Genomic DNA, 55,472 nt, shown 5'->3' with positions numbered 1-55,472 from the left:
CAGAACAAGCCGCCGAACCCACCGCCGACGATCAAAACCTTGGTCCTAGAAGACACCATGCACTCCGTTACTTCGACCGCGTGGCTATTTCGACCGCGTGGTTATTTCGACTGCGTGCCGACTGCCACGCAGACCAAGCCCGCGACGGCGAACCACAACGCCGAGCTCGCCGTCCACATCGACGGGGTGAGCGCCATCTGTGCCGCCAGATCCGCACGCAACGAACTGAATTGGGTCTTCCAGTAGGCCGCGACCAATATGCAGGCGCCGAGGATGAGCACCACCTGGACCACCGACACACCGCGTCGGCCGATCCGCATCGCGATGACGACGAGGATCGCGGCCGCGACCGCCGTCACGATCGACGTCACGCCGAGCAGAATGGTGCGGTCGAGAACCCGCCGGCATACATACAGTCCGGCGCAATCCGGCCGCCCGGCCAACGCGGAGTAGGTGCCAAGGGCTGCGGAGATGAGCAGGCATCCGACCCCGATGGCCCACGTCCCGCGCCGGAGCGCAGGAAACGATCCGCTCTTGCCTGCCTCTGTCACGAGTGCAGACTAGCGGTTCAGTGTGACGCCGGCGCCGAATCAGGGGCAGTCAGGGCCGCGATCGGGCTCTCGTCGAGGTGATCGAGCAGATCCCGCGGATCGTCGTAGATGACCGCCGCGCCGGCACAATCCAATTCGCACGTTCCCACGCCGCCGCTGCGCAGCCCGATGGTGACGACACCGGCTCGCCGTGCCGCGAGGGCATCCCACGTCGAATCACCGACGAACACGGCACAGGACGCGCTGACGCCGGCACGCTCCAGAGCCAGCTGCACAATGCCGGGATCCGGTTTGGCGACGTCGACGTCCCGCGACGAGGTGACCATCGAGATCACGTCGTCGCAGTCGAGCACCCGGCGCAGCAGCATCAGTTCGTCTTCCGGGGCCGAGGTCGCGAGCACCACGTGCATGCCCAGATCGGACACCCGATGCAGCAGATCGCGTGCTCCCGGCAGCACGGTCAGCATGGACGCCATCTCACGGTAGAACTGACTGTGATGGTCTTTGAGTCGTTCCCGCACGGCGTCATCGGCGCCCCGGGCCAGGGTGCGCAGCAAGGCATCGCCGTCCATGCCGATACTGCGGTGCACCCGCCACGCCGACACCGGTTGATCCTCGACCTCGAAGGCGCGAATCCACGCGTGCACGTGGATGTAATTGGAGTCCACCAGCGTGCCGTCGACGTCGAACAACACCGCGGGAACGTCCGAAGAAGCCGGCCGCATCATCACTCCTCACTTCGGTCTCGGCTCTCCTGTCAGGAGCAGTCGAAACACACCCGGGCATCCTCGTCGGCCATGTTGTGCCGGTGATGGACCAGAACGCAACGGGTGCAGACGAATTCGTCGAACTGCTGGGGCGGGACCGCCAGCCCAGCGCCCGCACCGAGATCGATCCGGTGTGAGGTGTCGTAATCAATGGTCACGGGCACGGCCCCTTCCGATGCAATATCAATGACCTCAACAGGTGCAGAGATAATGCCCCGCCAGGGCGGCTGGTAAACCGGCTGTCGCCTGCGCAACTCGACGACGGGGATCACCCGGGCGGTCTTCTGCTGGTATTCCAGTTGTCGGCCACGAGAATTCGGTCCGCGCGCACGCTGATCTCTATGACGGTCCTCACCGCCGGGCCGAGCACGCCGCGCAGCGCGACTGCCTGCAAAATCTCTCGCATCGATATCGCCGGCACCGACGTCGGCGAATCGCGAAACTCCCGGTCAAGATGACGGTGAGTTGCGACTTCGGCATGGGGACTGGGTATTGTCGGTTGTTGTCACTGAAGCAGAAGGTCAGCGCGACCTGGGTGACCTTCATATGTGCTGACGTGAAGGACGTGATTCCCCATGCGCGCGCCACTGGACCCACGGCTCATGCCGGTACCGTCAACCGGTGCCGTTCCCGGCTCACAGCGTTTGTCGCTGTTGCTGGTCGAGGACGACCGCGCCGACGCGCTGCTGGTGGAAGAGCTGATCACCGATGCCGCGATCGATATCGACTTCGTCTGGTCGCAGTCCATCGCCGACGCGGCGAGCAAACTCTCGGCGGCCCGGCCGGATTGCGTCCTCCTGGACCTCAATCTTCCGGACGCCCAGGGGATCGACGCGCTGCGACGCGTCGGCGACCTCGATTCGACGATCCCGATCATCGTGCTGACCGGACTCAACGACGAGCACTTCGGGGTGTCGGCGGTGGCCTCGGGCGCGCAAGATTACCTGGTCAAGGGACGTGTCGATCCGGAGATGCTGCGCCGGGCCGTGCTGTACGCCATCGAGCGCAAACGGGCCGAGCTCACCGCCGTCGATCTGCATGCCAGCCGGCTGCGTGCTCAGGAGAACGCCCGGCTGGAACGCGGGCTGCTCCCGTCCCCTCTCCTGCACGACAACCCGGGCGTCAACATCGTCACGCAATCGCTGCCGAGCAGGCGGGAGGCCCTGCTCGGCGGTGACTTCTACGATGTCGTGCAGACCCCCGACAGGACGGTGCACGTCATGATCGGTGACGTGGCCGGACACGGCCCCGACGAGGCCGCCCTCGGCGTGGCGCTGCGCATCGGCTGGCGGGCGCTGACATTCGCCGGACTGCGCGGCAACGACCGGATGCGCCAGCTGGACCGGATCCTCACGACCGAACGCCCCGGCCGAGGTACGTTCGCCACGTTGCTCAGTGTGGCGCTGGAACCCGACACCGGCCGCTTCTCGGCGGTGCGGGCCGGCCATCCCGGCCTGCTGGTCCACGGCGGGGGCACCGTGGACTGGCTTGAGCCGGCCGCCGGCCCCGCCCTGGGCCTGGGGGCCACCGAGTGGCCGGTGAACGTGCTGCAGCTGGACGACGGGCACGGTCTGTTGTTGCTCACCGACGGACTCTTCGAAGGGCACGCGGGACGGGGGGAGGAACGTCTGGGTGAAGGCGGACTGCTCGATCTCGCCCGCTCCGTCGCCACGCTGCCCGGGCCGGACTTCGTCCACGCCCTCATCAGTCAGGCTGATGCACGCGCGCGGCCGCACGGCGGTCTCACCGACGATATCGCGGTGATCCGGGTAGAGCGGTCGGCACGGTGAGGCTCACCGTCCAGGGCTGGCAGAACCTGGTGTTGTCGGTGATGGGCGTGGTGGTCCTGTCCGGCGCAGTCGGCGGGGCATTGCTGATGAGCCGGACCGACCAGGTCTCCGCCGAGCTCATCGATCACATCCAGCCCGCCCGAGTCGCCGCGTACGAACTGCAGGCGGCACTGCGCGACCAGGAAACGGCCGTGCGAGGCTACGCGATCGCCGCCGACGCGCAATTCCTGACGCCTTACCAGGAGGGGCAACGCAATGAGGGGGCGTCGGCCCAAGTCATTCGAGACCTGCTGGCCGGACGTGACGAGTTCATCGGGGATCTGGACGCGATCGAACGCGCGGCTCGCGAGTGGCGGGCCGGCTACGCGGAGCCGCTCATCGCGAGTGTCACTCCGGGGCGACCCGTCGTCGTCGACAGCGGCACCGCGGAGCGGGGCAAGGACGAATTCGACGGCTTACGCACGCTTTTCGATGTCCAGAACGCTCACCTCGGACAGGCACGCAACGCGGCGATCGACGAACTGAACTGGGTTCGGCACTGGCGCGACGGCGTCCTGGTCGCGATGGTGTTGGCATTCTTCGTGATGGCGGTGCTGCTGGCGGTGGTGGTGCGCAACGCCGTGACCCGGCCACTGGGCCTGCTGGCGGCGTCCTGCCGCAGGATCACCGAGGGGAACTTCGGTGAGCGCATCATCCCGCAGGGGCCCAGTGATATTCGGGCGATTGCCGCCGGCGTGGAGGATATGCGGCAGCGGATCGTCGAGGAACTGGCCGTGTCGCAGGCGGCACGTGACTCCCTCGACGAGCAGGCCGAGGAACTGCGTCGCTCCAACGCCGAGCTCGAGCAGTTCGCCTATGTGGCGTCCCATGATCTGCAGGAGCCGTTGCGTAAGGTCGCCTCCTTCTGTCAGCTGCTGGAAAAGCGTTACGGGGACAAGCTCGACGAGCGGGGTACCGAGTACATCGCCTTCGCGGTGGACGGTGCCAAACGCATGCAGGTGCTGATCAACGACCTGCTCACGTTCTCGCGGGTGGGCAGACTCAACGCCACGCATACCGAGGTCGATCTCGACGCGGCACTGGATTCGGCGCTGAAGAATCTCGCGGCGGCCATCGACGAATCGGGCGCGCAGGTGATCCGCCCGCCGGAACCCCTACCGCTGGTGGACGGTGACCCCACGCTGCTGGCGATGCTCTGGCAGAACTTGATCGGCAATGCCATCAAGTTCCGCCGCGAGGGTGTCGCTCCCGGTGTCGACGTCGAGTGCCGGGAAGGCAGCGGGGAGACCGCGGGCTACTGGGTGTTCACGGTGTCGGACAACGGCATCGGTATCGGGGTGGAGTTCGTGGACAAGGTCTTCGTCATCTTCCAGCGGTTGCACGGCCGGGACGCCTACTCCGGCACCGGTATCGGGCTGGCACTGTGCAAGAAGATCGTCGAACACCATGGTGGGCTCATCTGGATCGACACGTCGTATACGGGCGGAACCCGCTTCGTCTTCACCCTGCCCATCACCCCTGCCACCGAGCCGAACCCCATCCCAGAAGTCGTGTCGGAAGGACATCGCGAATGAGCGCGCCCGAGAGCAGAGCTATCGACATTCTGCTGGTCGAAGACGACCCGGGAGACGAGCTGATCACCCGGGAAGCCTTCGAGCACAACAAGATCAAGAACACCTTGCACGTCGCGCGCGACGGTGAGGAGGGCCTGGACTTCCTCTACCGGCGCGGTGTGTACGGCGACGCCCCGCGGCCGGATCTGATCCTGCTCGACCTCAACCTGCCCAAGTACGACGGACGCCAACTGCTGGAGAAGGTGAAGTCGGACGCCGATCTCTGCCATATCCCGGTTGTCGTGCTCACCACGTCGTCGGCGGAGGAGGACATCCTGCGCAGCTATAAGCTGCACGCCAATGCCTATGTCACCAAACCTGTTGATCTCGATCAGTTCATGAATGCGGTTCGGCAGATCGATGAGTTCTTCGTTCAGGTGGTCCGGCTGCCGCAGTTGTGACATCGGACCGCCCGCCGGTCAATGCGCCGATGTGGTCCCACTGCAAGCGCACCCGGGTCCCGGCTGGATCCGGATCGATATCGGCCCGGTCGGCCAGGGCGTGCATCAACGGGATACCGCGTCCGCGAGCAGGATTGGCGATGCTGGGATCTTTGATCCGCCACGAACCCTCATCGGAGATCGCCACGGTCAGTGTCTCCAGTCGTCGATCGTGGTCCGCCTCGAGGTGCATCACTCCGGGTGTGGCGTCGAGGTAGGCGAACTCCGCGGCGTTGGCCAAGGCCTCGTTGACGGCGAGCACGATATCGCTCGCTTTCGTGGCGTCCACACTAAGCTCTTGGTGCAACCAGTCCGAGAACTCTTGGCGCACAACGGCCGCGCGCTCGGGCACCGCCGTTACGCCGATTCGCGTAAAGCGGGCACCTGACTGCGCTGGGTCTGTCATATCGACTGCTGGCTACCCGATCGTCGTCCGTTTTATGTCGTCAGCGCGCTGAGAGCTTCGTCAAGTGTGGCGAACACATCGACGACGTCGGCGATCCCGACCAGTTTGAGAGGTCTGCTCGTCGCGGGTCCGTCCGCAACCACGGCGAAGCCTACGGCCGGTGTCAGGTCGCCGTGCGCGGCCACCAGTAGGCCCATGCCGGCCGACGCCAGGAAATCCACTGCGCCCAGATCCACCACCACCGCCTGAGGCGATGCCGCCGCCGCAGCGGCGATTGCCGCTTCCAGTTGCGGTGCGGTGAGCATGTCGAGGGTCCCGGTCACCGCGACCACACTCACGTCACCTATCCGCTTCTCCTCGACCGTGCAGCTGGCCGCCGCGGCATTGCCTGCTGACGGGTCTGGCTGGCTAGTCATCGCCACCTCCGAGGTGTTCGTGCGTACGCCGGTAGTCGACAAATTCTAGCGACGAGCGCAGCGGACACGGCCGAACGCCCAGAGCGCGGCTGATCACGGTTTGACCGCAGCGATCACGGCGAGCGTCTCGACGCGTTTGCCCACCGACAGCAGGCCGGTCTCTTCGAGCCACGCGGCCCGGCTGAGCAGCACCGGTCCGAACGGCACACGCTTCTGGGCGACCACCGAACTGCGTAGCCCGTTGGCCGTGAGGGTGTTGACGGTGCGTGAGATATCGGCCAGTTCCGACTGCACGATGAGCAGTGTGCCGTGCCGGCGGAGTAACGCCGGTGCCGCGGCGCACAGCGGGTCCAGCACCTGTCTGCCGTCACGGCCGGCGTTGACCGCCAATGCCGGCCCGGGCGTGGCGACCGGATAGGTCTGCGGTGGCTCGGGCACATACGGCGGGTTGCACACGACGAGGTCGTAGGGACCGGTCGAGATCGCATGCGTCCATGCACCCTCGAAGACATCGATGTCGACACCTGCTTCGAGTGCGTTGAGCCGGGCGCATTCGACGGCAGCGGGTGAACGGTCGAACGCGCTGACCGAGTACGCGCCCGCGCTCGCCGCGGCGAGCGCAATCACCCCGGAGCCCGTGCACAGGTCGGCCACGGTCATGCCCTCCGCAGGAGCGACGGCCGCCATCGCTTCGATGAGCAGATAGGAGTCCTCCTGCGGCTGGTAGACGTCGGGACCGACATCGAGGGAGCGCGCGCTGGCGGCGGGTGTGGCGGGGCCATCGGCGATGACGGTCATCGGATCCTTCCCAGGACGAGCATTCAGGTCGGCGCGAGCAGACGGCTGATAATTCCCAGTTACCGGCCCGGCTAAACCCGCTGGCTCGGCGTCATGCGACGCGGCACCGCGAATGGCTTTGCAGGCCAACGGAATGTGGCCCGCCGACAGGGACGAGGCGGTTCGGGCGGGTTCCGTGCTCAGACCACGGCGGCGGCGCAGCCCTCCGTCGCGGCGGGCTGCGCACATGAAACGCAGTCGGCCGAGTCGATGTCGAACTGGCCGCAGGTGGGGCAGATGTACGGGATCACGGGCGTCTCCTCCGTCTGGCGGGCCGGCGCTGTCATGGCGCGGGTCGCCGACCCTGTACCCCACACGTGACCCCGTCCAAACGTGGTCGCCCCGCTGTTTCCGGTACGCGCGGTGGCATCGGCTAAATTCCTCTCGTGGTGGAGGGACAAGACGGCGGATCCGACGCCTCGCCGGTCGAACAGGCGCTGGCCGGCGGTATCCCGCAACGCGTGGGCTGGTATCGCTTCCACTTCGCCGATGAGCGGTGGGAATGGTCCGCAGAGGTGGAGGGCATCCACGGTTATGAGCCGGGAACGGCCAGCCCGACCACCGAGTTGGTTCTGCACCACAAGCACCCCGACGACTACGACGACGTGGCCGCGACGCTGCACGACATCCGGCGCACGCACAAGCCGTTCAGCGCTCGGCACCGGATCATCACCGTGCAGGACACCATCCGTGAGGTCGTGGTCATCGGTGAACAGCTGCGGGACGACACCGGGGAGGTGGTCGGCACACACGGCTACTACATCGATGTCACCCCCACCCGCGACGCCCTGATCAGCGACGCGGTGGCCGAGATCGCCGACAACCGGGCCGTGATCGAGCAGGTGAAGGGCATTCTGCGGGTGATCTACCGGATCGAGCCCGAGGTGGCGTTCGACGTGCTCAGGTGGCGCTCACAGGAGACGAATGTGAAGCTGCGCGTGCTCGCCGAGCAACTGATGGCCGACTTCGTGACCATCGGTGGCGGTGAACGGCTGCCACCGAGAGAGGTGTTCGACCACCTCTTGATGACGGCGCATCAGCGCATCCGGGCGCATGGTGCCGGCCGGAGGTCTTAGTCCCCGGCACTGACCAGGCGTGGAAAGCCCGCTGCGCCGCGCTGCACGCAGTCCAGCGCGGCCGTCATGTTTCCGTGGACCGGTAGGACCGGGTCCGGGTCGCAGATCCGCAGTAGCCGGGTGACCTCCCGGCTCGGGATCATGGCCCAGCTCACACCCTGTGCATCGGCGTGGGCGCCGATGGTGTGCACGGCGGAGAACCCGGCGGTGCCGAAGAACCGAACAGCGCTCAGATCCAGGATCAGGTGAGCGCAGCGGGGCAGCAGGGCCGATGCGTAGCGGATGAACTCGGGGCAGTTGGCCGCATCGAGCTCGCCGTGCACAGTCACTGCCGGGGTCGACGTCTGCAGCCAGCACGTGGAGAAGGTGGCGAGACTGCCCCCTGGGACGGGGAGCTGCCGGGCGGTGGATGCGGTTCTCATGGTGACTCCATCAGTCGGAATAGCGTGTTCGACCTGCGGAGCTATCTGGGGCGCCGGCGCTGGCGGACCAGAAACCGTGGGGCAGGGATGTTGGCAGCCTCCGCGCCGTCATCTTCGACGTTCCGCAGCCGGCTGTGAACTCAACCTGCACCAACCCTACGCCAGGGGCGCGTGCGCGCACAATCGCCTGTGACGGATTCTCATCATGCCCGGCCGGTTTGTCTTCCGCAGGCTGCGGGTAGTTCAGGGATGGCGATGCACGGGTGACCAATGGTGTTGTCCGGCAGCAGATTGTGACCCAGGCCGCACCGTACGTGTCGGCCGGGTTACATCTGGGCGCTGCGCGTTTCTTGTTTACCGTGCTGGGGTATGCACGGGTGATGACGCACACCGATGCTGTAGAAATCTGGCCGGGCAAAGCGTATCCATTGGGCGCCACCTATGACGGCTACGGCACCAACTTCTCGATCTTCTCCGAGGTCGCCGAGCGGGTCGAGTTGTGTCTGTTCGGTGCCGACGGCACCGAGACACGGGTGGTGTTGCCCGAGGTCGATGCCTTCGTCTGGCACGGCATGATTCCCAATGTCGAGCCCGGCCAGCGCTACGGTTACCGCATCCACGGGCCGTACGACCCGGCCAATGGTCAGCGCTGCAATCCCAACAAGCTGTTGCTCGACCCGTACGCCAAGGCGATCGACGGCCAATTCCATTGGGACCAGTCATTGTTCGGCTACAACTTCGGCGATCCCGACAGTCGCAACGACGATGACTCCGCGGCCAGCATGCCGAAGTCCGTGGTGATCAACCCCTTCTTCGACTGGGGTTCGGACCGTTCACCGAAGCACGAGTATGCCGACTCCGTCATCTACGAAGCGCACGTCAAGGGCTTGACCCAGACCCATCCCGACGTGCCGGCGCAAATGCGAGGTACCTACGCCGGCGTCGCGCACCCCGCCATCATCGACCACCTGAAGTCGATCGGTGTGACCGCCGTCGAACTGATGCCGGTGCACCACTTCGCGAATGACTCGACGTTAATCGACAAGGGGCTGTCGAACTACTGGGGGTACAACACCATCGGGTTCTTCGCCCCGGACGCGAAATACAGCGCGAACCCGAATCCCGGTGGCCAGGTGCAGGAGTTCAAGGCCATGGTCCGGGCCCTGCACGAAGCCGATATCGAGGTCATCCTTGATGTCGTCTACAACCACACCGCCGAGGGCAACCATCTGGGGCCCACGCTCAGCTTCCGTGGTATCGACAACGCCGCCTACTACCAGATCGTCGACGACGACAACCGGTACTACATGGACTACACCGGGACCGGAAACAGTTTCAATGTCCGCCATCCGCACTCGCTGCAATTGATCATGGATTCGCTGCGGTACTGGGTCACCGAGATGCGGGTGGACGGCTTCCGATTCGATCTGGCTTCCACGCTTGCCCGGGAGTTCTACGACGTCGACCGGCTCGCCACGTTCTTCGAACTGGTGCAGCAGGATCCGACGGTGAGCCAGGTCAAGCTCATCGCGGAGCCGTGGGACGTCGGGCCGGGCGGCTATCAGGTGGGCAACTTCCCACCGCAGTGGACCGAATGGAATGGGAAGTACCGCGATACGGTCCGCGACTTCTGGCGCGGCGAGCCGTCCACCCTCGACGAGTTCGCCTCCCGGCTGACCGGGTCCGCGGATCTGTACGAGCACACCGGCAGGCGACCGGTCGCCTCCATCAATTTCGTCGTCGCGCACGACGGATTCACGCTGCGAGACCTGGTGTCCTACAACGAGAAGCACAACGAGGCCAACGGCGAGGACAACAACGACGGCGAGAGCCACAACCGGTCGTGGAACTGTGGTGTCGAAGGCCCGACCGACGATATCGCGATCAACGAACTGCGCGGTCGCCAGCAGCGCAATCTTTTGGCGACATTGCTGCTGTCCCAAGGGGTACCCATGATCTGTCACGGTGACGAACTGGGCCGCACCCAGCAGGGCAACAACAACGTCTACTGCCAGGACAACGAGTTGTCCTGGATCGACTGGGCGAACGCCGACGAGGAGTTGATCGTGTTCACCCGGCAGGTGGCCGCGCTGCGCACCGAGCATCCGGTGTTCCGCCGGCGCCGGTTCTTCAACGGGCGGCCCGTCCGGCAGCGCGCCAGCGCCGGAGTGCCCGACATCTCCTGGTTCCGACCCGATGGGTACGAGATGGGTGATGACGACTGGGAGAGCGGTTTCGGCAAGTCTGTCGCGGTCTTCATCAACGGCAACGGGATCCCGGATCGGGACCCGCGCGGCCAACGCATCACCGACGACTCGTTCCTGTTGTGCTTCAACGCGCATCACGAGCCCATCGAGTATCTGGTTCCCCCGGCGGTATTCGCCGCCCGCTGGCAGCCGGTGCTCTACACCGCGGATTCGGTTCAGGTGGACGGCGCCAAGGCGATCGACGCCGGGCAGCCCCTGATCGTGGATGCCCGTTCCACGCTCGTGCTGCGGGCCGTGCCGTCCGCATCGTGACCGCCGTCACCCCATCTGACCGGCGACGGGGCATATCACTGCAGGTTTGAGGGGAAGCCCCGGTGGGGTACTGACCGGGTACGAATTTTCCCGTCGAAAGGAATCACCATGGGCGACAGTGGACCCGAAGAGGCCGTGAAGGGCATCGTCGAGGACGTCAAGGGCAAGGCCAAGGAAGTCATCGGCATCGTCACCGACCGCGACGACCTCCGCGAAGAGGGCCAGGCCCAGCAGGACAAGGCGGACGCCGCGCGCGATGTGGCCAAGAAGGAAGCCGAAGCCGAAGCTGCCCGCGCAGCCGAAAGCGCCGCCGAGGCGCGCCAGAAAGCCGCCGAATAATCGCAGCCCCGTCCGAGCGGCAAGAGCCACCGCGGCTCTTGCCGCTCGGCTGCTGCATCGACCAAAAAGGATGACCGATGCGGGATTTCACCTGTCCGAATTGCGGGCAGCGGCTGTCGTTCGAGAACTCGGTCTGCCTGAGCTGTGACAGCAGGCTGGGTTTCGCGCTGGATCAGATGGCATTCCTGGTGATCGCGGAGGATGAACTGGCCGAGCAGGCTGGTTCGGTCGCCGACACCGAGTATCAGCTTTGCGCCAATCTTCATCTCGCCGAATGCAATTGGCTGGTTCCGGTTGCCCCGGTGCGTAAGTTGTGCCAGTCGTGCGCGTTGACCCGGACCCGCCCCAACGACGCCGACACCAAGGCCCTGGCCGCGTTCGCGCTGGCCGAGAAGGCCAAGCGCCGGATGATCGTCGAGCTACGCGAGCTGGGGTTGCCGATAGTCGGCCGCGATGCCGATCCGGAGTACGGGCTGGCGTTCGACCTGCTGTCCAGCGAGCAGGAGAAGGTGTTCACCGGCCATGAGAACGGGGTGATCACCCTCGATCTCGCCGAGGGCGACGACGTGCACCGCGAACAGTTGCGCATCGCGATGGAGGAGCCCTACCGCACACTGCTCGGCCATTTCCGGCACGAGGTGGGGCACTATTACTTCTACCGGCTGATCGCACCCGTCCAGGAGTATGCGCAGCAGTTCGAGCAGCTCTTCGGCGACCCGGATGAGGACTACCAGCAGGCTCTGGATCACCACTACAACGACGGTCCGCCCACGGACTGGCAGCAGGACTTCGTGTCGTCGTATGCCACCATGCATCCTGCCGAGGACTGGGCCGAGACGTTTGCCCACTACCTGCACGTCCGGGACACGCTGGATACGGCCGCGGCGTTCGGTTTCGCTCCGGCCGGGGCTACCTATGAACGGCGCGTGCTGGGGCCCAGCGGGTTCGGCACCATCACCGATATGTGGCTGCCGTTGTCCTGGGGACTCAACATGGTCAACCGGTCGATGGGCAAGGACGACCTGTACCCGTTCGTGCTCACGCCTACGGTGCTGGACAAGATGCAGTTCATCCACACCGTCATCGACGCGAGCACCGCCGCCGTGTGACAAATCGCTGGAAGTCGGGCCGCTCGATATGCCAGGATTCCGTCGTGCCCAGCTCACTGGTCGAAGTCCGCAAGCAGTACAGCGTGGCGGAGGAGATCGCCATCATCGACGCCGTCCACGATGCCCTGGTGGCGGCATTCCGGATTCCGTTGGCGGACAAACATGTACGGCTGGTGGTGCATGCACCGCACAGATTCGCCCACTCGCCGGGGCTGGCGGACCCGCAGCGCTACACCCTGGTCTCGATCGACTGTTTCGCCGGGAGATCGGTACAGGCCAAACGGGAGTTGTTCGGCGAGATCGTCAGTCGACTGGGCGGCCTGGGTATCCCGGCCGACCACGTGACGATCGTGCTGCGCGAGAGTGCCCTGCAGAACTGGGGGATCCGCGGCGGTCAGGCGGCCTGCGATGTCGACCTCGGGTTCGAGGTGACCGTCTAAGCCGACCGGTCGACCAGGTAGTCGGAGCCGCCGACGTAGACGATGCCGGGGTGGTACGGCGAGCGTGCCGCACCGGCGATGGCGGAGGCGAACTCCTCGACGGTCGGCAGCGGGGCGAAGGCGCGGCGGGCGTCGACGGCATCGGGGTCGCGACGCTGCAACAGCCGGATGATGATGGTCCCGTCGATCATGTCACCGGAAACCACGGTGAAATGGATTCCGCGCCGGTCGAATTCGTGTTTCATCCCGTGCAGGGCGGTCTCCCCGGCGCGCTTGCTCAAGGCGATGGGGGCGTAACCCTTGGGAACGGCCTTGTGCGGGTAGAAGTGGGCCTGATGGCTGGTGACGAAGACGATGCGGGCACCGGTCGGCATGAGTGGGAGCGCCAGCTCGACCAGCCGCCGCTGTGCATCGCGATTCAGCCGCATGGCGTAACCGGAGTTCGCGCCCTGCTCCAGGCCGCCCGAGGCGTTGAGCACCAGCATGTCGAGCCGGCCGAAACGTTCGCCGATCTCGGTGATCATGGCGGCCACGGCCGTCTCGTCGGAGATATCGGCCCCCACTGTCGAGGCCCGGCCGCCGAGGGCACGGATATCGTCGGCGACGGTCTGCGCCCGTTTGACCTTCTCGCGGTAGTTGACGATGACGTGGGTGTCCGGCTCGGCCAGCTGGCGGGCGACTTCGGCGCCGATGCCGCGGGACGCTCCGGTGACCAATGCGATCCGGCTGTCGTGCATTTCGGTTCCTTCCGCTGATCACGGGGGAGAATGCTCACCCGTGCTGGCACCTGCGAAGCTTCACCGTACATCAAAATTAAGAAAAGTAAGAGATACCTAAGGTAACGGTAAGGTGGAGTAACGGTCGCTTTTGCCGTGGTCCGGAACCGATGAGGCATCGCCGGTATCGCTCGATTACCGCGAACGGGCGCCGTTCCCGTTCGAAGGTCACATCCACCGCGTGCGGGTCGCCTACACGTAGGAGCGCTCAGCCGTTGCTGTAGACCCGGACCGGATCGATGAGCACCGCGGTGCGGCCCTGCTCCCGCATCACCTGGTCGTAGGTGTCCCAGTCGTCGTGGGTGCCGCCGGCCGCGGCGAAGATGTCGCGCAGCAGCACGCGTAACCGGTCGGGGTCCGTCAGCCACGGTTGCGGATCGGCCGGCCCGGCCAGCTCGGCGCGGCCCTCGACGGTGGCCCACTGCCAACCGGACCGGAACGTCACCGCGATCTGGGGCCGCTCGCGCAGATTGGCCAGCTTCACCGGGCCGTAGGTGACGAACGCCAACACCGGAGCCCCGGTGGCCGGATGGGGGAGCACTCCCGCGTTGATCAGCGAGGACTGAATCGTGGCGTCGGCGCGCAGGGTGGACACCACCGCGAGGCCTTGATCCGCGGACGCCAGCGCTGCCGCCTCCGTCAAAGTCGGCATGGCCCACTCCTTTCGGCATCGCCGAGGTGTTTCGTCATGTCACCACATTGGCCGGGGCGCCGCCCTCGGCGTAGATGTCGATCTGAGTGCGAGCGACGGCCCAGGCGCGTTCCCACGCACCCTCGGTACTGCCCGCCACATGCGGTGTCAGCAGCAGGCCCGGCGCCTTCCACAGGGGATGCCCCGCGGGCAACGGTTCGGGATCGGTGACGTCCAGTGCGGCGCGCAACCGCCCCGCGTTGAGTTCGGCCAGCAGCGCGTCGGTGTGCACCGCCCCGCCGCGGCCCGCGTTCACCACCACTGCGCCGTCTCGCAGTTTGCCGAGGAATTCTGCGTCGACCAGCCGGTAGGTCGACCTGTCGGCGGGCAGCATGGCCACCACGACATCGGCGTCCGGGAGCAGATCGTCGAGGTCGTCCAGGATGCGGACCCCGGGGCGCGGTCGACGGCCGACCATGGTGACCTCGGCCTCGAACGGCGCCAAGCGCGACGCGAGATTGGTCGCCAGATCGCCTGCGCCCAGGATGACGACCCGTTTACCGATCAGCGTCTCGGTGACCTGAGGTCGCCAGAGCCCGGCGTCCTGTCGATCGCCGAACTCGCGCAGATCCCGGAAAATGGCCAGCAGCGCGGCCACCACCCATTCGGCCGATGAACCCCCGTGCGCCCCTCGCCCATTGGACAACATGACACCGTCGGGCAGCAGCGGTATCCACTGTTCATAACCGGCGTTCAGCGTCTGCACCAGGCGAAGGTTGGGCAGCTCGGCGAATCGGGCCCCGACCGCCGGGGCATTCTCGTATCCGACGACGACCACCGCGGCATCCAGTCCCGCGTCCGGCCACGGAGCGCCGGGCTCATAACGGACGGTCTCAAGATGCGGTGATTCGCCGAGTACCTTGACGCCGATCTCGTCCGGGACCAGGACCTTGCACGTGCTCACCAGTGCCCCTTGTGCACTACCTCGCCGAAGGGCCGGCGATCGGGCTTCACGATGGGCCGGAACGGGCGGTCGGCCGGGTAGCCGATCCCGAGCAGATAGGACACCAGATGACCTTCGGGCACGCCCAGGATCTCGCGAGCCTTGACCTGATCGCCCACCGCCGAGTGGCCGGTGCCGATACCGAGATCGGTGGCGGCGATGGCCATCGCCAAGGTTGCCTGGCCGAGGTCGTACTGATCGATGAGTTTGGTGCGCTCGTCCGGCGGCTCCGGCACCACCAAGGCGATCGCGGCCGGGGCCGATGCGATATGCCCGGCGCCGCGCCACACCGTCGAGAGTTCCCGCAATTTGTCCCGGTCGGTCACGATGACGAAATCCCAGTGCTGCTGGTTGCGCGCCGACGGCGAGCGCCAACCCGCTTCGGCGATCCGGTCCAGATCATCGTCCGTCACCGGATCGGGGCGATAGCTGCGCACGTTACGCCGAGCCCTGATCGCATCCCAGGTTTCCAATTTCGAACTCCGTTCCTCGACAATCAAAACTGCGCCGAGGCGCCGCGTATTTCATGTATCGGGCCTAGGATTTTCCTGTGACCACCCCGGAGGTCCTGTTCAGTCTCCCCCTGGCCGAGGAAATCCTGGAGTCGCACCGGTACCGCGCCGGCGGTGATGATGAAGGCTTCGATGCCTACAAGGCGCACGTCTACCGCGTCATCAACTTCGCCCGCGCGCTGTCAAAGGATGGTCCGGAGCGTGACGACAAGCTGGCGATCGCCGCAGCGTTCCACGACCTCGCCGCCTTCGACACCCTCGACTACCTGGTGCCGTCGATCCTGGCCCAGGACGCCTGGCTACACCGGGCCGGACGCGAAGCGTGGTCGGACGAGCTGGCGGTCGTCGTGGCCGAGCACCACAGATTCTCGCGGTACCGCGCGCCGCGCCCGCACGCCGAGCTGGTCGAAGCGGTGCGCCGGGCCGACCTGATCGACGTCAGCCAGGGCCTCGTCAAGTTCGGCCTGCCCAGTGCGTATGTCAGGGAAGTCCGCGGCGCCTTCGACGCCGGCGTGTTCTTCACACGGGTCATCCCGGCGGGGGCTGTGCGCGCCGTGCGGACACTGCAACCGCTGGGCTTCCTGCGTCCCCGTGACGCGCTGGAACGCTCGGGCCATCTTGGGGCAGATCGTTGACCCAACCCCGGTCGCTCCGCTCGCCGCAGGCAGCGCGCTGCTCCAGCCGCCGGACCCGTGGGATGACGCGCTCGGCGACGGTGTCATAGCTGCCGACGAGCCCGGCGGCGGTTCCGCCGTTCGTGCCGACGTGGGGGTGCGCGGCAAACGTCTTGAACATCTGGGCCTTGGGGTCGGCGTTGGACAGTACAGAGTGCGTCTCGGCCGTGTCGCGGCCCGCCAACTCGAACGCGTACGCCAGCTCATCGGCGGCTTCCTGGTCGGTGTCGCGGGCGATGACGAACGCCGCCAGACCGAACCGGGCCGGCCGGAGTTGATAGTCGTCGACGTGGAAGTATTTGCCGTGGAACGTGGTTCGTCGGCCGCGGATCAGGGAGTCGACGACGGTGAGCCATTCCCGGCCGTAGGAGTAACGCTCGTCGTGCTCCAGGAAGGGTAAGCCTGCGCGGGCGATCTCGGGCCGGAACCAGGCATTGACGACCTTGACCCCGAATCGGCCGCCGCCGATCTCCTCGATCTGCAGGGCCTGCTTGGCGAGCACCACCGGGTGATAGAGCGCCGGTTTGATGGCCGTGATGATCTCGATCTTCTCGGTCACCGCCGCCAAAGCCGCACTGGCGGTCCAGGCTTCGAGTTGGTCGTAGTGATCCCCGGAGGGATTGACCTCGTGCTGCGCCACCGGGGTGGCGTCGAAACCGAGGCGGTCGGCCTCGACGACTGGTCGCGATTGCGGGCCCAGGATGCGTCGACGGGCTCGAGTGGGTGTTGTTTGGCGCCCCACGTTCCCTACACCAGAGCCCAGACGCCGAATCGCGAACTCATCGCTCAAGGCTAGAATTTGCCTGACGCGGTGAAAACGATTGCCGTCAGGCTGATTCTGTCAGCGCGGATTCTGCTCGCCGGCCTCGACCGCGAACGCAAGGCGGTTCTCGGCGGGAGCCACCGGGCACGTCGCGTAGTCGGTGAACGCGCACGGCAGGTTCGACGCCCGGTTGAAGTCGAGGGTCACTGCGCCGCTGGCATCTGGTGCGGACACCGCCAGGGAACGGACCCCGGCATAGGTGGTCACCCCGCTGGTGGCGTCGGTGAAGAGCACCTGCAGACTGTCGCCCGCTCCGCCCGGGCCCGCGAACGCGATCAGTTGCTGCGGTTCGCCATTCCATCCGAAGTCGATGACACCGACCGCATTATGTTGGTGCTCAAGGCCTTCCACCACGGCACCCGTGGTGACCGTTCGGTGCTGCGGGTAGGGCGTGAAGGTCCCGTCGAGGCGCCACCGCGCATCGGGCGCATACGCCGGGATGCCCCGGTAGGTGGCCAGGTGTGGCGATGCGGGGTCGTGCACCCGCAGGGCCACCGAACCGGTCCGGCGGATCACCTCGATACGCCGGGCGCCGTCCTCGACGAGCAGACCGGGGGCGCCCTCGACCGGTTCCAGGCGCTCGGTGCCGTCGATTCCCTCGACGTAGACCGCATCCTCGTCGGCCCGCCAGCGGCCGGGCAGATCGGCCACGGCGGCGAATTCCTCGGTGAGCCAGTGCAGGCCCGTCAGGCTCACCCAACCCCGGGGCTCACCGAAGTAGCGCTCGCGGTCACTGTGCCACTGGCTCCAGGCCGCTTCGAAGGTGTCGGTGACATCGGTGGAGAGGGTCATGTCGGGTGCTCCTGATCTCGTTGAAACTGATTACTGCGCAACATGTCTGCGTGTCGCGGACAGCGGCCGGCTCGGAATCTGCGTCCGCAGCACGGGCGCGACCTCGGATTGGAACAGCTCGAGGCTGTGTCGTTTCTGTGCTGCCGACATCCCGTCAGTGTCGGCGCTGAGGTGGATGACCTCGTGACCGAGTTGTTCGTGGTACCGGCTGACCTTGTCGATCACCTGTTGTGGGCTGCCGACCAGGGCAGAGCTGCGCTCAACGAAATCCTCGATGGATTCGAAGACCACCGGCAGTCCGGCGCGCCGGGCGAAGGCGAGTCTGGCCCCGAAAGCCGGTGCGAACTCGCGCACCGCCTGCTGTGAGCTGGATGCGACGTGGAACCCGGCGGTGCCCGCACCCACCAAGGCATCCTCACGACGATGGCCGTAGAGCTCCCACTGGTGTCGATAGTGCCGGATCAATTCTGCGTACGGCTCAATCGGGTAGGTGACATTGGCCGAGAAGACCGGGTCGCCGTGTCGGGCGGCCAGGTCGACTGATTCCTTGCTCGTCGCGCTGCCGTGCCACACCCGGATCCGGTGCTGAAGCGGCCGGGGCAGCGCCTTGGCTGCGACGAGGTCCGGACGGAACCGGCCGGACCAGGTGACCTCATCGCTGTCCCAAAGAGCGCGGAACAGTTCGTAACCCTCGCGGTTACGCTGCCATTGATCGTCCGCGGTGACGTGGAACAACTCGGCCTGTGCGGCGCCGTTTCCCTTGCCGATGATCAGTTCCAGTCGGCCGCCGGAGAGGTTGTCCAGCGTCGAGTAATCCTCGAATGCTCTTACAGGGTCGAGCAGACTCAGCGTGGTGACCGCCGTGAACAATCCGATATGCGAGGTGCGGGCCGCGATATTGCTCAGCACCACCGGTGGGGAGGAGGAGATGAACGGGTCTTCGTGCCGCTCGCCGACCGCGAAGCCGTCGTACCCGAGTTCCTCGGCCAGCGCGGCCGACTCCACGACATCTCGCAACCGCTCGGCCGGACTGGTCTTCTCGCCCGTCACCGCATCCGGTTGGTGTGCGATCAGCGTGAGCAGCAGAAACTTCACGGGGCTGTCTCCGTTGGTCGTGGCTGGAGTATCCCGACCAACCCGGCGGCTTCGTGATTCATTCCCGAGCCGCCATGCACCGAACCGTTTCAGGAGTCTGTGAAAACCACCCTGGTTGTGATCACCACGATTCCATGGTGGCTACGGAGTTCTGGCCGCTGCGCTGCGCGGATGCTCCAGCCGCAGGATGGCGGCGTCGACGAGGCTCCGGATGATCTCGTCGGTGCTGAAATCGCTGAGCCACAGATTCGGCGAGTCGCTTCGGTGCAGCATGGCCACCCCATGCAGGGCCACCGACAGTGAGGCCGCAATCCGGTGCGCCGTCTTGCTCGGTGGTGACTGCGGCGCACGGCTGCGACAGGCGAGCAGCCCGCGGGTGACCGTTTCGAGGGCCTGGCGCGCGGCCGGCGGAATATCGGCCGACTGGGTCATCAGCGCATAGCGCAGCGGAAACCGCTGCGCGAAGGACACGTACGTCTGGCAACCGAGTATCAGTTTGTCTCGCGGGGTTGCGCCCGGTGCGCTCAGCTCGGTGATCTCGTCGCAGACCTGGCGCCAGCTGGCCTCGGCCACCGCCATCAGCACCTCGTCGCGGTCGGCGAAATGGGCGTAGACCGACGGGGCCGCGATGCCGGCTTCGCGGGCGATCCCGCGCAGGGAGACTTCCGCTTCGGTCTGCGCGGCGTCGATGACGCGGGTCGCGGCGGCCAGTATCTCGTCGCGCAGCAGTGCGCCGTGGCCGCGCTGGTTGCGCCGGCGAGCAGACTGGGACATGCCGACAGCATAACATCCGTAAGTTTACAGTTGTTAGCTTTCGATTCGCTCTGGACCCGCGGACATCGTACCCAACGGTGCGGCGCGGTGGTCCGGTGTCGGCAACACCGAATTCTGCGCCGGCCATGAGCTGGCTCACGCTAACTTTACAGTCGTTTCCTTACTGTCGTAAGGTCAGCCACCATGGTTACCGACCAGGCGCGTATATGCGCCGTCGCGAACGGGGTATGGCGATGAACGCAGTGGTACGCGCCCTGGCCAGGATCTGGGTACCCCTGGTCATCGTCGTCGTGGTCGGCGTCGGTGGGGTGATCATCAACCGATTCCACGGTGTGTTCGGATCCGGTCAGGAGACCGGCGGCGGACGTGCGGAGAACATCGTCTCGACCGTGCCCAAATACGTGACGTATGAGGTGTACGGACCCGCGGGTACCGCGGGCATGATCAGCTATGTCGACGAGCATGCGCAGTCGCAGGAGGCGCGGTTCAGTACGCTCCCCTGGACTGTCACCCTGACCACCACGCTACCGAGCGTCTTCGCCAACATCATCGCCCAGGGTGACAGCCCGGAGCTGGGCTGCCGGATCACCGTCAACGGCGACGTGCGAGATCAGCAGTCCGTCAACGGAACCGATGCCACCGCGTTCTGCCTGGTGAAGGCGGCATGAGCGATGCTTGCGAGCGAATCATGAACCCGCGCGGCCACGGCGCACCAGGACGCTACCCGCGCCTGGTCCGGACCCTGTCGATACCGATCATCCTGCTCTGGCTGGCTGTCACCGCCGCGACCAATCTCCTTGTCCCGCAGCTGGAGAAAGTCGGCGCCGACAACGCCGTGTCACTGTCCCCACAGGATGCACCGTCAGTGATCGCGATGAAGCACATCGGCGAGAAGTTCGGTGAGTTCGGTTCGGACAGCGTGCTCATGGTGGTGCTGGAAGGCGACGAACCGCTGGCCGAGCAGGCGCACGGCTACTACGGCGCACTGGTACAGCGGCTCCAGGCGGACACCGCGCACGTGGAGCATGTTCAGGACTTCTGGGGCGACCGGATCACCTCGGCCGGATCGCAGAGTGAAGACGGCAGGGCGGCCTACGTGCAGGTGCACCTCGCCGGCAACCAGGGGTCGGCACAGGGTGTGGAATCCGTTGACGCCGTGCGCCACATCGTCGAGGAATCCGACCCGCCGCCAGGGTTACGGGCCTATGTGACCGGCCAGGCCGCGCTGGTCGCCGACACCAACGAAGCCGGCGACAAGAGCATGGTGAAGATGACGGGCATCACCCTGCTGGTCATCGCGATCATGCTGTTGGTCGTCTATCGCTCGGTGACGACGACACTGATCGCCCTGCTGGTGGTGCTCACCGAGATGAGCATGGCCCGCGGGCTGATCGCGGTGCTCGGCGCGCAACACATCCTCGGGTTGTCGACCTTCGTCGTCAGTATCCTCACCGCGCTGGCCATCGCGGCGGGCACCGACTATTGGATCTTCCTGCTCGGCCGGTATCACGAGGCCCGCAATGCCGGAGAAGACCGCGAGACTGCGTACTACACGACGTTCTCCGGTGTCTCCCATGTGATCCTGGGATCGGGGTTGACGATTGCGGGCGCCATGCTCTGTCTGCACTTCACCCGGCTGAACTACTTCAACACACTCGCCGTCCCCTGCGCACTGGGCATGCTCGTGATCCTGGTGATGGCGTTGACCTACGCGCCGGCGGTGCTCGCGGTGAGCAGCCGGTTCGGCTTACTGGATCCCAAGCGCGCGACCAAGACCCGCGGCTGGCGGAGAGTTGGCACCGCGATCGTCCGGTGGCCGGTCCCGATTCTCGCCGCCGCCACGGCCATCGCGCTGATCGGAGTGCTCGCGCTGCCCGGTTACCGGACCAACTACGACAACCGGCATTACGTCCCGGCGGACGTGCCGTCCAATATCGGCAATGCCGCGGCCGAGAAACACTTCTCGGCGGCCCGGATGAATCCCGACATGCTGATGGTCGAAACCGACCACGACATGCGCAATTCCCGGGACATGCTGGTACTGGACCGGATCGCGAAGAACATCTTCCGGGTGCCGGGTATCGCTCGGGTGCAGAGCATCACCCGGCCACTGGGACCTCCGATGGAACACGGGTCGGTGCCGTTCCAGATCAGCGCCCAGGGTGTGACGATGCGCGAGACACTGCAGTTCCTCAAGGCCCGTCTGGACGATACGCAGACCATGACCGACCATCTCAGCGCGATGATCGCCGTCATGGCGCGCCTGCACGATCTGAGCGTGCAACTGTCCGATGCCACCCATACTTCGGTGGGTGCCGTACACGACATGCAAGCCACCACAGCTGAATTACGGGACCGGGTAGCCGATTTCGACGATTTCTTCCGGCCGCTGCGCAACTACTTCTACTGGGAACCGCACTGTTTCGACATCCCGGCGTGTTCGGCGATGCGTTCGGTATTCGAGGCGACCGACAGCGTGGACACGCTGTCGGAGAACACCAAAGCGCTGGCCGACCAGATGGACAAGGTCGATGCGCTGACCCCGCAGATCGCCGCCCAGATTCCGCCGATGATCAGCCTGTCCACCAGCGTGCGCGACCTCATGGTCACCATGCACAGCACGTTCGGCGGGATGATCACCCAGATGGAGCAGATGACCGACACGGTGGCGGTGATGGGTCAGACCTTCGATGACGCGAAGAACGACGACATGTTCTACCTTCCGCCGGAAGCCTTCGCCAGTCCGGACTTTCAGCGCGGTATGGCGTTGATGCTGTCCCCGGACGGTAAGGCTGCCCGCATCATCATCACTCACGACGGTGATCCGGCCACCATCGAAGGTATCGCGCACGTCGACGCCGAACTGCAGGCGGCCAAGGAAGCGGTCAAAGGCACTCCGCTGGCGAACGCGAAGTTCTATCTGGGCGGAACCGCGGCCACCTACAAAGACATTCAACAGGGCGCGCACTACGACCTGCTGATCGCGGCGATCGCGGCGATCATCCTGATCTTCGCCGTCATGTTGCTGATCACCCGCGCGCTGGTGGCGTCCGTCGTCATCGTCGGGACGGTGGTGCTGTCGCTGGCGTCCTCGTTCGGCCTGTCCGTACTCATCTGGCAGTACTTCCTGGGGATCGAGCTGCAGTGGCTGGTGGTGGCCATGTCGGTGATCGTGTTGCTGGCCGTCGGTTCCGACTACAACCTGCTGGTGGTGTCCAGGATGAAGGAGGAGATACCCGCCGGTCTCAAGACCGGCCTGATCCGGGCGATGGGAGCCACCGGCGGTGTGGTGACGGCGGCGGGCATGGTGTTCGCGTTCACGATGATCTCGATGATCGTCAGTGACCTTCGCTCGGTCGGGCAGATCGGTACGACCATCGGGTTGGGGCTGCTGTTCGACACGTTCATCGTCCGCTCGTTGATCACCCCGTCGATTGCGGCGTTGTTCGGGCGCTGGTTCTGGTGGCCGCTCAAGGTGCGCAGCAGGCCGGCCCGGGCCTCGCAGCCATCCGATCCGGATACCGAACCCGTGCCCGTACTCGCAGTGGAAGGACAATCATGACCGGTACCCGGCCGTTTACCGACCTGATCGCCTTGGAGGTGCTCGGGGAGGGCCACTTCGGGGCGACGGTGGACCCCATCTGGACCATCGGACCCAAGGTCCATGGCGGCTGCATGATGGCGGTGTGCGCCGCCGCGGCCCGGCGCGCGATCGGTGCGGTGGCACTGCAGCCGATTGCCGTGAGCGCCAACTACCTACACGCACCCGATCCGGGACCGGTCGGGCTCACCACCACCGTGCGCAAACGTGGACGTCAGGTCTGCGTCGTCGACGTCGAGCTGCGCCAGCGGGACCGAACCGCGGTGTCGGCGACGGTCACGCTCGGGCTCCTCGACGTCTCCGCACCGCGCCACCAGGAACCACTGGCCGTCGCCGCGATGGCATCGGAACCACCTGCCGATGCCATCCACGTCACCGCGGACCACCCCATGGGCCAGATCGTGCACGTCGCCAGGGGCTGCGATCTGCGCGTCGACCCGTCCGCGGCGCACTACCTGTCCGGGCAACAGGGCGATCCGATCAACCGAATGTGGCTGCGACCTTTTGCCGATGACGAGGCCGACACCGACACCTCGTTGCTCTTCGCCCTCATGGCCGGGGATATCAGTGCGCCGGTCACGATGAACCGCGGCATGTTGGGTTGGGCACCCACCGTCCAGCTCACCACCTATCTGCGTCGACAGCCGACCCCCGGCTGGATGCGGGTGCTGGCCAGCGCCACCGTGCTGGGGGACACGTGGTTCGAAGAGGACCACGTCATCCTCGACGCGGCCGGGCAGGTCGTCGTGCAGAGCAGGCAGCTCGCGATGATCCCGAAAGGGGCGTGACCGCAGACCGATGTCGACGCCGACGACGGTGCGATCTCGGCGGCCCTGTGCTTCTCGCGAGGTTGCCAGGATATCCGGCGGGTAACCCAGCTCACATGTTTGCACCGGCGGATCTTCGGGAATGAGAAGACGGCTCATGATTTGCCGAGGGGCGAGGGGGTAGTACGTTGCCGAATGCATCGATCAAGAACGAGGAGCTGTACCAGGAGCTGCGAGAGGAGGGCGACTCCAAGGAGAAAGCCGCTCGAATCTCCAACGCAGTGGCCAACCGCGGGGCGTCCACCGTCGGCCGCAAAGGCGGCCGGTCCGGGAGCTATGACGCATGGACCGTTGCCGAGCTGCGCAAGCGTGCCAAAGAACTCGGATTGACCGGTTATTCGAACCTGTCCAAGGACAAGCTGATCGCCAAGTTGCGCGACTACTAGCCACCGTCGGTGCGCAGCGGTTCACGCACTCACGTCGGGACCACTCCGCGCGGCAGGATCAGCGGCAGGTCGTTGTAGGTGACGATGCCCGGTGCCGCTGCGACGACGGCCGGAATCGCGTTCAGCGGGGGTGTGGCCGTCATGATGTGGCCGAGCACCATGAACTCCTCCAACGTGGTCGCCTCGAAGTCCGGTGGTGGCAGGAAGCCGACCTTCATGGTGACCGTCGGCCGGCCGGCCACCTCGATGACCCACCCGTCCTGGTCGATCTGCCAATCGGGCTCCAGGGTCTGGCCCTTGCGCCAGCGCAGGGTCAACTCGACGATGGTGCGCTGACCACCGGCTGGATCATTTTTCAGGCCCTTCCAGCTGACGAAAACCCCTGCTACGCCCCCGGCCGGAATGGTCCAGGAGCCCAGGTCCAGGTCAGCGGTCGTCTTCGCATAGTCGGCGTCGCAGCGCACCTCATCGAACTCGACGCCCAACGCGTCGCCGATCATCCGCACCGCTTCGCCGAACACCCCGGTGCCGTGCGCGGTCATCGTCGGCAGCTCAGGGTCGTCGATGGGCCTGCCGAAGCCGACGGGCTTCTCGGTCTCGGGGGAGTCGTAGAACGTGGTGTCGGCGGCCTCGTTGACGGTGATCTTGTCGACCCGGTCGCAGATGCCGGCCGCCACGACGGCCAGCTGGTTGACGTAGCCGGGGCTGATGCCGGACCCGAACATGGTGGACCCGCCACGCCGGCACGCGTCGGCGATGCGCTCGCGACCCTCGCCCTGGTTGTGGCCGGTGATGAACGAGGCCGTCGCGACGACGTTGACGCCGGCCTCCAGGATGCGGACCAGTTCGTCGACGTCGATCCACATCGGGTTGTAGACCACGACGTCGGGTTTGAGCGCGAGCAGTGCGTCGACGTCATTGGTGGCCGTGACCCCGAGGGGGTCGATACCGGCCAAGTGGCCGACGTCCTTTCCGGTCTTGTCCGGCGACCAGGCGTAGCACCCGATCAGTTCCAAGGTGGAATTCCTGGCGATGGCGGCGACAGAACTCTTGCCCACATTGCCCGTCGTCCACTGCACCACCCGGTACGGCTCGGTCATGCCGGTGAGTTTTTCACGGTCGTGATAAAAAGAAAAGAGGGCTAGTCTCGGCGGGATGACAGCGCAGGTCGACAGCGATGATCGCGCGCCGCGGCGCCGTGGCCGTCCGCGCCGGATCAGCCACGAGCAGATCGTCGAGGCGGCCCGCGGCATCGCCCCGGCCGAACTCACGATGCAGGCCGTCGCCGACGCGCTCGGCGTGGACCGCACCGCACTGCACTACTACGTGGGCGACCGCGACGGGCTGCTGGAACTGGTGGTCGCCGATCTCTTCGACACCGAACTACGCACCGTGGAACTACCCGAGCATGCCGACTGGCGTGAGGTACTGCGCGCCTACGCGTCTGCCATCCGGGACGGTGTATTGCGCTGCGGGGTGACCACCACGAACTTCCGGCTCCGGGGGATCGGCGGCACCGCCGGACTGGCGCTGGCCGAGCGGGTGCTCGTGGTGCTGACCGGAGCCGGCTTCGCCGTCGGTGACGCGGGCCGCATCCTGACACTCGTCGCGGGTATCGCGATGTCCGCAGCCCACGATGTGCTGGGTAGCGCGGAATCGCGGCTGCACCATCAGACACCGGAAGTGGCACGTGCGCTCAACGAGCTTCCGGCACAGGATTTCCCATTGCTGTCCGCCGTCGTCGCGGACAGGCCCGGGGCCGACGATTTCGACTTCAATCTCGGCGTCGTCATCGCAGGCCTGGAGCGCTATCTGAAGCTGTAGCCCCCGTCCGGGAACACCGTCGAGCCCGTGGTGGCTGCGTTGATCAGCAGGTATGCCACCGATTGCGCCACCTCGTCCTCGGTGACGGCCCTGCCGAGCACAGATTGGGCGCCGAAGAACTCGAAGGCGGCGCGACGGACATCGGGATCCCTTTGGTTCCAGAGGTTTCCATCAACGGTGCCGGGAGCGATCGCGTTGACTCGCACGGGCGCCAGCTCGGCAGCGAGCCCCCGGGCCAGCCCTTCGATCGCGGCGTTGGCCGCCACGTAGGCGGGTGCGTTGCCCGCCGGGCGGATACTCGCCGCGCCCGACATCAACACCACCGACGCGTCGGAGGCCAGTCGCGGCAAGGCCGTCTTCACTACCCGGTACTGGCCCCAGAATTTCGAATCGAACGGGGTTGCGGCTTCCTGGATCGACAATTCCGCCAGGGAGCCGGTGACATAGGTGGCGGCGGTGGTGAACAATCCGTGCACCACGGCCACAGTGTCGAAGAACTCGTCGAGGCCGGCCTGATCGGCGGTGTCCACGACCTGGGCCCGGGCGCCCGCGCCCAGTTCGGCCACCGCGGCCGCGAGCCTCGCGGCGTTCCGCCCGCCCAGGACGACGCGCCCACCGGCGGCGGTGATCAGCCGGGCGACGGCTAGCCCGATGCCGGAGGCACCACCGATCAACACCACGGTGCGGCCGGCAAAGGCTGTCCGAGAAAGGAACGAATTGGCAGGCACGCAGCGACGCTAGCGCGGGTGTCGGCCGTCGATCGCCGTGCCGGCGACCCACAGCCGCCCCGGCCGCGGGTTTTGGTTTCGCCCAAGTCGAGCCGAATGCGCCAGGATGGGAGGTATGGGCCTGATCCCGATACCACGAACCGACCTGACCGATACCGACGTGACGAGCGCGCTGGGGCGTGCGGTGAGCCTGATCGACCTCATCCTGGATGTGCTGGCCGAAGCCGATCCGCTGGGGTTGCGGCGGCGGCTGGACTGCGTGGACATCCCCGGGACCAAGGCGTGGGAGGCGAAGGATCGCGCCGCGCGCATCCGGTGGTGGGTTCGCCGCGTGGGTGCGTTGGACACGGTGCTGGTCGCGTTCCCCGGGGTGTTCGGTGTGGTCGCCGACCGGCTGCCCGTCCAGGATCTGCTCGGGTTCACCAATCAGGCCATCGTGCTGTGCGCCGTCGCGCGTGAGTACGGCATCACGGATACGCAGACCAGGGTGCGGATGCTGGCGGCGGTGCTGTGCGCACGAGAGGTGTCCGACCAATCCGACCAATCGGAGTCCGAACCGGCCGTCCAGGATCCCGGTTGGTCCGCGATGTCCCTACCCCGCAAGGTGTGGCACCTGGCGGGCATCCTGAACGCCATCGGTACCGAACTCGGGAAGCGGCCCCACCCGAAGGGCGTGTTCCGGTACCTGGGCATGCTGCCCTGGTTGGGTGCTGTCGCCGACTACTTCGGTGAGTACGGCGCCCTGATGCGTGCCGCCGCGGCAGGCGAAACGTGGATTACCTTGCACACCAACGTGATCGGCTCAGCCGCCGGCCAGTAGCGGCTGCGGCGTGGTCTGTGCCCGCGGCGCCACGCTGCGGCAGGCGGCGATCGACAGCCCGGCGACGACGAAGCACACCACCGCGTACCAGAGGCTGCCGATCGGATCCCCGGCTGCTGTCACCCCGTCGGTGGCGCCGAAGTACGCCGGCAGCGCCGCCACCCACAGCACCGCCATGACCGCCAGGTACACCGCGGCATAACCGAGGATCAGCGGGTTGGTGTGACGCGCACCGGTTTCGCGCAGGGAACGCCACTGACCGACGAGCACCGGTACCGCGACGACTGTCAGGGCGACGAGTTCGAGGGCGTAGACCACCCCACCGATATCGGTACTACCGGTGATCTTGCCGACCACCGTCGCGGGCAGTGGCAGCACCGCGGTGCCGATGGACGCGAGCACACCGACGACGACGGTGCGCCACAGCACCTGTGCCCCGGTATAGGTCGCGCCGGCCTCGACGTGGCGGCCCACGAACAGCTGCACGCAGAAGGCCAGCGACATCGGCCACAGCGCGGCGAATACCACGACGCTGGGCAACGGTACCGAGTCGAAGAACGGCTGGTTCATCGGATGGTCCAGAGTCCATTCCCACCAACGCAATTGCGGCCCGAGGTGATCGAAGATCTCGTAGAACGCGTGATGGATGAAGCCCACGCAGATCGCGCCGACCAGTACACCGCGCCGTTGGAACACCCCGAGGATGCGGACGATCTCGAAGGCGACGGTGGCCATCATCGGATAGATCGCGACGATGTACAGCGGTAGCCGGCCCCACAGGAAATCGACGCTGAACACGTTGTGCGCGAACATCGTGTCCACGTATGCGCCGATTCCGAACTGGGCCGGGAAGTACAGCGGCGGCTCGATGATGAGCAGATAGGCGATGGCGCCGAACCACAGCACCACATTGGTCGGGTCGTTGTGGCGACGCCACCGGTTGACGGCGTACACCAGCGACAGCACAGCGCCGGCGATCACGAGGAGCTCCAGCACCGGAAGGGTCCAGTTCTCCAGGTTCAGCGGGTTGCGGAACGAGACGAGGCCACCCATGTCCTCGCAGGAAAAGCCAAGTCGCGCAGCCAGACCGGCGAATGTGGGCGCGCACAGATCAGACATCGGCGGATGCCTTCCCGGAGGTGTACCACTTGGTCACGTCATACCCCTCGTCATAGCGCTTGAACCATTCGCCCGCCAGCGCCGGGAGCTTCTCGTGCGCCGGGTCATGGCCGGGAATCTGACTGCGCACGATACCCACCAGCGCGGTGAGCATCTCCCGCTTGCCCAGATCGGGGAACGGGCTCTGGAACGGTCCGTAATCGGGTCGGCGGCCGATGCGCTGGAGCAGGGCGTTCTTGCCGCGCTCCAGGGCGAAGGTGGACACCGCGTCGACCTTGCGTACCTCCAGCGGGATGTGCTTGTTGAAGCCGTCGCATGCCATCCGCACCACGTCCATGACGTGCTTGAAAATCGACGGGGCCACCCGAGCGCGGTACCAGGGGTCGCCCACCAGGCCGTTGTAGATGATCAGCGCCGAGCTGCGGTGCTCGACCTCTTCGACGAAGTGCCACAGGAACAACGAGGCCACCCGGTCATCGCCGGGGGCGAACAGGGTGGCGTCGTTGTCCAGCATCAGTTTGAACACCGGGGTGAACGTCGCCTCCAGGTCGGCGGTGTAGGCCAGCCGGTACTTCAGCGGTTTGTTGTCGACGAGGTCGTCGAAGGCGGCGATCACCTGATCAAGGGTCTCTTTGAGCGCCGGGTAGGCCTTGATGAGTCCACGGGCGTGCTGGCGATGGGCCATCGAGTGCTGGCCCTCCTGCCGGGTGAACGCATCGGCTTCCTCGGCGATCACCGGATCGGTGAGCAGGGGTTTGGCCTCGGCCATCGTGCTGACGATCATCTTCTCGAACGCGATCGCCAGGAACGACACCGCGTTGGCCATCGCGGAGAAGGCGGGATTGGTGTCGTTCCAGCAGAAGGGGACGTCGTAGTCGGCGAACGCGAACCGCATCTTGCGTACCTGTAGATCCGTCATCAAAGCACCTCGCAGTAATCATACAAATCAATCGTTGACTGTATGGTGGCACTGCGCGGCAGGCCCCGTCAATCAGCGATTTGTGTACGTCCACCGGCGTCCCCCGCCGCTGAACGTGCACAAATCGCTATCCTGCGGCCATGTCGGCGGAGGGATGTGACCGTGGCGCGTAGGCGCGGATGGGGTGGCGAGCCGCCGCGCACCGATGAGGAGGCGACCGCGCGCATCGTCGATGCCGCGGTGAAGCTCATCGCCGAGACCGGCAAAGGCATCAGCATCGCCGATGTCGCGGCCGCGCTCGGCGTCATCCGGCAGACGGTGTACCGGTACTTCCCGACGGCCGAGGCGCTGATGCATGCCGCGGCCATCGCCTCGGTGGACGGCTTCCTGGACCGGTTGGCCGGCACCGTCAGCGGCATCGCCGACCCGGCCGAAGCCATGACCGAAGGGGTGATGTTCACCCTGGAGGAGGTGGCCCGGACTCCTCATCTGGCGATCCTGTTGTCCGAGCCCTACGAGAATGCCCGGCCCAGCAGCATGGCCTCCGACGAGGCGCAGGACTTCGGTATGCGGATGATCAACCGGTTCGACGTCGACTGGGCGCGCCACGGATACGACGATGCGGCTCTGCATGAGCTGGTGGAGTTCACCCTGCGCACCATGCTGTCGTTCTTCGTGGCACCCAATCCGCCGGGACGGTCACGAGAAGAGTTGCGCCACTTCATCAAAAGGTGGCTGGGTGGCGCCATTTCGGCCCAGAGCTGATCAGCGGGCCCGGGCCTGCGCCGCGGCGGTCAACGACGTCCACCGGATGGGGTGAGCCAGTCGGCGATGTTGCGCACGTAGTCCTTGAAGGCCTCCAGGTGCGAGGAGTCGTCCTTGATACCGCTCCCCGGCGCCTCGGTGACGAAGGAGGGTGCGCCGCGGCCGACGTCCCAGTTGTAGTCCGCGAAATGATGGAAGGTCGATGTGGCCACCGCGCGGCCGATACCCGGCTCCTGCAGCGTCACCGCCAGGTTGAACCGCCGCCCGGTCGTGGCACTGCGACCCTGCGCGACCACTCGGGCGCCCGGGACATCGGCGGACACCAGACCCTCATGCGGATGGGCCGGGAACCATTCGATGCGACCGCTGGCGGTTCGCCCGGTGTGCAACAGCTCGTGTACCTCGCCGTCCACCAGCACCGGCTGATAGTCACCGTTGGCACCGGAATGATAGTTCGGCCAAGAGATCTCGGGATTGTCGACATCGTCGCACATCGTCGCCGGATCGACGGTGGCGTCGTGAAACCGGTTCACCACCCCGAGCGAGCCCAACTGGAGCAGACAGCTGCCGAGCTCCTGGTGGTCGCGCGCGGTGAGCACCCCGCCGCCGCCCAGCCGGAACCGCCCGATGGCCGCGCACTCGGCGCCGGTGAGGCCGTCTCCGGTGTCGACCGCCATCAACCACAGCTGGTCGTAGCCGAGCTGATCGAGGTGCACCAACACCGGATCGTCGCCGCTTCCGGACCGGTTGCGGGCGACCACCTGGTGTCCGGCAGCCCGGAGTTCATCGGTCAGCAGGGTGAAACGGAAGATATCCCAGTCGTCGGCGTTCGCCGTGATCGTGGTCTGCAGAAGAATCCTGGACATCGGAGCTCACCCTTGGCCGGGTATCCGCAGGTGTGCCCGGGCGGCGAGTTCGTCGTCGTCCACCAGGGTCAGCATCGGCTGCCCGGGGACACACATCATCGTCACCAGGAAGCGGCTCCTGATATCGGTGCGGTTGTTGGCATCCGAATAATGGATGACATCGCCGCCGGGCTCCCAGAACGCCTCGCCGGCGCGGATCACGCGGGGCGGCTCGCCTTCGAGCTCGAACAACATCTCGCCTTCGAGCATGTACCCGAAGGCCGGACCGCTCGGGTGCTTGTGCGGTGGGGCGCCGGCGCTGCCGGGCGGGTATTCGATGACCACTGTCATCGCATGTGCGCCTTCGGGTATGAATGGTGGCATCACCTCCTGTACCACGGTCAGGGCGTCCTCCCAGCCCGGGTCATAGGTCTTGGTCATGGGTCTCTCCTTCCGGTGTGGGGTTCAGACGGCACTGCCGCCGCCGTCGGCGTGCAGGGTGGAGCCGCTGATGAAACTGGCCCGCGGTGAGGCCAGGAAGAGCACTGCTTGGGCGATCTCCTCGGGGGCTGCGGTACGACCCAACGGGAGCGAACGGCCGAGCTCCTCATTGGTGTCACCCCATTCCGCTTGTACGCCTTCGGTTCTGGTGGGGCCGGGTGCGACGCTGTTCACCCGTACACCGGCGGCGCCGAATTCTGCCGCCCAGGTGCGGGTGAGGGATTCCACCGCGGCCTTGGAGGCGCTGTACGCCGACGCCCCCGGTACGCCCTTGGTGGCCACCATGGTGGTGACGTTGACGATGCTGCCCCGCCGGCGGGCGAGCATGCCGGGAACCAGCCCGGCGGTCAGGAAGTACAGGCCCCGGACATTGGTGTCGAAGGTGCGTTGGAAGGCTGCGATCTGCTGGTCGACGGTCAGGGCGGCGGGGAACCCTGCAGCGTTGTTGACCAGGATGTCCACCGCACCCGCCTGCTGGACAAGGGCTTTCACCGATTCGATATCGGACAGGTCGGCCCGGACGAACCTTGCGCCGATCTCGCGCGCGGCGGCGTCGCCGCGGGCCGGGTCCCGGCCGGTGAGGATCACCGACGCGCCGGCTTCGGCCAGCAAGCGGGCCGAGGCCAGCCCGATCCCGGCGGTGCCCCCGGTGACCAGGGCGGTGTGTCGTGCCAGTTCCATATCAGGCGATGCGGCGCTCGAGCGGAGCCAGCGACGTGCGCAGCCGTTGACGGCCGCGTGACACCCTCGACATCACGGTCCCCATCGGGATGTCCATGATGGCGGCGGTTTCGGCGTAGGTGTAGCCCTCCACGTACGCGTAGAACATGGCCTCGGTGAAACCGTCGGGCAGTTCGGCCAGCGCGTCGGTGACCTCCGGGTCGGCGACGGTGCTGAGCACCTCAGCCTCGGCAGAACGCAGGCCGCCGGACTGGTGAGTGGCGGCGCGGGCCAGGTCGCGGTCGGTGATCTCCTCGACCGCGACCTCGGCCGGGCGGCGCTGCTTACCGCGGTGGTTGCTGACCCAGCGGTTGTACATGATCCGGAAAAGCCATGCCTTCAGGTTGGTGCCCGCGCGGAACTTCCGGAATCCGGTGTAGGCGTGGAGCAGGGTGTCCTGCAGTAGATCCTCGGCGTCGGCCTCGGTGCGTGTCAGCCGCCGCGCGCCGCGGTGCAGCACGTCGAACAGGGGTTGGGTCTCGCGGGTGAAGCGCGCCGCGAGGTCGGTATCGGATTCTTGCTCGTCGGGCGCATCGGGAACACATGTCAGCGTCATGTCGCTTTTCCTCGGGGTGAGTCGGCTTTCCATCGAAAACCAGCCTCATCCGCAGGCGCGCGGGGCGGACCCTTGAAAACCCGTAGTCCGTGGACGGCGATCCGGGGGACCGGGGTCTCACCCGGTCCAGGACAGCGTGCGCAGTTGCTTGCGTGAGGTGATGCCGAGCTTGACGAACACCTTGCGCAGGTGCCATTCGACGGTGTGGGTGCTGATGAACAGTTGCGCGCCGATCTCCTGATTGGTCAGGCCGTCGCGGGCCAGCCGGGCGATCTGCCCTTCCTGGGCGGTCAGTGCGTCGCCCGAGCCGACCTGCTGTTTGCGTACCTTCTCGCCGGTGACGGTCAGCTCGCGGCGGGCCCGCTCGGCGAATCCGTGGGCGCCCATCTCGGTGAACAGTCGGTGGGCGGCGCTGAGTTGTTTGCGCGCGTCGGTGCGGCGGTTCGCGCGACGTAACCATTCCCCGTAGGACAGCCGGGCCCGGGACAGATGTAGCGCGATATCGGCGCGTTCCAGCCGTTCGATGGCCTCGACGAAAGCACCTTCGGCAGCGTCGTTGTCGGCGAGCAGCGCCTGCGCCGCCGCGACCGCGCCCAGGCCCCAGTCGGTGCCGCTGGCGCCCGCCCGTTCCTCGAATTTGGGGAGGGCCGCCGCGGCGGTCTCGCGGTCTCCGGCGTGGACGGCGGCCTCGATGAGTTCGTACAGGCACCACCCGTAGAAGCCGAGGTCCTCGTACTCGCAACATCGGCGTGCCTCGGCGAGGGCCTCGTCGTAGCGGCCGAGCCCGTTGTAGAGGACCGCGGTGCTGAATCCGGACAACCCCAGCAGTCGGCCTTCGCCGCGGGCGGCGCCATCGGTGGCGGCCGCGGCGATGATGTCCTCGGCCTCGGTGAGCGCACCGCGCCAGGCCGCGAGCATCAGCGTGTGGTACCGCACCGGCGCGTAGCCCATCGATGCCGTGATGGTCTTGGATTCCTCGATCAGTCTTGTGGCCGAATCGAATTCGCCGCGGTAGAAGTGCACACCCGCCCGATACCCGAGAGCAGGCGGCAGGGCGGCCAGCGCCCCCGCCTCCCGGGCACGGCGGACGGTGTCGGTGGCGATTCGTTCGAGCACCTCGTCATCCCACAGCTCGTGGGCCGCGGACTCCTGGGCTATCGGGAACGGCCAGTACAGCCACTGGCCCGCGTGCTGCTGCGCGTGCGCGTTCCACAGTTCCAGCGCCGCACGCAGATCGTCAGATCCGGCGCCGGGGCCGTCCACGACCCTGGTGGCCATGCCGCGCAGCAGAAGGTCGACCGGCCGCTCCAGCTGTATCGGGCCGCTGACCGCGGCCAGACCCGCCGCGGCCACCTCGGTGAGCAGGCCGGGCTCGCCGAGACGACCGGCGTACATCGCCGCGGTCAACGACTCCAGGTACGTTTCCCGGGCCAGGTCGTCATCGAGACCTTCCAGCCCCCGCGCCGCGTCCAGAAGCTGGGTGGCCGCCGAGCCGACGAGCGGGGCACCCGTGGATTTCGCCCGGCTGCGCACAAAGTCCATCTGGGCCCGCATCCGGGCGACCTGGGCGCGTTGCAGGTCGGACAGCGGCCCGGCTTCCGCCAGCGACAACAACTCGTAGGCGGCCTCGGGGGCGGCCGCGTCACGTTTGGCCTGGGCCGCGGAGATGGCGCGGGACCCACGAAGTTCCGGGTCGCGTGTGAGTACGGCCGCACGTTCCAGAAATGCTGCCGCGGCAGCGATTCCGCCCCGGCTCTGGGCGCGGCCGGCGGAAGCTTCGAGTTCCGCGGCGACGCCGTCGTCGGGTCCGGTCGCCGCACTGGCGGCATGCCAGGCCCGACGATCCGGATCGGCCTGCGGGTCGGTGGCTTCGGCCAGCGCACGATGGACCGTCCGCCGGTCCCCGAGTTCGGCGGCGCGGTAGGCGGCCGAACGCATCAGTGGATGGTGGAACCGCATCCGGTGCCCGAACTCGATGATGCCCGCGGCTTCGGCCGGTGCCAGCGCGTCGATCGGGATGTCCAACTGCGCGGCAGCGCGCAGGAACAGTGCCGCGTCTCCCACCGGCTCGGACGCGGCGATCAGGAGCAGTCGCTGGGTGGCTGCCGGCAGGGCGGTGATCCGCTGGACGAACCCGGCCTCCAGTGCCGCGGTCGATGATCGCTTACCCGCGATCCAAAACCCGCCTGCCAGTTCGGTTGCGGTCGCGGTGCGTGGCACGTCGACCAACGCCAGCGGCAGCCCGCGCGTCTCGGCCACGATGCGGTCCCGTACCAAGGGGTCGATCCCGCCGAGCATCACTGATTCCAACAGCGCCCGGGCGTCCGCATCGGAGAGCCCGGTGATCACGAGTTCGGGCAGGCCGGGCAGCAGCTCGGAGAAACCGTCGCGGATCGCGAACACCATGGCGACCTTCTCCGCGAGCAGGCGCCGCGCAACGAACGCCAGCGTCTGCACCGACACCTGGTCGAGCCATTGTGCGTCATCGATCACGCAGAGCAACGGCTGGTCGTCGGCGGCGGCCGCGAGCAGACTCAGGACCGCCAGTCCGACCAGGAAGCGGTCCGGGGTCGGGCCGGCGCCGTAGCCGAAGGCCACGGACAGCGCTTCGCGCTGCGGCGCGGCCAAGGTGTCGAGGTAGCCCATCAACGGGGCGCACATCTGCTGCAGGCCGGCGTACGCGAGTTCCATGTCGGACTGCACCCCGGACACCTGGACGGTGCGGAAGTCGGTGGCGGCCGCGGTCGCGCAGTCCAGCAATGCGGTCTTGCCGACCCCGGCCTCGCCGCGCAGCACCATGGCCTGCCCGGTTCCGGACCGCGCCGTGGTGATCAGGTCCGCGAGTCTTGCGCATTCCGGGCCGCGGCCGTGCAGTTCCGGCTTCGACTGCCCAGCCTGAGTCGACATAGCTCCCACCGCATCTGTTGGTTCGATCTGGAATGCTAGCGGCGGTATCAGCCGTCGACGAAGGTGACGGTCTCGTGCAACGGCGCCCAGCCGGTGCGGGTCATGGTCCTGGATTCGTCTTCGAAGCCGATCGACATGCCGCAGAAAAGGCTGAGATCGTCTGGGGGTGAGAGGACGTCTGCCACGGTCGCCCCGGTCAGTGAGTCGCCGCTTGTTCGATAATCCAGTCCGCGAACCGGGTCTCGAAGAATGTCGCGGCCCCGCCGGGAACCAGGGTGTCGTCGTCGATATCGATGCCCCAGTATTTCGCAGCGGGATCGGTGATCACCGGGCGCTTGTCCCCGCGCGCGATCAGGGCGGTCCGGATGAGATCGGGCAGCGTGAACCGTTCGGGCCCCCCGATCTCGGCAAATCCGTTCACCGGGTCGCCGAGCGCGGCGATGGCCACCCCTTCTGCCACATCGGCCGCCGCCATCGGCTGAATTCCTTTCGCGGGCAACCGGATAGCACCGTCGACGGCGGCCGAATCGGCGATGGTATCGAGGAATTCGAAGAACTGTGTCGCCCGGACGACGGTGTGGGGGACCGGTCCGGCGGCGATCAGCTTCTCCTGGGTCAGCTTCGCGTCGAAATAGCCGCTCTGCTGCGCCAGGGTCGGGGTGCCCACTACCGAGAGTGCGACGTGGTGACCGACTCCTGCCGCGGATTCGGCGGCCAGCAGGTTGGTGGCCGACCTGGTGAAGAACTCGCGCGCTGCGGCATCTTCGAACGTCGGCGAGTTCGACACGTCGACGACGACCTCGGCGCCCTCGAGTGCCTCGGACAGTCCCTCGCCGGTGACGGTGTTCACCCCGGTGCGCGGCGATGCCGGGACTGCGTCATGACCGTGTTCGGTCAAGGCGTGCACCAACTTCGACCCGATCAGACCGGTTCCGCCGATGACGACGATGCGCATGATGTCCCTCTCCGGCCGCAGCCCGCGGCGGCCTCCGCGCACCAGAACGGATGCGGTGGCGAGGATTCATCCCCGTTCGACTCGCCAGGGTCACGTCGGAACCGCGGTGGTCCCTCGCGCCACCAGCGTCGGGGGTACCACGATATCGGCCGGCTCGAGGCCCTCGGTCTCGTTGTCCAGGCGTCCCACCAGGCGTGTCACCGCCGCGCGGGTGAGTTGAGGAGTCTCCTGTCTGACGGTGCTCAGGTCGATATGTGCCAGGCCGGCCAGCGGGCTGTCATCGAAGCCCATGACCGATATCTGCTGGGGCACCGGGACGCGGGCACGCACCAGTACGTCGAGCACGCCGAGGGCGCACCGGTCGTTGAAGGCGAAGATGGCAGACGGGAGCGGTGTACCAGAGCTGAGCAAGGCAGTCGCAGCCGCCGCGCCCTCACGTTCGGTGAGCCCACCCTGGTGGATCTCGGCGGTCGCGCCGGCTGCCCGCATGGCCTGGGTGTAGCCCCGGCGCCGCTCGGCAGCCCCGGGCGCGCGGCCGCCGTCGAGATAGGTGATACGGCGGTGGCCCAGGCTGTGCAGATGGGCAACGGCCATCGCGGCGCCGGCGGTGTCATCGCTGCGGACGGCGTCCACGCCCCGCACCTTGCGGGCCAGGACGACCACCGGGGTGCTGGCCGCCAGGGTGACCAACTCGGCTGCCGGAAGGTTCGGCCCCAGGAGCACCAGGGCCTCACACCGGTCGTCGACCAGGGCGCGCACCGCGCGACGCTCGTCGTGATGCGGGGTGACGCCGCTGAGCACGACCTCGTAGCCGAATTCGTCGGCCGCGGCGTACACACCGTCGACGAGTTCGGCGTGGAACTCCTGTCCCGCAGCGAATGTCACGCCGAGCAGCTTGGTGCGCAGTTGACGTAACCGTCGCGCCCGCGGATCAGGCCGGTAACCGATTTCGTCGGCGGAACGGCGCACCCGGGCGCGTGTCTCGGCGCCGGCACCGGGCGCATCGCGCATGACGATGGACACCAGGGCCCGGGAGACGCCCGCGTGCCGGGCGACATCCTCCAGTGTCGGACGATGCTGCATGAAGTGAGACTAGAAGGTTCTAGTGCGTCGTGCTTTACTGATCGCGACTAGAGCGTTCTAGTACCTCGAAAGGTGACCTATGAGCTTCCAGCTGGCCGTCTGCTCGGAGATGGTCTTCCGGGATCTGCCGATCATCGACCGTGTCACGCGGATCCACGAGCTCGGGTTCGCTGTGGAGATCTGGAGCTGGCACGACAAGGACCTGGAGGCGCTCGCCGCCACGGGGGCCACCTTCACCTCGATGACCGGCTACCTGCACGGTGACCTCATCGACCCGGCCACCGCCGACGACGTGGTGCGCACCGCCGAGCTCAGCATCAAAGCCGCCGAGACGCTCGGGGTGACACGGCTGAACCTGCACACCGCCGAACTGGTGGACGGCCAGGCGGCGCGACCGCGGCAGCGTGCCACCGGGCAGATGTGGCTGACGGCGTCGCGCACCCTGGAGCGTATCGGCGAACTCGGCGCGCGGGCGGGCGTGACGTTCTGCGTGGAGAATCTCAACACCATCGTCGACCATCCCGGCGTGCCACTCGCTCGAGCCAAGGACACCCTCGCGCTGGTCGAGGGCGTGGGGCATCCCCACGTCAAGATGATGCTGGACCTCTATCACGCGCAGATCGGCGAGGGGAACCTGGTCGAACTGATCCGCCGCTGTGGTGCAGCCATCGGCGAGATCCAGGTGGCGGACGTGCCCGGCCGCTGCGAGCCGGGCACCGGTGAGATCAACTACCCGACGATCGCCAGGGCACTGCACGAGATCGGATTCACCGGCACCGTCGGTATGGAGGCGTGGAACTCCGCGGACAGTGCGGCTGCGCTGGCGGCGTTCCGCGCGGCCTTCACGGTCTAGATTGCCGCCACTTCCGGTAGCCGCGGTGCGCGGCGACGGCGCCGACGATGGCGGTGACACACCACACCACCGCGGCAGCGACGGCCAGCGGGGCCGACTGGTTGCCCAGCGCGGCTCCCAGCGAGGTGTAGACGAATGCGCGCGGCACCGAACCGATGAACGCGCCGAGCGCCATCTGCCACAACGGAACTCCGAACGCGCCGAACGCATAGGAGGCCAGTGCGTCGGACATTCCGGGGATGAACCGCTGCCCGACGACGGCCCACAACCCGCGCCGTTCGATCTGTCGATCGAGCCGGTCGGCGCGCTCGGCCCCGAGCAGGGCGCGGGCGCTGCCGCGACCGGCCCGCCGTCCGACCAGCGTGCTGATCATCGCGGTTCCGACGGTGGCGCCGAGCGTCACACCGAGTCCCACGACCGGGCCGAACAACAGACCACTGCCCGCGGCCAGGATGGTGCCCGGGACGAAGATCGCACCCAGCCCGGCCGACAGCACGATGTAGGTCAGCGGGGCCGCCGGCCCGGTGGCGGTGACGGCGGCGCGGATCTCGTCGGTGTCGACGACCCGGCCGAACACCATGATGCAGAACAGTCCGCCCAGTACGGCCGCGAACAGCCCGAGACGCACCAGGTGGCGCCGCCGGTCGGCGATGAGGTCGCTCGCGGCGGAAGCCGGGCTGTCCAGGCTCTCGGTGTCGGTCATGTCATCTGCGATTCTGCCTGGTCTCGCGCGGGTCCTAACGGTTGGCCGCGAGCAACGCCAGTTCGGTGCGGGACCGGCAGCCCGTGTTGTCGAGGGCGCGGCTCACATACTTCTTCACGGTGTCCTCGGTGAGTACGAGTTCCGCGGCGATCCGCGCGTTGGTCAGTCCACGGGAGAGCAGAACGACCACCTCGCGCTGCCGGTTGGTCAGTGCGGCAAGGGGATCCGGCTGAAATCCGGGCAGGGCGCGGGACACCACGCGTAAGCGCCGGCACAACAGGCGCATGGTCGACGCGTCGCGTGGGCCGACGGCGGCGGGATCCGGGTCGAACAGGCCGACCAGGCCGTGCCGGTGCGAGCCCATCGAGAACGTGAAGGCATTGCAGGACTGCAGACCGGCCCGGCGCAGGAACTGTTCGACGTAACGGGCGGCGGGCTCCGGCGGCGGCGGCAGCTCGTCCAGACAGACCCCTCCGGTGTCCTGCAGCCGTTGCAGGGCGGCAGGGGTGGCGAACACGTCCGAGGTGTTCCAGGACCGCAGATAGTCGTCGAGAATCTCTCCGCTGGGATCGCCGGTGGTCGCGGGCGCAGCGTCGCGGAACGCATCGGCCACGCTGTCACCGGTGAAGAAGGTGACGCCTTGGACACCGAAGGCGTGTTGCACGGCGTCGACCACAGCACGGCGGAACTCGCCGAGATCGGCGGCGTCTTCGCAGGCTTCCAGCACGGCGAAGACGCGTTCGTAGTCCCGGGCGCCGAGCCCGGCGGCACCGGTCACGCCACCAGTAAAGCAGGCGCGTCGGTCGCGGAATGTCCTCTTTCGTGCACTGGGTCCGGCGCGGCCGGCTGGTTAGGTTCGACGTATGCGTGCGGTGATGGCCCGGCGAGGTGTGGTGGCGGTCGAAAACGTCGAGGATCCGGTCCCGGAAGCCGGTCAGGTACTGGTCGCGCCGCGGGCGTGCGGGATCTGCGGTTCCGATATCCACCTGGTGGAGTCACAAGCGGCCGCCCCGGATCTGGTGCCACCGATGGTGCTGGGCCACGAGTTCGTCGCGGAGATCCTCGACTACGGTCCGGCCACCTCGCGGATGCTGGTGCCAGGGACGCTCGTCACCTCGGTGCCGTTCCTCGACACCGCCGGCGGCCCACAGCTGTTGGGGCTCTCGCCTGCGGTGACCGGTGGGCTCGCGGAGCGGATGGTGTTGCAGGAGAGCCGTCTGCTGGCAGTGCCGGAGGGTGTGCCCGCTGCACACGCCGCGGTGACCGAACCGCTGGCGGTCGGGGTCCACGCCGTCGCGGCCGCGGGTATGGAACCCGGGGATGTGGCGCTGGTGCTCGGCTGTGGTCCGGTGGGGCTGGCGGTCGTTGCCGCGCTCAAGGCGGCCGGGCACGGGCCGGTGGTGGCTGCCGACTTCTCGGCGACCCGGCGCGGGCTGGCGGGGACGATCGGCGCCGATGCCGTGGTCGATCCCGCGGAGCACAGCCCCTACACCCGATGGACCGAGCTGGCCGGCCCGGCGTTGCCGATCTCGCCGCTGATGGCTGGACCCGTTCGCGCCAACACGGTGATCTTCGAATGTGTGGGCCGCCCCGGCATCCTGGCAGCGGTCATGGAATCCGCTCTGCCGCACAGCAGGATCGTCGTGGTCGGGGTGTGCACCCAGCCCGACACCATCGTCCCCGCGGTCGGCACGACCAAAGAACTCGCACTGCGCTTCGTCTTCGCCTACCGGCCGGAGGAGTTCGAGGTGTCGCTGCGGTGGATCGCCGACGGCACGGTGAATGTCGCAGCGATGATCACCGCGACCCTGCCCCTGTCGGCGGCGGCCGAGGCGTTCGGTGCCCTGTCGCTACCCGACGAACACTGCAAGATCCTGCTGACCCCCGACACCCAGGAGATCGTATGACCCGCTTGCGCTTCGGCTATTTCATCGCCCCGTTCCACCGGGCCGGTATCAACCCGACGCTCGCGCTGCAGCGCGACCTCGAACTCATCGAGCACCTCGACGCGCTGGGCTATGACGAGGTCTGGATCGGTGAGCATCATTCTGCCGGCAGCGAGATCATCAGTTCCCCAGAGGTTTTCATCGCTGCTGCCGCCGAGCGCGCCAAGCGGATCCGATTCGGTACCGGCGTGATCTCGCTGTCGTATCACAATCCCCTGTGGGCGGCCGACCGGTTGATGCTGCTCGACCACCTCACCCACGGCCGCATCATCGGTGGTGTGGGGCCCGGTTCGCTGCCGACGGACTCGGCGATGATCGGTCTGACCCCGACCGACACCCGGGAACTGCTCGAGTCCAACCTCGACATCATGGTGCGGCTATTGGCCGGGGAAACCGTGACCGCCAAGACGCAGACCCACGAATTCTTCGACGCGCAGCTGCAATTGGCGCCCTACGCCGACGGCGGGATTCCGCTGTCGGTGGCAGCGGTCGCGTCGCCGACCGGTGCCCGGCTGGCCGGCAAACACGGGATCGGGTTGCTCTCGATCGGGGCCACGCTCACCGAGGCGGGGTTCGACGCGCTGGCGCACCATTGGAACGTCGCCGAGGAACGCGCTGCGGCCTTCGGGACCACCGTGGACCGCGGCAACTGGACGCTGGTCGGACCCTTCCACGTCGCCGAGACCGACGCGCAGGCTCGCGCCGACGTCCGGTACGGGATCCAATCGTGGTTCAACTATTTCCAGAAGGTCGCGGCCTTCCCGCAGATGACCATGCCCGGGGACAAGATCGATGAGATGATCGACACCATCAACGATCTGGGTGCCGGCGTGATCGGCACCCCGGAGCGGGCACGCGCTCAGGTGCAGCGACTGTGGGATCAGTCCGGCGGGTTCGGGTCGATGTTGCAGATGGCCGCCGACTGGGCGAATCCGGCGGCGACGAGACGATCGGCGGAACTGTTCGCCGAGGAGGTCATGCCGCACTTCCAGGGACAGGCCCAGCCGACACTGGACGCCGCGGCGCGGGCGGGTCAAGTTCGGGAGGGGCTGGCGCAGACCCAGATCGACGCCATCACGCATATGACGCGCAAGTATGAGTCCGAGAAGGCCGGCGGGTAGTTTCTTCTGCCATGGGCACCCGATGGCAGAACGCGGACGCGCCGAGGGGTGACGACTACGACGCCCGCTGGCGCACACTGTCGGCCAGCGGGCAGAGCGTCCACGGGGAAGCCGACCTGGCCGAGTCCTTGCTGCGCGAGCACGGCGGCACCCGAGTCCTGGACGCCGGTTGCGGTACCGGACGGGTGGCCATCGAGTTGGCTGAGCGGGGGTTCTCGGTCGTGGGCGTCGATGCCGACCCGGCGATGCTGGACACGGCTCGCGCCAAGGCCCCGCACCTGGAATGGGTCCTGGCTGATCTGTCCGCCCCAGAGGCCGGGGTGGCCGGAGAGTTCGACCTCATCGTCGCGGCGGGAAACGTGATGATCTTCCTGGAACCGGGCACCGAGGCGCAGGTGGTGGCCGGACTGGCCGGGCACCTGGCGCCGGGTGGACTGCTCGTGTCCGGGTTCTCGCTGCGCCCGCACAGGTTGTCGCTGGCCGACTACGACAGGTTCGCCACGGCTGCCGGTCTGGAACCGATGGCGAGGTGGTCGACCTGGGATCGTGCGGAGTTCACCGGCGGTGACTATCTGGTATCGGTACACCGGCGTGCGCCCCGACCGCCGGAGCGACCCAGTCGTTGAGGAATTCGCGTAAGGCGTGGCCCTGTCGGGCCGGCCGCCCCGGATCGACGATGAACGACTGCAGGATGCGCAGCATGAACTCGACCAGCTCGTCGAGTCGGCGATCGGCGAAGCCGGCTGCCGCCCAATCCACACCGAAGCGCTGCAGGATCGAGCGTCCGAAACCGATGGCGATATCTGACGTCACGCCCGCGGTGAAGGCGCTGGCCTTTCCTGGCTGGAGCACCAGGCCGAGGTAGCGGTCGTGCGGCAACTGCTCGATGGTGTAGGCGATCCCTTCGACGACGGCCTCGGTCGGATCGTCGATCGAACCCAGTTGGGCGGCAAGGCGATCGAGAAATCCGGCCACCGATGACACCGCAGTTGCGGCCAACAGCGTCTCGTGGGTGGGGAAGTACCGGTAGATCGTCTGGCGGGTGACGCCGAGGGTCTGGGCCACCTCCGACACGCTCACGGTACCGCGCGCGTCGATGGCGCTGCGCGACGTCTCGATGATGCGGCGTACCGCCTCGTCGTCGTCGAGCGGGATGTCACCGGACCAGCCGTGCCTGCGCATCCGACGATCGTCGCACGAATCCGCCGCAAAGCTTGACAGTACAGTTGTTGTTGAATGTATGGTCAGATCATGGTTCTCAGCCCGATGAGCAGCGCCGACGAATCCCTGACCCGGCGTGCCCTGCAGCACGCACTCGACGGCACCACCGATATGGCCGACGCCGTGCTCAAGGTGCCGCTGCACTACTACCGCGATCCCAAGATCACCGAGATCGAGGAGTCGCAGATCTTGCGCCGGGTGCCGCTGGCGATCGTTCCGTCGGCCCAGCTCCCGAAGAACAACGACTTCGTGGTCCGCTCCGTGCTGGGCGACTCACTGCTGGTGACACGGGACCGGAGCGGTCTCACCCATGTCTTCCTGAACTACTGCCGGCACCGGGGGGCGATGCCGGCCTGCGGCTCGGGTAACGCATCGCGTTTCGTGTGCCCGTACCACGCCTGGACCTACCGCAACACCGGCGAACTGTTCATGGTGCCAGGCAAAGCCGGGTTCGACACCATGGACAACGCCGACTACGGTCTGGTCGAACTCCCCTCGCAGGAACGGTACGGGTTCATCTGGGCGGTCCTCACCGCGGATGCCACCATCGATCTCGACGCTCACCTGGGTCCGTTGGGACCGGAACTGGCGCAATGGAATTACGGAAGCTACGGCTACCACACCGATCGGGAGTTCTCCTCGGAGGTGTCGTGGAAAGGCGCGTTGGAGGCGTTTGCCGAGGGCTACCATTTCCCGTTCGTCCACGGCGAGAGCCTGATCGGGCAGAACACCCTGCCGAACACGGCCATCTACGACGAGTTCGGCAAGCACCATCGGATCGGCTTCCCGTTCACCTGGATCAAGAACCTCGCGGAGGATTCGGTGGCCTCGCTGGAGCCGTCGGCCAACATGGGGGTGATCTACTGGGTGTATCCCAACCTGATCCTGGCCAACAGTCCGGTCGGGGTGGAGATCATCGACATGCTCCCCGAGGGCGAGCCGACGCGGTGTACGGTCCGGCACAGCTGGATGGGCCGCATACCGGCGGTCGATGACGATATGCGCGCTCTCTACGACACCGTCTACGAGGGCGTGCATGCCGCGGTGCGCGACGAGGATTTCGCGATGTTGCCGCAGTGCGGTGAGGGCGTTCGGCACGGCCAGCACGACCACATGATCATCGGTCGCAACGAGATCGCCGTGCAGCACATGATCAAGGTGTTCGCCCAGGAGCTGGGTGTCGCGCTGGCCTGAACACCCGCCGGCTCATCGAGGCGCGGCGACGTCGAGCACCATGAGGGCCGAGGAGAACTGAACGGTGGCGGCCGGATCGCCGAGGTCGACGCCGCACAACCGCTCGATGCGCCGCAATCGCTGCGCCACGGTGTTCGGGTGGATCGTGAGTCTCTGGGCGGTCACGTTGCGGTCCTGCTTACACGCGAAGTGGGTGTGCAGCGTCGAGACCAGATCGGTGCGGTGGGCGGCATCGTATTCGAGCAACGGGCCCAGCGTCCGGGTGGCGTAGGCCAAGAGCTTGGCCGGATCATCAAGTTGGAGAAGCAATCCGACGATACCGAGATCCTCCAGGCCGACGACGGAATCGGTGCGGCCGGCCCGAACGGCGATCTCCAAGGCGCCTTTGGCGATTCGATATGCGTCACCGTATTCGGTCGCCTGAGCGGGCGAGACGGCGATGGTCGCGGTGACATCCGGCGCCGCCCGGGCCATCGCTCGATGGACCATCACGCCTGGCGGCACGTCGGTATCGGTGGCGTCGGGCCACAGCGCGACCAGCACTCCACCGTGCATGGCGACCAGTGGACGCGGCTGATAACCCGATGCCACTTCGGTGACCGCCGAGAGCGCACGCTGCCAGGCCCGTCGGGTGGCCACCTCGCCGGAGCCGGTGAGGGTGGCGACGATCGCGATATGTGCCACGGTGAGGTCGTGACCCAGGCGCTGGGCGCGCTCCACCAACTGCGGTGTCAGGTGCCCGCTGCCGGTCAGCACATCGGCCAGCAACTCCCCGCGCACCCGGCGCTCCACCTCCGCTGCTGTCTGCACGCGCAACAATTCCACCGAGATCACGATGGACGCGTGCTCCACCGCGCGAATCTGCAGGGGGTCAAGCGAATCGAGGGTTCCCGGAAACCAGATCCGCGCCGCCACCTCGCTGCCGAGCCGCACGCTTGCGACGAGCCAACCGGTGGGAGCACCCGCACCGTCGACGGCCTCGGCGACAGTGGCCGGGGACGCTGTGGGCTCGCCGTCGGACATCGCGGAACGTAGGGCGGCGGTGGGATAGTCGACGCCATCGGAGGAGCGGGCGATCTCGCCCTGGCGGGCGTCATCGATGAGCACGGGCCGGCCGATCAGGTCGCTGAGGGCGTTGGCGATGCCTCCGATGCCGCCGGAGCGCAAGGTGACCGCCAGCAGCCGCTCGTGGATCTGTTCCGAACGCGCAAGAGCGTCGCGTTGTTCGCGCAGTGAGCCCGTCAAGGCGCGTAGCTCGTCGAGTCGGCGTGCCGAGGTCAACGCGATCGCTGCATGGTTGGCGAGCAGGATCAACCGTTCGATCTCGTAGCGGGTGAAGGTGTGTACCGAGGCGTAGTAGCCGTTGAGCGTCCCGAGTACCTCGGTGCCGGCGATCAGGGGTACGGCGACGATGGCCCGGTAGCCCTGGTCCTGTGCCACGCCGGCCCAGAGCGCGAATTCGGGTTCGATCCGCACATCACGGATGGCCACGGGCTCACCCGTGTGGAAGGCCCGAGTCGACGGTGAGCCGCTGTTCAGCCGGATGGGTCGGTCGGAATTGACCCGTCGGACGTACTCCTCGGACAGTCCGCTCCAGCCCTGTACTTCCAGTCGCTCCCGGGCCGCATCGGGGACGAGCACGCCGCAGAAGTCGAAGCCCAGCAGCGTCCTGGCCGTGTCCGCGACCAGGCAGAGCACCTCGGGCAGGTCGGTCTCGGCACCGGCCCGCGCGCTGAGGGTGCGCAAGGCGGCCAGCCACGTCACGAGTTCCGCGCCCGGCCGCTCGTGGCCCGTCGATACCGTCACCTGAACAGTGTCTCGCATAGATGTATGTCTGTGGATACATAAAAGACGATCAAGTATGTCTGTTCAGACATTGAAGGCGAATGCCGTTGTGACGACACTCATATCCATGACCCAAGTCTCACCGGCCACCGCGCCCCCGGCCCCGGCATCGTCGCCCGGTCAGTTCCGCGACATTCTCAACCCAGCCACCGGCGAAGTGCTCACCACAATCCCTGAACAGGGCGAGAACGATGTCGATGCCGCGGTCGCGACAGCGCGCGCGGCGTTCGAGGACGGACCGTGGCCGAACATGGTTCGCAGTGAGCGCGCCAAACTCCTGCTGCGCATCGCGGATGCCATCGAGGACTCCAGTGCGCAGCTCTACACCCTCGAGGCACGTAACAACGGGCGGCCGATCACCGAGACCCGTGCGCAGCTGTCCCGTGTTCCGGAATGGTTCCGGTACAACGCCGGTCTCCTGGCCGCCCAACGCCAGGCCGTACTGCCCGGCGATGGCCCATACCTGACCTATCAGCAGCGGCTGCCGCTCGGCGTGTGCGGCATCATCACGCCGTTCAACCACCCCATGCTCATCCTGGCGCGCAGCCTGTCCGCCGCCCTCGCCAACGGAAACACCGTGGTGGTCAAGCCGTCCGAACTGACCCCACTGACCACACTCGCACTCGCTGACATCCTCACCCGCGCCGGACTGCCCGAGGGTGTGTTCAACGTCGTGACCGGCGCACGGGACGCGGGGCGACGGCTCACCAACCACCCCGACGTCGCCAAGATCACCCTCACCGGAGGCACCGAAGCGGGCCGATCCGCTGCCATCGCGACCGCGTCCCGATTCGCGCGGATCACCGCCGAACTCGGCGGTAAGACACCGGTGCTGCTCTTCGACGATGTCGACCCCAGCATCGCGGCGGAGGGTGCGGCGTTCGCCGCCTTCGTCGCCGCCGGTCAATCCTGTGTCGCCGGATCGCGATTCCTGGTGCAGCGCGGCATCTACGACGAATTCGTCGCGGCGCTCACCGCGCGTGCGCAGGCGATTCGGCTCGGCGATCCGGGGCTGCCGAGCACGCAGATGGGTCCGCTCATCAGTGCCCGCCAGCGTGAGAAGGTCGTCGCGCTGATCCAGACCGGTCTGGACGAGGGAGCGACCTTGACCGCCGGCGGACAGGCACCGGTGCTGCCGGACCCGTTCGACAAGGGCTTCTTCCTCTCACCCACCGTGCTGTCGGACGCCACCATGGAGATGACGGTCGCCCGCGAAGAGATCTTCGGGCCGGTGGCCGTGGTGATCCCCTTCGACGACGAGCACGACGCCGTGCAGATGGCCAACGACAACCCGTACGGGCTGGGCGCCGGGGTATGGACCACCGATGTGAGCCGTGCCCACCGCGTCGCGGCGCGCATCGAGGCAGGCATGGTGTGGGTCAACGATCACCACCGGCTCGAACCTTCCCTCCCGTGGGGCGGCATCAAAGAATCTGGGTCTGGAAAAGACGCCGGCACAGAGTCTTTCGACGACTTCTCCTGGATCAAGACGATCGTCGTGCGGACCGCGGCCGACAACGTCGACTGGTACGGCGACCAGCCGCAGCGCCGACTGAACTGACCCGCATCCCCATACCCCGAAAGGCACCACCATGTCCGCAGGACGTTGGCATCACGACATCACCCGAACGCAATGGCTCGTGCTGGCAGGGACCACCTTGGGCTGGGGTCTGGACGGCTTCGCCGGCAGTCTCTACGTCCTGGTGCTCGGGCCCGCCATGACCGAACTGCTTCCGCACAGCGGTATCGGCGTCGACGGCGCTGCGATCGGCTTCTACGGAGGTATGACCGTCGCGCTGTTCCTCGCCGGATGGGCCACCGGCGGAATCCTGTTCGGCATGCTCGCCGACTACTTCGGCCGCACCCGGGTGCTCTCGATCGGCATTCTCACCTATGCGGTGTTCAGTGCCCTGGCGGTCTTCGCCGATACCTGGTGGCAGCTGGGCCTGCTGAGGTTCATCGCCGGCCTTGGGTCAGGTGTCGAGGCGCCGGTGGGTGCGGCGCTGATCGCCGAAACCTGGCGCAACCGTTTCCGGGCGCGCGCAGGCGGGGTGATGATGGCCGGATATGCGGGCGGGTTCTTCATGGCGGCCGCGGCCTACGCACTCCTGGGCGATCACGGGTGGCGCGCCATGATGCTGCTCGCCGGTATCCCCGCCCTGGTGGTCTGGTTCATCCGCCGCTACGTGCCAGAGCCGCCGGAGATCGGCGCGCACCTGGAAGCACGCAAGGAGCGAAAGGCGCTCGGTCACAACCACGATCAGGACCGATTCGTGCTGCGTCGGCTGTTCAGCCCGCCGCTGCTGCATCCCATGCTGGTCTGTACCGCCCTGGCCACCGGAGCGCTCATCGCCTTCTGGAGTGTGTCGACGTGGTACCCGCAGATCATCAGGCAGATGACCACAGCCGAGGGCCTCGCCCGGCCGGTGGCCGATCATCGGGTCGCGGTGGCCGCGATGCTGTTCAACGCGGGCGGCATCATCGGTTACGCCGCATGGGGTTTCGTCGCCGACGCCATCGGCCGCAAAAGAGCCTTCCTCATCAGTTTCGGGGTTTCGGCGGTCACCATCGGATGGTCATTCCCGTTCGAACGCAGTTATCCCGAGATGTTGATCGCGATGCCGCTTCTGGGTTTCGGATTGTTCGGCGCGCTGTCGGGCACTTTCATCTACGGCCCGGAACTGTTCCCGCCCAGTGTGCGAGCCACCGCACTGGCGGTGTGCAACAGCGTCGGTCGCTACGTCACCGCCCTGGGACCCCTGACAGCCGGTGTGATCGCCGCGTCCTGGTTCGACGGCAACCTCGGCATCGCCACGGCATCGGTATCGGCGATCGGCCTGATCGCCGTGATCGGCCTGGCCTTCGCGCGTGAGACACGCGGTACGCCCATGCCCGTTGACGACCCCGCTGACCACATCATCCCGCTGAGCGAAAAGAGCGCGTCATGACCGAATACTCCACCGCCTCGGCGATCGTCGTCGGGGGATCGATCGGAGGGTTGACCACCGCGCTGCTGTTGCGCGACTTGGGTTTCCAGGTAGATATTTACGAGCGCACCCCGATCCCGCTTGATGGTCGCGGCAGCGGAATCGTCCTGCAACCGGATACCGTACGCTGGTTCGCCGAACGGAGCACTCAGAATCTGGCCGACCTCCAGACCACCACCGCCTACGTGCAGTATCTCGACCCCAGCGGCGCCACCGTGCACCGCGAACCCGCCCGGTGGACCTACACGTCCTGGGGTACGTTCTATCGGGCCCTGCTCGCCGACTTCGGCACCGAGCACTACCACTACGGCGAATTCGCCTGCGGTTTCAGCCAGGACGCCGACACCGCGACCGTCCGATTCGTCAGCGGCAGAACCGCAACAGCCGACCTCGTCGTCTTCGCCGACGGCATCACCTCCCCGGCCCGCGAATACTTCGACCCCGAAGCCAAGCTGGCGTACGCCGGCTATGTGGGTTGGCGGGGCACCGTCGCATGGGCGAACCTCACCGCCGAGAGCCGCGATGTGCTGGGCGATGCGATCACCTACACCGTGATCCCGAACTCGCACATCACCATGTACCCGATCCCTGGGGAGGAGAGTCTCGACCAGGCCGACCGCCTGATGAACTACGTCTGGTATCGCAATGTGCCCGCCGGCCCCGAACTCAGTGAGTTGCTGATCGACAAAAGAGGATTCACCGGGTCGGTGTCCGTCCATCCGGGGCAGGTTCAGGATCGCTTCGTCGCCGAACTGCGGGAGGCCGCCGCCGCACAGTTGGCCCCCGCCGTGGCCGAGGTGGTCGAAAAGACCCCACAGCCCTATCTGCAGGTGCTCTCCGACGTGCGGTCCACGCGGATGGCGCTCGGCCGGGCCGCACTGATCGGTGATGCCGCGTGTGCGTCGCGGCCACACGCCGCGGCCGGAACCGCCAAAGCCGCGGCTGACGCGTGGGCCTTGGCCGACGCCCTGTCCACCTCGGCGGGTGACATCGCCTCCGCGCTGTCCAAGTGGGAGCCGGCGCAGCTGCAGCTCAGCGACGCCCTCCTGCGCCGCGTGGTGGATATGGGTGAGCGATCGCAGTTTCACAACACCTGGATGCCAGGGGATCCAGATCTGCGCTTCGGCCTCTACGGGCCTGGGCACTGAACACCTTCACGAGGAGAGGAACTCGACAATGACCGACAACAACTACCTGACCGATCTGCCGCTCGCGGGTGAACTGGTGGCCACCGACTTCGAGAGCTGGCCGGACTGGCTCAAGACCGAGTTCGCCGAGCACGCCTTCGATGGAAACGTCGGATCCCGGCTGCTGAGCGAGGATTCCCGCGTCAGGGTCTGGGAGATCCGGCTGGCGCCCGGGGAACGCTGGCATGCCCACCGGCATGTCCTGGACTACTTCTGGACCGCGATCAACGCCGGTAGCAGCCGCCAGCACACCCATGACGGCACGGTGCGCGAGGTCTCCTACCATGCCGGGGAGACCCGCCACTTCCATTTCGGGCCGGGGGAATTCCTGCTCCACGACATCGAGAACATCGGAGACACCGAGTTGGTCTTCACCACTGTCGAGCACCTGGACAGCGACAACACCGCTCTGGACATCGCACGATGACGGCCGTTGCTCAGCCGGGCGGTGTCATCGACGTCCACGCCCACTGGCTTCCTCGCTCGCTGTTCGGGCTGCCACCCGGCGCGCCGTACGGGCCGATGCACGACCGGGATGGCCAGCTGTATCTCGGTGATCTGCCGTTGTCCATCGCCACCGAGTCCATGAGCGATGAGGCGGCCATCATCGAGGACATGAACCGTGCGGGGGTCGCGGTGCGGGTACTCTCCGCACCCCCGTTCGCGTTCCCGCTCAGCGGTGAGGCGGGCGGCGCGGACTACGCCCGGGCCTTCAACACCGCCCTGGCCGATGTCGTTTCCCGGACCGACGGAAAGCTGCTGGGCCTGGGTGTCGTGAGCTTGGGCGCCCCCGAGGAGATCACCGCCCAGTTGACGGTGTTGCGCGATACCGAGGGCATTGTCGGGGTGGCCATCCCGCCGGTGGTCGCGGGCGAGTCCCTGCACCGAGGCGCGTTGCGGCACATCGTCTTCGAGGCCGCCCGCCTGGACCTCGCCGTACTGGTCCATCCCATGCAGATCGGGCGTCCGGAGTGGGCGGACTACTACCTGGCCAATCTCATCGGCAATCCTGTCGAAACCGCTACCGCGGTCGCGAATCTGGTCCTCAGCGGTATGAAGGATGAGCTTCCCGCGCTGCGCATCTGCTTCCTGCACGGCGGTGGCTGCGCCCCGGGACTGCTCGGCAGGTGGGACCATGGCTGGCGTGCCCGCGCCGACGCCAGGGGCGGGTGCGCGCGAGTGCCGTCCGAGGTCTTCGCCGATCTGTATTTCGACACGGTCACCCACGGCGCGCCCCAGCTCGAACTGCTCTGCAAGATCGCCGGGGTGGACAAGGTGGTGTGCGGCAGCGACTATCCGTTCGATATGGCCGAAACGGATCCGGTACGGTTCGCGGTGAAACACGGTCCCGACCGGGAAGCGTTGTCTCGGGCGGCACGCGCTTTCCTGGGGTTGAGCTGATGTCGGCGCTGTTCACCCCGCTGACCCTGCGCGAGGTCACGTTCGCCCATCGGGCGTGGATGTCGCCGATGATGCAGTTCTCCGCCGTCGTCGACGGACCGGAGGCCGGCACACCCACGGACTGGCACCTGCAGCACTTCGGTGCGCGGGTCATCGGCGGGGTGGCCCTGGCGATGGTCGAGGCCACCGCGGTGGACCCCGTCGGCCGCAGCAGCATCTACGACCTCGGATTGTGGAATGACGCTCAGGTGCCGGGATTTCGGCGACTGACCGATTTCATCTCCGCGCTCGGTGCAGTTCCGGGAATCCAGATCGTGCACGCCGGCCGGAAGGGATCCACAGGTCGGCCCTGGCCGGATCACACCCGTGACCCGCAGTCCTGGACGACGCTGGGCCCCAGTCCGATTCCTTTCGGCCGTCTCCCTGCTCCGGAGGAACTCAGCCGCCATGACATCGAGGGCATCGTGGCGTCCTTCGCCGCCGCGGCCCGCCGGGCCGCCGCGGCCGGATTCCGGGTGCTCGAGATCCACGGCGCCCATGGCTATCTCATCCACCAGTTCCTGTCGCCACAGTCGAATATGCGCACCGACGACTACGGCGGGTCGCTCGACAACCGGATGAGATTCGCTCTGGATGTTGCGTCGGCGGTGCGGGCGGCGTGGCCTGAGCACCTACCGCTGTTCTTCAGGGTGTCGGCCACCGACTGGCTCGCCGGCGATACCGACGATCCACGCCCCGGCTGGACCGTGGCGGACACCGTGGCGCTCACCACCGGATTGAAGAATGCGGGAGTGGACCTCATCGACGTGTCCACCGGCGGGGCGGTGCCCGACGCCAAGATACCGGTGGCCCCCGGCTATCAGGTTCCGTTCGCCAAACGGGTCCGCGCCGAGGCGGACATCCCCACCGCGACGGTCGGTCTGATCACCGAGGCCGAGCAGGCCGAGGCCGTCATCTCCGGCGGCGAGGCCGACGCGATCTTCGTCGCCCGCGCTCTGCTGCGCAACCCCAACTGGGTTCGCGACGCCGCGCATGACGCTGGGATCGCGCTGGCGCATCCACCCCAGTACAGCCGGGCCTTCACCTGAGTTGCGGGTGCCCGTCCGGCGGCGCACACCGCCGGACGGCCACACACCGCGGCTACTCGACGACGAAAACCGGGATCTGCCGGGTCGTCTTGGTCTGGTATTCCGCGTACGGCGGGTAAGCCGCGACGGCCAGTTCCCACCAGTGCGCGCGTTCGTCGCCCTCGATCTCGCGGGCGGTGAGTTCGACGACCTTGTCGCCGTCCTGCACGGTGACCTGCGGATGGGCCAGCACGTTGTGGTACCAGGACGGGTGGTTCGGGTCGCCGCCCTTGGACGCCACCATGGCGTACTTGCCGTTCTCCTCGACCCGCATCAGCGGGACGTAACGCTTCTTGCCCGACTTCGCCCCCGTCGTGGTGAACAGGACGATCGGGCGATCAAGGATCTCGACGCCCTCGGTGGTACCCGTCTCCAGGATCTTCTCGGTCTGGCTGCGGACCCAGTCGGTGGGGCTCAGTTCAGGATGCTCAGTCACCTGCTGCGCAACACCGATCGGTGTGCGGATATTCCCGGGTTTGTGACGCAACGTTACGGAAGAAAATCGCACCGATTTGATCGCTATCGCAAGAATCCGGGTTCGGACATCGTTTCGGGGTTAGCGCCACTACGCGGATCATCCGGCACGCCCGGCCATGAACGCCGGGACGAAGGTAATTACCTCGATGTCATCACTGCGCACGGCCGATGTGTTCCTGTACCCGGAGGCCGGCCGCCCGTGACCCGCCAGATCGTCCTCAACGCATTCGACATGAACTGTGTGACCCACATCGTTGCCGGCACCTGGCGGCATCCCGAATCGCAGGCGGCGCGGTACAAGGACCTGGAGTATTGGACCGACCTGGCGAAGCTGCTGGAACGGGGCCTGTTCGACGGCCTGTTCATCGCCGATGTCCTCGGCATCTACGACGTGTACGCCGGCGGCCCCGAGGCGGCGCTGCGCTCCGGTGCGCAGGTACCGGTGAACGATCCACTGCTGGTGGTACCTGCGATGGCCGCGGCCACCGAACATCTGGGCTTCGGCATCACCGCCGCCACCTCGTTCGAGCACCCGTACTCCTTCGCCCGGCGGATGTCGACGCTGGATCACCTCACCAAGGGCCGGGTCGGCTGGAACATCGTCACCGGCTATCTGGAGAGCGCCGCCCGCAACCACGGCCTGGACACCATCACCCCGCACGCTGACCGCTACGACATCGCCGACGAGTACACCGAGGTGCTCTACAAGCTGTGGGAGGGCTCTTGGGAGGACGACGCCGTCGGCGCCGAACCCGGTCGCGCGCACTACGCCGATCCAGCCAAGGTGCATCCGATCGAGCACCTGGGCAAGCACTTCCGGGTCCCGGGCATCCACCTGTGCGAGCCGTCGACCCAGCGCACCCCGGTGCTGTACCAGGCCGGTGCCTCGCACCGCGGCAAGCAGTTCGGCGCGGAGAACGCCGAGGTGATCTTCATCGGTGCGCCCACCAAGGCGCTACTGCGCGAGGCCGTCGCCGATATCCGCACCAGGGCCTCCGATACCGGGCGGGACCCCTACGACGTGAAGATCGTCAACGGACACGTCGCCG

Annotated in this window: 60 protein-coding genes (2 of these 60 running past the window's edge); 28 read left to right on the top strand and 32 right to left on the bottom strand. The window is 66.9% G+C overall.

Going from position 1 to position 55,472, the window contains the following annotated elements; genetic code table 11:
- The 4 genes in view from QN239_RS30495 to QN239_RS30480 are tightly spaced (at most 42 nt apart) and all read right to left on the bottom strand, a layout consistent with a single transcriptional unit that may run on beyond the window.
- Positions 1–59, bottom strand: the start of a protein-coding gene (locus QN239_RS30495; RefSeq protein ID WP_499016215.1) for an NAD(P)/FAD-dependent oxidoreductase. 1,309 nt of this gene lie to the left of the window's left edge; only the first 59 of its 1,368 coding nucleotides appear in the window; its start codon is at positions 57–59; its stop codon lies beyond the left edge, outside the window.
- Between the two features lie 42 nt (positions 60–101).
- Positions 102–551 (bottom strand): hypothetical protein, encoded by a 450-nt coding sequence (locus tag QN239_RS30490; RefSeq protein ID WP_499016213.1) that lies wholly within the window; start codon positions 549–551, stop codon positions 102–104.
- 17 nt (positions 552–568) lie between these two features.
- Positions 569–1,276 carry an HAD family hydrolase gene (locus QN239_RS30485; protein WP_499016212.1) on the bottom strand — a complete coding sequence of 236 codons (708 nt, stop codon included), beginning with the start codon at positions 1,274–1,276 and terminating at the stop codon, positions 569–571.
- A gap of 32 nt (positions 1,277–1,308) precedes the next feature.
- A complete protein-coding gene (locus QN239_RS30480; RefSeq protein ID WP_499016209.1) occupies positions 1,309–1,476 on the bottom strand; it encodes a DUF4193 family protein in 168 nt (55 codons plus the stop codon).
- A 417-nt stretch (positions 1,477–1,893) separates the two neighbouring features.
- Between QN239_RS30480 and QN239_RS30475 the strand changes: the two genes are divergently transcribed.
- Genes QN239_RS30475 through QN239_RS30465 form a run of 3 tightly spaced genes read left to right on the top strand, consistent with a single transcriptional unit; the run spans position 1,894 to position 5,122 of the window.
- The gene (locus tag QN239_RS30475; protein WP_499016208.1) at positions 1,894–3,108 is read left to right on the top strand and encodes a PP2C family protein-serine/threonine phosphatase; all 1,215 of its coding nucleotides are present in this window, start codon (positions 1,894–1,896) and stop codon (positions 3,106–3,108) included.
- Positions 3,105–4,682 carry a sensor histidine kinase gene (locus tag QN239_RS30470; RefSeq protein ID WP_499016206.1) on the top strand — a complete coding sequence of 526 codons (1,578 nt, stop codon included), beginning with the start codon at positions 3,105–3,107 and terminating at the stop codon, positions 4,680–4,682. The genes QN239_RS30475 and QN239_RS30470 overlap by 4 nt, the downstream gene beginning before the upstream one ends.
- Positions 4,679–5,122, top strand: a complete 444-nt coding sequence (locus QN239_RS30465; RefSeq protein WP_090358308.1) for a response regulator — start codon at positions 4,679–4,681, stop codon at positions 5,120–5,122. The genes QN239_RS30470 and QN239_RS30465 overlap by 4 nt, the downstream gene beginning before the upstream one ends.
- Here the strand turns inward: QN239_RS30465 and QN239_RS30460 are convergent.
- The 3 genes from QN239_RS30460 to QN239_RS30450 all read right to left on the bottom strand — a co-directional run bounded on the left by QN239_RS30460 (position 5,058) and on the right by QN239_RS30450 (position 6,781).
- A complete protein-coding gene (locus QN239_RS30460) occupies positions 5,058–5,567 on the bottom strand; it encodes an ATP-binding protein (RefSeq protein WP_499016204.1) in 510 nt (169 codons plus the stop codon). The genes QN239_RS30465 and QN239_RS30460 overlap by 65 nt on opposite strands.
- Positions 5,568–5,599: 32 nt before the next feature.
- On the bottom strand, positions 5,600–5,983 hold the full coding sequence (locus tag QN239_RS30455; protein WP_090358311.1) for an STAS domain-containing protein: 384 nt from the start codon (positions 5,981–5,983) through the stop codon (positions 5,600–5,602).
- A gap of 93 nt (positions 5,984–6,076) precedes the next feature.
- On the bottom strand, positions 6,077–6,781 hold the full coding sequence (locus QN239_RS30450) for a HemK2/MTQ2 family protein methyltransferase (RefSeq protein ID WP_499016201.1): 705 nt from the start codon (positions 6,779–6,781) through the stop codon (positions 6,077–6,079).
- A 425-nt stretch (positions 6,782–7,206) separates the two neighbouring features.
- Between QN239_RS30450 and QN239_RS30445 the strand changes: the two genes are divergently transcribed.
- A complete protein-coding gene (locus QN239_RS30445; RefSeq protein ID WP_499016200.1) occupies positions 7,207–7,896 on the top strand; it encodes a PAS and ANTAR domain-containing protein in 690 nt (229 codons plus the stop codon).
- On the opposite strand, the gene QN239_RS30440 is transcribed toward QN239_RS30445, so the two are convergent.
- The gene (locus tag QN239_RS30440) at positions 7,893–8,318 is read right to left on the bottom strand and encodes an STAS domain-containing protein (RefSeq protein WP_499016198.1); all 426 of its coding nucleotides are present in this window, start codon (positions 8,316–8,318) and stop codon (positions 7,893–7,895) included. The two genes, QN239_RS30445 and QN239_RS30440, sit on opposite strands and share 4 nt — an antisense overlap.
- A 380-nt stretch (positions 8,319–8,698) precedes the next feature.
- On the opposite strand from QN239_RS30440, the gene glgX reads away from it, so the two are divergent.
- From glgX to QN239_RS30420, 4 genes are all read left to right on the top strand, one after another.
- Positions 8,699–10,837 carry a glycogen debranching protein GlgX gene (glgX, locus tag QN239_RS30435; protein ID WP_499016196.1) on the top strand — a complete coding sequence of 713 codons (2,139 nt, stop codon included), beginning with the start codon at positions 8,699–8,701 and terminating at the stop codon, positions 10,835–10,837.
- 108 nt (positions 10,838–10,945) lie between these two features.
- Positions 10,946–11,176 carry a microaggregate-binding protein 1 gene (mbp1, locus tag QN239_RS30430; RefSeq protein WP_090358965.1) on the top strand — a complete coding sequence of 77 codons (231 nt, stop codon included), beginning with the start codon at positions 10,946–10,948 and terminating at the stop codon, positions 11,174–11,176.
- 77 nt (positions 11,177–11,253) lie between these two features.
- Positions 11,254–12,285 (top strand): zinc-binding metallopeptidase family protein, encoded by a 1,032-nt coding sequence (locus QN239_RS30425; RefSeq protein ID WP_499016194.1) that lies wholly within the window; start codon positions 11,254–11,256, stop codon positions 12,283–12,285.
- 44 nt (positions 12,286–12,329) lie between these two features.
- Positions 12,330–12,725, top strand: a complete 396-nt coding sequence (locus QN239_RS30420) for a tautomerase family protein (protein ID WP_499016192.1) — start codon at positions 12,330–12,332, stop codon at positions 12,723–12,725.
- Here QN239_RS30420 and QN239_RS30415 read toward each other — a convergent pair.
- From QN239_RS30415 to QN239_RS30400, 4 genes are all read right to left on the bottom strand, one after another.
- A complete protein-coding gene (locus QN239_RS30415) occupies positions 12,722–13,462 on the bottom strand; it encodes an SDR family oxidoreductase (RefSeq protein WP_499016191.1) in 741 nt (246 codons plus the stop codon). The genes QN239_RS30420 and QN239_RS30415 overlap by 4 nt on opposite strands.
- Before the next feature lie 247 nt (positions 13,463–13,709).
- Positions 13,710–14,153 (bottom strand): TIGR03618 family F420-dependent PPOX class oxidoreductase, encoded by a 444-nt coding sequence (locus tag QN239_RS30410; RefSeq protein ID WP_499016189.1) that lies wholly within the window; start codon positions 14,151–14,153, stop codon positions 13,710–13,712.
- Positions 14,154–14,187: 34 nt separating this feature from the next.
- Positions 14,188–15,096, bottom strand: coding sequence for an NAD(P)-dependent oxidoreductase (locus QN239_RS30405; RefSeq protein ID WP_499016188.1), 909 nt, complete (start codon positions 15,094–15,096; stop codon positions 14,188–14,190).
- Positions 15,093–15,608, bottom strand: a complete 516-nt coding sequence (locus QN239_RS30400; protein WP_499016185.1) for a nitroreductase family protein — start codon at positions 15,606–15,608, stop codon at positions 15,093–15,095. Before QN239_RS30400 ends, QN239_RS30405 begins: the two co-directional genes overlap by 4 nt.
- Before the next feature lie 77 nt (positions 15,609–15,685).
- On the opposite strand from QN239_RS30400, the gene QN239_RS30395 reads away from it, so the two are divergent.
- Positions 15,686–16,282, top strand: a complete 597-nt coding sequence (locus QN239_RS30395) for an HD domain-containing protein (RefSeq protein ID WP_499016183.1) — start codon at positions 15,686–15,688, stop codon at positions 16,280–16,282.
- Here the strand turns inward: QN239_RS30395 and QN239_RS30390 are convergent.
- The 4 genes from QN239_RS30390 to QN239_RS30375 form a co-directional block, all read right to left on the bottom strand.
- Entirely contained in the window at positions 16,176–17,063 is an 888-nt protein-coding gene (locus tag QN239_RS30390) for an LLM class flavin-dependent oxidoreductase (RefSeq protein ID WP_499016181.1), read from the bottom strand. The genes QN239_RS30395 and QN239_RS30390 overlap by 107 nt on opposite strands.
- Before the next feature lie 99 nt (positions 17,064–17,162).
- On the bottom strand, positions 17,163–17,936 hold the full coding sequence (locus QN239_RS30385) for a DUF1684 domain-containing protein (RefSeq protein WP_499016179.1): 774 nt from the start codon (positions 17,934–17,936) through the stop codon (positions 17,163–17,165).
- A 30-nt stretch (positions 17,937–17,966) separates the two neighbouring features.
- Positions 17,967–19,031 carry an LLM class flavin-dependent oxidoreductase gene (locus QN239_RS30380; protein WP_499016178.1) on the bottom strand — a complete coding sequence of 355 codons (1,065 nt, stop codon included), beginning with the start codon at positions 19,029–19,031 and terminating at the stop codon, positions 17,967–17,969.
- 141 nt (positions 19,032–19,172) lie between these two features.
- Positions 19,173–19,805 (bottom strand): TetR/AcrR family transcriptional regulator, encoded by a 633-nt coding sequence (locus QN239_RS30375; RefSeq protein ID WP_235683508.1) that lies wholly within the window; start codon positions 19,803–19,805, stop codon positions 19,173–19,175.
- Positions 19,806–20,038: 233 nt separating this feature from the next.
- Here QN239_RS30375 and QN239_RS30370 point away from each other — a divergent pair, with 233 nt between their 5' ends.
- From QN239_RS30370 to QN239_RS30355, 4 genes are all read left to right on the top strand, one after another.
- Positions 20,039–20,473, top strand: a complete 435-nt coding sequence (locus tag QN239_RS30370) for an MmpS family transport accessory protein (protein ID WP_499016176.1) — start codon at positions 20,039–20,041, stop codon at positions 20,471–20,473.
- A gap of 20 nt (positions 20,474–20,493) precedes the next feature.
- A complete protein-coding gene (locus QN239_RS30365; protein ID WP_499017021.1) occupies positions 20,494–23,367 on the top strand; it encodes an MMPL/RND family transporter in 2,874 nt (957 codons plus the stop codon).
- A complete protein-coding gene (locus QN239_RS30360) occupies positions 23,364–24,194 on the top strand; it encodes a thioesterase family protein (protein WP_499016174.1) in 831 nt (276 codons plus the stop codon). Before QN239_RS30365 ends, QN239_RS30360 begins: the two co-directional genes overlap by 4 nt.
- A gap of 167 nt (positions 24,195–24,361) precedes the next feature.
- The gene (locus QN239_RS30355; protein WP_090358338.1) at positions 24,362–24,619 is read left to right on the top strand and encodes a DUF7218 family protein; all 258 of its coding nucleotides are present in this window, start codon (positions 24,362–24,364) and stop codon (positions 24,617–24,619) included.
- A gap of 29 nt (positions 24,620–24,648) precedes the next feature.
- Here the strand turns inward: QN239_RS30355 and QN239_RS30350 are convergent, their stop codons facing one another.
- A complete protein-coding gene (locus QN239_RS30350) occupies positions 24,649–25,719 on the bottom strand; it encodes an NAD(P)H-dependent amine dehydrogenase family protein (RefSeq protein WP_499016171.1) in 1,071 nt (356 codons plus the stop codon).
- 55 nt (positions 25,720–25,774) lie between these two features.
- Between QN239_RS30350 and QN239_RS30345 the strand changes: the two genes are divergently transcribed.
- Positions 25,775–26,443, top strand: coding sequence for a TetR/AcrR family transcriptional regulator (locus QN239_RS30345; protein WP_499016169.1), 669 nt, complete (start codon positions 25,775–25,777; stop codon positions 26,441–26,443).
- Here the strand turns inward: QN239_RS30345 and QN239_RS30340 are convergent.
- Entirely contained in the window at positions 26,428–27,171 is a 744-nt protein-coding gene (locus QN239_RS30340; protein WP_499016167.1) for an SDR family oxidoreductase, read from the bottom strand. The genes QN239_RS30345 and QN239_RS30340 overlap by 16 nt on opposite strands.
- 115 nt (positions 27,172–27,286) lie before the next feature.
- Between QN239_RS30340 and QN239_RS30335 the strand changes: the two genes are divergently transcribed.
- Positions 27,287–27,991 carry a hypothetical protein gene (locus QN239_RS30335; RefSeq protein WP_499016166.1) on the top strand — a complete coding sequence of 235 codons (705 nt, stop codon included), beginning with the start codon at positions 27,287–27,289 and terminating at the stop codon, positions 27,989–27,991.
- On the opposite strand, the gene QN239_RS30330 is transcribed toward QN239_RS30335, so the two are convergent.
- Both QN239_RS30330 and QN239_RS30325 read right to left on the bottom strand, forming a co-directional pair.
- Positions 27,974–29,110: a hypothetical protein gene (locus QN239_RS30330; protein WP_499016164.1), complete on the bottom strand. Its 1,137-nt coding sequence runs from the start codon at positions 29,108–29,110 to the stop codon at positions 27,974–27,976. The genes QN239_RS30335 and QN239_RS30330 overlap by 18 nt on opposite strands.
- Positions 29,103–30,029 (bottom strand): metal-dependent hydrolase, encoded by a 927-nt coding sequence (locus QN239_RS30325; protein WP_499016162.1) that lies wholly within the window; start codon positions 30,027–30,029, stop codon positions 29,103–29,105. The genes QN239_RS30330 and QN239_RS30325 overlap by 8 nt, the downstream gene beginning before the upstream one ends.
- Before the next feature lie 162 nt (positions 30,030–30,191).
- Between QN239_RS30325 and QN239_RS30320 the strand changes: the two genes are divergently transcribed.
- A complete protein-coding gene (locus QN239_RS30320) occupies positions 30,192–30,794 on the top strand; it encodes a TetR/AcrR family transcriptional regulator (protein WP_499016161.1) in 603 nt (200 codons plus the stop codon).
- A gap of 29 nt (positions 30,795–30,823) precedes the next feature.
- On the opposite strand, the gene QN239_RS30315 is transcribed toward QN239_RS30320, so the two are convergent.
- The 7 genes from QN239_RS30315 to QN239_RS30285 form a co-directional block, all read right to left on the bottom strand.
- Positions 30,824–31,660: a hypothetical protein gene (locus QN239_RS30315; protein ID WP_499016160.1), complete on the bottom strand. Its 837-nt coding sequence runs from the start codon at positions 31,658–31,660 to the stop codon at positions 30,824–30,826.
- Positions 31,661–31,666: 6 nt separating this feature from the next.
- Positions 31,667–32,080: a cupin domain-containing protein gene (locus QN239_RS30310; protein ID WP_499016158.1), complete on the bottom strand. Its 414-nt coding sequence runs from the start codon at positions 32,078–32,080 to the stop codon at positions 31,667–31,669.
- Between the two features lie 24 nt (positions 32,081–32,104).
- Positions 32,105–32,821, bottom strand: coding sequence for an SDR family NAD(P)-dependent oxidoreductase (locus tag QN239_RS30305; RefSeq protein WP_499016156.1), 717 nt, complete (start codon positions 32,819–32,821; stop codon positions 32,105–32,107).
- Position 32,822: 1 nt separating this feature from the next.
- On the bottom strand, positions 32,823–33,416 hold the full coding sequence (locus tag QN239_RS30300) for a sigma-70 family RNA polymerase sigma factor (protein ID WP_499016155.1): 594 nt from the start codon (positions 33,414–33,416) through the stop codon (positions 32,823–32,825).
- A gap of 117 nt (positions 33,417–33,533) precedes the next feature.
- Positions 33,534–36,323 (bottom strand): AAA family ATPase, encoded by a 2,790-nt coding sequence (locus QN239_RS30295; protein ID WP_499016154.1) that lies wholly within the window; start codon positions 36,321–36,323, stop codon positions 33,534–33,536.
- 196 nt (positions 36,324–36,519) lie between these two features.
- Entirely contained in the window at positions 36,520–37,278 is a 759-nt protein-coding gene (locus tag QN239_RS30290; protein WP_499016152.1) for an SDR family oxidoreductase, read from the bottom strand.
- Positions 37,279–37,368: 90 nt separating this feature from the next.
- On the bottom strand, positions 37,369–38,361 hold the full coding sequence (locus QN239_RS30285) for a LacI family DNA-binding transcriptional regulator (protein WP_499016151.1): 993 nt from the start codon (positions 38,359–38,361) through the stop codon (positions 37,369–37,371).
- A 79-nt stretch (positions 38,362–38,440) separates the two neighbouring features.
- Between QN239_RS30285 and QN239_RS30280 the strand changes: the two genes are divergently transcribed.
- Positions 38,441–39,214, top strand: coding sequence for a TIM barrel protein (locus tag QN239_RS30280; protein ID WP_499016149.1), 774 nt, complete (start codon positions 38,441–38,443; stop codon positions 39,212–39,214).
- On the opposite strand, the gene QN239_RS30275 is transcribed toward QN239_RS30280, so the two are convergent.
- Both QN239_RS30275 and QN239_RS30270 read right to left on the bottom strand, forming a co-directional pair.
- Entirely contained in the window at positions 39,204–39,917 is a 714-nt protein-coding gene (locus QN239_RS30275; protein WP_499016147.1) for a TVP38/TMEM64 family protein, read from the bottom strand. The two genes, QN239_RS30280 and QN239_RS30275, sit on opposite strands and share 11 nt — an antisense overlap.
- Positions 39,918–39,951: 34 nt before the next feature.
- Complete coding sequence (locus QN239_RS30270) at positions 39,952–40,695, bottom strand: helix-turn-helix transcriptional regulator (RefSeq protein ID WP_499016145.1); 744 nt, start codon at positions 40,693–40,695, stop codon at positions 39,952–39,954.
- Between the two features lie 85 nt (positions 40,696–40,780).
- Here QN239_RS30270 and QN239_RS30265 point away from each other — a divergent pair, with 85 nt between their 5' ends.
- From QN239_RS30265 to QN239_RS30255, 3 genes are read left to right on the top strand one after another with little or no spacing between them, the layout of a single operon-like run.
- Positions 40,781–41,824: a zinc-binding dehydrogenase gene (locus QN239_RS30265; RefSeq protein ID WP_499016144.1), complete on the top strand. Its 1,044-nt coding sequence runs from the start codon at positions 40,781–40,783 to the stop codon at positions 41,822–41,824.
- Positions 41,821–42,984, top strand: coding sequence for an LLM class flavin-dependent oxidoreductase (locus tag QN239_RS30260; RefSeq protein ID WP_499016142.1), 1,164 nt, complete (start codon positions 41,821–41,823; stop codon positions 42,982–42,984). The genes QN239_RS30265 and QN239_RS30260 overlap by 4 nt, the downstream gene beginning before the upstream one ends.
- Positions 42,985–42,995: 11 nt before the next feature.
- A complete protein-coding gene (locus tag QN239_RS30255; RefSeq protein ID WP_499016140.1) occupies positions 42,996–43,610 on the top strand; it encodes a class I SAM-dependent DNA methyltransferase in 615 nt (204 codons plus the stop codon).
- Here the strand turns inward: QN239_RS30255 and QN239_RS30250 are convergent.
- Positions 43,540–44,166 (bottom strand): TetR/AcrR family transcriptional regulator, encoded by a 627-nt coding sequence (locus tag QN239_RS30250; protein WP_499016138.1) that lies wholly within the window; start codon positions 44,164–44,166, stop codon positions 43,540–43,542. The genes QN239_RS30255 and QN239_RS30250 overlap by 71 nt on opposite strands.
- 69 nt (positions 44,167–44,235) lie before the next feature.
- Here QN239_RS30250 and QN239_RS30245 point away from each other — a divergent pair, with 69 nt between their 5' ends.
- Positions 44,236–45,399, top strand: a complete 1,164-nt coding sequence (locus QN239_RS30245) for an aromatic ring-hydroxylating oxygenase subunit alpha (RefSeq protein WP_499016135.1) — start codon at positions 44,236–44,238, stop codon at positions 45,397–45,399.
- A gap of 12 nt (positions 45,400–45,411) precedes the next feature.
- Here QN239_RS30245 and QN239_RS30240 read toward each other — a convergent pair whose 3' ends face one another.
- Positions 45,412–47,205 carry a helix-turn-helix domain-containing protein gene (locus tag QN239_RS30240; protein WP_499016133.1) on the bottom strand — a complete coding sequence of 598 codons (1,794 nt, stop codon included), beginning with the start codon at positions 47,203–47,205 and terminating at the stop codon, positions 45,412–45,414.
- 106 nt (positions 47,206–47,311) lie between these two features.
- Here QN239_RS30240 and QN239_RS30235 point away from each other — a divergent pair, with 106 nt between their 5' ends.
- From QN239_RS30235 to QN239_RS30210, 6 genes are read left to right on the top strand one after another with little or no spacing between them, the layout of a single operon-like run.
- Positions 47,312–48,805 (top strand): aldehyde dehydrogenase, encoded by a 1,494-nt coding sequence (locus QN239_RS30235; protein ID WP_499016131.1) that lies wholly within the window; start codon positions 47,312–47,314, stop codon positions 48,803–48,805.
- A 31-nt stretch (positions 48,806–48,836) separates the two neighbouring features.
- Entirely contained in the window at positions 48,837–50,192 is a 1,356-nt protein-coding gene (locus QN239_RS30230) for an MFS transporter (RefSeq protein WP_499016129.1), read from the top strand.
- A complete protein-coding gene (locus QN239_RS30225) occupies positions 50,189–51,379 on the top strand; it encodes an FAD binding domain-containing protein (protein WP_499016127.1) in 1,191 nt (396 codons plus the stop codon). Before QN239_RS30230 ends, QN239_RS30225 begins: the two co-directional genes overlap by 4 nt.
- Before the next feature lie 28 nt (positions 51,380–51,407).
- Entirely contained in the window at positions 51,408–51,845 is a 438-nt protein-coding gene (locus tag QN239_RS30220) for a cupin domain-containing protein (RefSeq protein ID WP_499016125.1), read from the top strand.
- Positions 51,842–52,819 (top strand): amidohydrolase family protein, encoded by a 978-nt coding sequence (locus tag QN239_RS30215; protein WP_499016122.1) that lies wholly within the window; start codon positions 51,842–51,844, stop codon positions 52,817–52,819. The genes QN239_RS30220 and QN239_RS30215 overlap by 4 nt, the downstream gene beginning before the upstream one ends.
- On the top strand, positions 52,819–53,907 hold the full coding sequence (locus tag QN239_RS30210) for an NADH:flavin oxidoreductase/NADH oxidase (RefSeq protein WP_499016121.1): 1,089 nt from the start codon (positions 52,819–52,821) through the stop codon (positions 53,905–53,907). Before QN239_RS30215 ends, QN239_RS30210 begins: the two co-directional genes overlap by 1 nt.
- Positions 53,908–53,959: 52 nt before the next feature.
- Here QN239_RS30210 and QN239_RS30205 read toward each other — a convergent pair whose 3' ends face one another.
- Positions 53,960–54,382 carry a nitroreductase family deazaflavin-dependent oxidoreductase gene (locus QN239_RS30205; protein WP_499016117.1) on the bottom strand — a complete coding sequence of 141 codons (423 nt, stop codon included), beginning with the start codon at positions 54,380–54,382 and terminating at the stop codon, positions 53,960–53,962.
- A 240-nt stretch (positions 54,383–54,622) separates the two neighbouring features.
- On the opposite strand from QN239_RS30205, the gene QN239_RS30200 reads away from it, so the two are divergent.
- A protein-coding gene (locus QN239_RS30200) for an LLM class flavin-dependent oxidoreductase (protein WP_499016115.1) crosses the window boundary here: on the top strand, positions 54,623–55,472 show its 5' portion. It continues 521 nt past the right edge of the window; only the first 850 of its 1,371 coding nucleotides appear in the window; the start codon lies at positions 54,623–54,625; its stop codon lies off the right edge, out of view.

This window comes from Mycolicibacterium sp. Y3 (assembly GCF_051188035.1).
Taxonomy (GTDB): domain Bacteria; phylum Actinomycetota; class Actinomycetes; order Mycobacteriales; family Mycobacteriaceae; genus Mycobacterium; species Mycobacterium fluoranthenivorans.
The sequence above is the reverse complement of the archived record's forward strand: the minus strand, read 5'-3'. Positions and strand labels throughout refer to the sequence as shown.

What these genes read in the sequence shown, in the direction of transcription:
- QN239_RS30485 (WP_499016212.1), bottom strand. Translation starts at nt 1,276, where the DNA reads ATGCGGCCGGCTTCTTCGGACGTTCCCGCGGTGTTGTTCGACGTCGAC.
- QN239_RS30475 (WP_499016208.1), top strand. Translation starts at nt 1,894, where the DNA reads ATGCGCGCGCCACTGGACCCACGGCTCATGCCGGTACCGTCAACCGGT.
- QN239_RS30465 (WP_090358308.1), top strand. Translation starts at nt 4,679, where the DNA reads ATGAGCGCGCCCGAGAGCAGAGCTATCGACATTCTGCTGGTCGAAGAC.
- QN239_RS30460 (WP_499016204.1), bottom strand. Translation starts at nt 5,567, where the DNA reads ATGACAGACCCAGCGCAGTCAGGTGCCCGCTTTACGCGAATCGGCGTA.
- QN239_RS30455 (WP_090358311.1), bottom strand. Translation starts at nt 5,983, where the DNA reads ATGACTAGCCAGCCAGACCCGTCAGCAGGCAATGCCGCGGCGGCCAGC.
- QN239_RS30450 (WP_499016201.1), bottom strand. Translation starts at nt 6,781, where the DNA reads ATGACCGTCATCGCCGATGGCCCCGCCACACCCGCCGCCAGCGCGCGC.
- QN239_RS30440 (WP_499016198.1), bottom strand. Translation starts at nt 8,318, where the DNA reads ATGAGAACCGCATCCACCGCCCGGCAGCTCCCCGTCCCAGGGGGCAGT.
- glgX (WP_499016196.1), top strand. Translation starts at nt 8,699, where the DNA reads ATGACGCACACCGATGCTGTAGAAATCTGGCCGGGCAAAGCGTATCCA.
- mbp1 (WP_090358965.1), top strand. Translation starts at nt 10,946, where the DNA reads ATGGGCGACAGTGGACCCGAAGAGGCCGTGAAGGGCATCGTCGAGGAC.
- QN239_RS30425 (WP_499016194.1), top strand. Translation starts at nt 11,254, where the DNA reads ATGCGGGATTTCACCTGTCCGAATTGCGGGCAGCGGCTGTCGTTCGAG.
- QN239_RS30415 (WP_499016191.1), bottom strand. Translation starts at nt 13,462, where the DNA reads ATGCACGACAGCCGGATCGCATTGGTCACCGGAGCGTCCCGCGGCATC.
- QN239_RS30410 (WP_499016189.1), bottom strand. Translation starts at nt 14,153, where the DNA reads ATGCCGACTTTGACGGAGGCGGCAGCGCTGGCGTCCGCGGATCAAGGC.
- QN239_RS30385 (WP_499016179.1), bottom strand. Translation starts at nt 17,936, where the DNA reads ATGACCCTCTCCACCGATGTCACCGACACCTTCGAAGCGGCCTGGAGC.
- QN239_RS30375 (WP_235683508.1), bottom strand. Translation starts at nt 19,805, where the DNA reads ATGTCCCAGTCTGCTCGCCGGCGCAACCAGCGCGGCCACGGCGCACTG.
- QN239_RS30370 (WP_499016176.1), top strand. Translation starts at nt 20,039, where the DNA reads ATGAACGCAGTGGTACGCGCCCTGGCCAGGATCTGGGTACCCCTGGTC.
- QN239_RS30365 (WP_499017021.1), top strand. Translation starts at nt 20,494, where the DNA reads ATGAACCCGCGCGGCCACGGCGCACCAGGACGCTACCCGCGCCTGGTC.
- QN239_RS30360 (WP_499016174.1), top strand. Translation starts at nt 23,364, where the DNA reads ATGACCGGTACCCGGCCGTTTACCGACCTGATCGCCTTGGAGGTGCTC.
- QN239_RS30350 (WP_499016171.1), bottom strand. Translation starts at nt 25,719, where the DNA reads ATGACCGAGCCGTACCGGGTGGTGCAGTGGACGACGGGCAATGTGGGC.
- QN239_RS30345 (WP_499016169.1), top strand. Translation starts at nt 25,775, where the DNA reads ATGACAGCGCAGGTCGACAGCGATGATCGCGCGCCGCGGCGCCGTGGC.
- QN239_RS30335 (WP_499016166.1), top strand. Translation starts at nt 27,287, where the DNA reads ATGGGCCTGATCCCGATACCACGAACCGACCTGACCGATACCGACGTG.
- QN239_RS30330 (WP_499016164.1), bottom strand. Translation starts at nt 29,110, where the DNA reads ATGTCTGATCTGTGCGCGCCCACATTCGCCGGTCTGGCTGCGCGACTT.
- QN239_RS30325 (WP_499016162.1), bottom strand. Translation starts at nt 30,029, where the DNA reads ATGACGGATCTACAGGTACGCAAGATGCGGTTCGCGTTCGCCGACTAC.
- QN239_RS30315 (WP_499016160.1), bottom strand. Translation starts at nt 31,660, where the DNA reads ATGTCCAGGATTCTTCTGCAGACCACGATCACGGCGAACGCCGACGAC.
- QN239_RS30310 (WP_499016158.1), bottom strand. Translation starts at nt 32,080, where the DNA reads ATGACCAAGACCTATGACCCGGGCTGGGAGGACGCCCTGACCGTGGTA.
- QN239_RS30305 (WP_499016156.1), bottom strand. Translation starts at nt 32,821, where the DNA reads ATGGAACTGGCACGACACACCGCCCTGGTCACCGGGGGCACCGCCGGG.
- QN239_RS30300 (WP_499016155.1), bottom strand. Translation starts at nt 33,416, where the DNA reads ATGACGCTGACATGTGTTCCCGATGCGCCCGACGAGCAAGAATCCGAT.
- QN239_RS30295 (WP_499016154.1), bottom strand. Translation starts at nt 36,323, where the DNA reads ATGTCGACTCAGGCTGGGCAGTCGAAGCCGGAACTGCACGGCCGCGGC.
- QN239_RS30290 (WP_499016152.1), bottom strand. Translation starts at nt 37,278, where the DNA reads ATGCGCATCGTCGTCATCGGCGGAACCGGTCTGATCGGGTCGAAGTTG.
- QN239_RS30285 (WP_499016151.1), bottom strand. Translation starts at nt 38,361, where the DNA reads ATGCAGCATCGTCCGACACTGGAGGATGTCGCCCGGCACGCGGGCGTC.
- QN239_RS30280 (WP_499016149.1), top strand. Translation starts at nt 38,441, where the DNA reads ATGAGCTTCCAGCTGGCCGTCTGCTCGGAGATGGTCTTCCGGGATCTG.
- QN239_RS30275 (WP_499016147.1), bottom strand. Translation starts at nt 39,917, where the DNA reads ATGACCGACACCGAGAGCCTGGACAGCCCGGCTTCCGCCGCGAGCGAC.
- QN239_RS30265 (WP_499016144.1), top strand. Translation starts at nt 40,781, where the DNA reads ATGCGTGCGGTGATGGCCCGGCGAGGTGTGGTGGCGGTCGAAAACGTC.
- QN239_RS30260 (WP_499016142.1), top strand. Translation starts at nt 41,821, where the DNA reads ATGACCCGCTTGCGCTTCGGCTATTTCATCGCCCCGTTCCACCGGGCC.
- QN239_RS30255 (WP_499016140.1), top strand. Translation starts at nt 42,996, where the DNA reads ATGGGCACCCGATGGCAGAACGCGGACGCGCCGAGGGGTGACGACTAC.
- QN239_RS30250 (WP_499016138.1), bottom strand. Translation starts at nt 44,166, where the DNA reads ATGCGCAGGCACGGCTGGTCCGGTGACATCCCGCTCGACGACGACGAG.
- QN239_RS30245 (WP_499016135.1), top strand. Translation starts at nt 44,236, where the DNA reads ATGGTTCTCAGCCCGATGAGCAGCGCCGACGAATCCCTGACCCGGCGT.
- QN239_RS30235 (WP_499016131.1), top strand. Translation starts at nt 47,312, where the DNA reads ATGACCCAAGTCTCACCGGCCACCGCGCCCCCGGCCCCGGCATCGTCG.
- QN239_RS30230 (WP_499016129.1), top strand. Translation starts at nt 48,837, where the DNA reads ATGTCCGCAGGACGTTGGCATCACGACATCACCCGAACGCAATGGCTC.
- QN239_RS30225 (WP_499016127.1), top strand. Translation starts at nt 50,189, where the DNA reads ATGACCGAATACTCCACCGCCTCGGCGATCGTCGTCGGGGGATCGATC.
- QN239_RS30220 (WP_499016125.1), top strand. Translation starts at nt 51,408, where the DNA reads ATGACCGACAACAACTACCTGACCGATCTGCCGCTCGCGGGTGAACTG.
- QN239_RS30215 (WP_499016122.1), top strand. Translation starts at nt 51,842, where the DNA reads ATGACGGCCGTTGCTCAGCCGGGCGGTGTCATCGACGTCCACGCCCAC.
- QN239_RS30210 (WP_499016121.1), top strand. Translation starts at nt 52,819, where the DNA reads ATGTCGGCGCTGTTCACCCCGCTGACCCTGCGCGAGGTCACGTTCGCC.